Annotated in this window: 53 protein-coding genes; 22 read left to right on the plus strand and 31 right to left on the minus strand. The window is 33.2% G+C overall.

Going from position 1 to position 51496, the window contains the following annotated elements:
- Window positions 1-174: 174 nt before the first annotated feature.
- From IJL02_RS09190 to IJL02_RS09215, 6 genes are read left to right on the plus strand one after another with little or no spacing between them, the layout of a single operon-like run.
- Window positions 175-945, plus strand: a complete 771-nt coding sequence (locus IJL02_RS09190; protein WP_292815419.1) for a uroporphyrinogen-III synthase — start codon at window positions 175-177, stop codon at window positions 943-945.
- Window positions 938-2041, plus strand: coding sequence for a glycosyltransferase (locus IJL02_RS09195; RefSeq protein ID WP_292815423.1), 1104 nt, complete (start codon window positions 938-940; stop codon window positions 2039-2041). Before IJL02_RS09190 ends, IJL02_RS09195 begins: the two co-directional genes overlap by 8 nt.
- A 4-nt stretch (window positions 2042-2045) precedes the next feature.
- On the plus strand, window positions 2046-3140 hold the full coding sequence (gene glf, locus IJL02_RS09200; RefSeq protein WP_292815426.1) for a UDP-galactopyranose mutase: 1095 nt from the start codon (window positions 2046-2048) through the stop codon (window positions 3138-3140).
- An 8-nt stretch (window positions 3141-3148) separates the two neighbouring features.
- Window positions 3149-3418 carry a signal recognition particle subunit SRP19/SEC65 family protein gene (locus IJL02_RS09205; RefSeq protein WP_292815429.1) on the plus strand — a complete coding sequence of 90 codons (270 nt, stop codon included), beginning with the start codon at window positions 3149-3151 and terminating at the stop codon, window positions 3416-3418.
- Window positions 3419-3423: 5 nt separating this feature from the next.
- Window positions 3424-4830 carry a single-stranded-DNA-specific exonuclease RecJ gene (recJ, locus tag IJL02_RS09210; protein WP_292815431.1) on the plus strand — a complete coding sequence of 469 codons (1407 nt, stop codon included), beginning with the start codon at window positions 3424-3426 and terminating at the stop codon, window positions 4828-4830.
- Window positions 4831-4889: 59 nt separating this feature from the next.
- Entirely contained in the window at window positions 4890-5693 is an 804-nt protein-coding gene (locus tag IJL02_RS09215) for a winged helix-turn-helix transcriptional regulator (protein ID WP_292815594.1), read from the plus strand.
- Here IJL02_RS09215 and IJL02_RS09220 read toward each other — a convergent pair whose 3' ends face one another.
- Together IJL02_RS09220 and IJL02_RS09225 are read right to left on the minus strand one after the other, a co-directional pair.
- On the minus strand, window positions 5694-6977 hold the full coding sequence (locus IJL02_RS09220) for a DEAD/DEAH box helicase (RefSeq protein ID WP_292815434.1): 1284 nt from the start codon (window positions 6975-6977) through the stop codon (window positions 5694-5696).
- Window positions 6978-7001: 24 nt separating this feature from the next.
- Window positions 7002-7862: a radical SAM protein gene (locus IJL02_RS09225; RefSeq protein WP_292815439.1), complete on the minus strand. Its 861-nt coding sequence runs from the start codon at window positions 7860-7862 to the stop codon at window positions 7002-7004.
- Between the two features lie 79 nt (window positions 7863-7941).
- Here IJL02_RS09225 and cas4 point away from each other — a divergent pair, with 79 nt between their 5' ends.
- Both cas4 and IJL02_RS09235 read left to right on the plus strand, forming a co-directional pair.
- Complete coding sequence (gene cas4, locus IJL02_RS09230) at window positions 7942-8634, plus strand: CRISPR-associated protein Cas4 (RefSeq protein ID WP_292815442.1); 693 nt, start codon at window positions 7942-7944, stop codon at window positions 8632-8634.
- Entirely contained in the window at window positions 8627-9094 is a 468-nt protein-coding gene (locus tag IJL02_RS09235; RefSeq protein ID WP_292815446.1) for a thermonuclease family protein, read from the plus strand. Before cas4 ends, IJL02_RS09235 begins: the two co-directional genes overlap by 8 nt.
- On the opposite strand, the gene IJL02_RS09240 is transcribed toward IJL02_RS09235, so the two are convergent.
- From IJL02_RS09240 to IJL02_RS09270, 7 genes are all read right to left on the minus strand, one after another.
- Window positions 9095-9718: a hypothetical protein gene (locus IJL02_RS09240; protein WP_292815451.1), complete on the minus strand. Its 624-nt coding sequence runs from the start codon at window positions 9716-9718 to the stop codon at window positions 9095-9097. It lies immediately after the preceding gene.
- A gap of 27 nt (window positions 9719-9745) precedes the next feature.
- Window positions 9746-10144 (minus strand): RDD family protein, encoded by a 399-nt coding sequence (locus tag IJL02_RS09245; protein ID WP_292815454.1) that lies wholly within the window; start codon window positions 10142-10144, stop codon window positions 9746-9748.
- A gap of 8 nt (window positions 10145-10152) precedes the next feature.
- Window positions 10153-11172, minus strand: a complete 1020-nt coding sequence (gene hypE / locus IJL02_RS09250; RefSeq protein WP_292815457.1) for a hydrogenase expression/formation protein HypE — start codon at window positions 11170-11172, stop codon at window positions 10153-10155.
- A gap of 110 nt (window positions 11173-11282) precedes the next feature.
- Window positions 11283-11657, minus strand: a complete 375-nt coding sequence (locus IJL02_RS09255) for a 30S ribosomal protein S8e (RefSeq protein ID WP_292815461.1) — start codon at window positions 11655-11657, stop codon at window positions 11283-11285.
- A 194-nt stretch (window positions 11658-11851) separates the two neighbouring features.
- The gene (locus tag IJL02_RS09260) at window positions 11852-12088 is read right to left on the minus strand and encodes a hypothetical protein (RefSeq protein WP_292815464.1); all 237 of its coding nucleotides are present in this window, start codon (window positions 12086-12088) and stop codon (window positions 11852-11854) included.
- A gap of 8 nt (window positions 12089-12096) precedes the next feature.
- Window positions 12097-12378 carry a hypothetical protein gene (locus IJL02_RS09265; protein ID WP_292815467.1) on the minus strand — a complete coding sequence of 94 codons (282 nt, stop codon included), beginning with the start codon at window positions 12376-12378 and terminating at the stop codon, window positions 12097-12099.
- Between the two features lie 89 nt (window positions 12379-12467).
- A complete protein-coding gene (locus IJL02_RS09270) occupies window positions 12468-12815 on the minus strand; it encodes a hypothetical protein (protein ID WP_292815470.1) in 348 nt (115 codons plus the stop codon).
- Between the two features lie 181 nt (window positions 12816-12996).
- On the opposite strand from IJL02_RS09270, the gene IJL02_RS09275 reads away from it, so the two are divergent.
- Together IJL02_RS09275 and IJL02_RS09280 are read left to right on the plus strand one after the other, a co-directional pair.
- The gene (locus tag IJL02_RS09275; RefSeq protein ID WP_292815598.1) at window positions 12997-13680 is read left to right on the plus strand and encodes a DNA polymerase domain-containing protein; all 684 of its coding nucleotides are present in this window, start codon (window positions 12997-12999) and stop codon (window positions 13678-13680) included.
- A 38-nt stretch (window positions 13681-13718) separates the two neighbouring features.
- Window positions 13719-14414, plus strand: a complete 696-nt coding sequence (locus IJL02_RS09280; RefSeq protein WP_292815473.1) for a TIGR02253 family HAD-type hydrolase — start codon at window positions 13719-13721, stop codon at window positions 14412-14414.
- A 20-nt stretch (window positions 14415-14434) separates the two neighbouring features.
- Here the strand turns inward: IJL02_RS09280 and IJL02_RS09285 are convergent, their stop codons facing one another.
- Together IJL02_RS09285 and IJL02_RS09290 are read right to left on the minus strand one after the other, a co-directional pair.
- On the minus strand, window positions 14435-15208 hold the full coding sequence (locus IJL02_RS09285) for an exodeoxyribonuclease III (protein WP_292815477.1): 774 nt from the start codon (window positions 15206-15208) through the stop codon (window positions 14435-14437).
- Window positions 15208-16749 (minus strand): phenylalanine--tRNA ligase subunit alpha, encoded by a 1542-nt coding sequence (locus IJL02_RS09290; RefSeq protein WP_292815480.1) that lies wholly within the window; start codon window positions 16747-16749, stop codon window positions 15208-15210. Before IJL02_RS09290 ends, IJL02_RS09285 begins: the two co-directional genes overlap by 1 nt.
- Before the next feature lie 114 nt (window positions 16750-16863).
- Here IJL02_RS09290 and IJL02_RS09295 point away from each other — a divergent pair, with 114 nt between their 5' ends.
- A complete protein-coding gene (locus tag IJL02_RS09295) occupies window positions 16864-17277 on the plus strand; it encodes a C-GCAxxG-C-C family protein (protein ID WP_292815483.1) in 414 nt (137 codons plus the stop codon).
- A 17-nt stretch (window positions 17278-17294) separates the two neighbouring features.
- On the opposite strand, the gene IJL02_RS09300 is transcribed toward IJL02_RS09295, so the two are convergent.
- Entirely contained in the window at window positions 17295-18173 is an 879-nt protein-coding gene (locus IJL02_RS09300) for a triphosphoribosyl-dephospho-CoA synthase (RefSeq protein WP_292815486.1), read from the minus strand.
- Window positions 18170-19174: a porphobilinogen synthase gene (gene hemB / locus IJL02_RS09305; RefSeq protein WP_292815489.1), complete on the minus strand. Its 1005-nt coding sequence runs from the start codon at window positions 19172-19174 to the stop codon at window positions 18170-18172. Before hemB ends, IJL02_RS09300 begins: the two co-directional genes overlap by 4 nt.
- A 214-nt stretch (window positions 19175-19388) precedes the next feature.
- On the opposite strand from hemB, the gene aroC reads away from it, so the two are divergent.
- Window positions 19389-20486 (plus strand): chorismate synthase, encoded by a 1098-nt coding sequence (aroC, locus tag IJL02_RS09310; RefSeq protein WP_292815494.1) that lies wholly within the window; start codon window positions 19389-19391, stop codon window positions 20484-20486.
- Here aroC and IJL02_RS09315 read toward each other — a convergent pair.
- Both IJL02_RS09315 and IJL02_RS09320 read right to left on the minus strand, forming a co-directional pair.
- Window positions 20483-21406: an MBL fold metallo-hydrolase gene (locus tag IJL02_RS09315; RefSeq protein ID WP_292815498.1), complete on the minus strand. Its 924-nt coding sequence runs from the start codon at window positions 21404-21406 to the stop codon at window positions 20483-20485. The two genes, aroC and IJL02_RS09315, sit on opposite strands and share 4 nt — an antisense overlap.
- An 11-nt stretch (window positions 21407-21417) precedes the next feature.
- Window positions 21418-22338: a DUF2121 domain-containing protein gene (locus tag IJL02_RS09320; protein ID WP_292815501.1), complete on the minus strand. Its 921-nt coding sequence runs from the start codon at window positions 22336-22338 to the stop codon at window positions 21418-21420.
- A 322-nt stretch (window positions 22339-22660) separates the two neighbouring features.
- Between IJL02_RS09320 and acs the strand changes: the two genes are divergently transcribed.
- The 3 genes from acs to IJL02_RS09335 are packed head-to-tail and all read left to right on the plus strand — an operon-like array spanning window position 22661 to window position 25776.
- On the plus strand, window positions 22661-24757 hold the full coding sequence (gene acs, locus IJL02_RS09325) for an acetate--CoA ligase alpha subunit (protein WP_292815505.1): 2097 nt from the start codon (window positions 22661-22663) through the stop codon (window positions 24755-24757).
- A 57-nt stretch (window positions 24758-24814) separates the two neighbouring features.
- Window positions 24815-25153 carry a hypothetical protein gene (locus tag IJL02_RS09330; RefSeq protein WP_292815508.1) on the plus strand — a complete coding sequence of 113 codons (339 nt, stop codon included), beginning with the start codon at window positions 24815-24817 and terminating at the stop codon, window positions 25151-25153.
- Entirely contained in the window at window positions 25150-25776 is a 627-nt protein-coding gene (locus IJL02_RS09335) for a DUF447 domain-containing protein (protein ID WP_292815511.1), read from the plus strand. Before IJL02_RS09330 ends, IJL02_RS09335 begins: the two co-directional genes overlap by 4 nt.
- A 39-nt stretch (window positions 25777-25815) precedes the next feature.
- On the opposite strand, the gene IJL02_RS09340 is transcribed toward IJL02_RS09335, so the two are convergent.
- The 7 genes from IJL02_RS09340 to IJL02_RS09370 form a co-directional block, all read right to left on the minus strand.
- Window positions 25816-26787: an ABC transporter substrate-binding protein gene (locus IJL02_RS09340; RefSeq protein ID WP_292815515.1), complete on the minus strand. Its 972-nt coding sequence runs from the start codon at window positions 26785-26787 to the stop codon at window positions 25816-25818.
- Between the two features lie 244 nt (window positions 26788-27031).
- Entirely contained in the window at window positions 27032-27862 is an 831-nt protein-coding gene (gene fdhD / locus IJL02_RS09345) for a formate dehydrogenase accessory sulfurtransferase FdhD (protein ID WP_292815520.1), read from the minus strand.
- Between the two features lies 1 nt (window position 27863).
- Window positions 27864-29252 (minus strand): glutamate--cysteine ligase, encoded by a 1389-nt coding sequence (locus tag IJL02_RS09350; protein ID WP_292815523.1) that lies wholly within the window; start codon window positions 29250-29252, stop codon window positions 27864-27866.
- Between the two features lie 15 nt (window positions 29253-29267).
- Window positions 29268-30665: a hypothetical protein gene (locus IJL02_RS09355; RefSeq protein WP_292815526.1), complete on the minus strand. Its 1398-nt coding sequence runs from the start codon at window positions 30663-30665 to the stop codon at window positions 29268-29270.
- Entirely contained in the window at window positions 30658-31455 is a 798-nt protein-coding gene (locus tag IJL02_RS09360; RefSeq protein WP_292815530.1) for a class II glutamine amidotransferase, read from the minus strand. Before IJL02_RS09360 ends, IJL02_RS09355 begins: the two co-directional genes overlap by 8 nt.
- A 119-nt stretch (window positions 31456-31574) precedes the next feature.
- Complete coding sequence (locus IJL02_RS09365) at window positions 31575-32513, minus strand: ABC transporter substrate-binding protein (protein WP_292815534.1); 939 nt, start codon at window positions 32511-32513, stop codon at window positions 31575-31577.
- A 41-nt stretch (window positions 32514-32554) separates the two neighbouring features.
- Window positions 32555-33313: a V4R domain-containing protein gene (locus IJL02_RS09370; protein WP_292815537.1), complete on the minus strand. Its 759-nt coding sequence runs from the start codon at window positions 33311-33313 to the stop codon at window positions 32555-32557.
- A 243-nt stretch (window positions 33314-33556) separates the two neighbouring features.
- On the opposite strand from IJL02_RS09370, the gene IJL02_RS09375 reads away from it, so the two are divergent.
- The gene (locus IJL02_RS09375; RefSeq protein WP_292815540.1) at window positions 33557-34312 is read left to right on the plus strand and encodes a HesA/MoeB/ThiF family protein; all 756 of its coding nucleotides are present in this window, start codon (window positions 33557-33559) and stop codon (window positions 34310-34312) included.
- Between the two features lie 33 nt (window positions 34313-34345).
- Here the strand turns inward: IJL02_RS09375 and IJL02_RS09380 are convergent, their stop codons facing one another.
- From IJL02_RS09380 to IJL02_RS09395, 4 genes are all read right to left on the minus strand, one after another.
- Window positions 34346-35734: a glutamate--cysteine ligase gene (locus IJL02_RS09380; protein ID WP_292815543.1), complete on the minus strand. Its 1389-nt coding sequence runs from the start codon at window positions 35732-35734 to the stop codon at window positions 34346-34348.
- Window positions 35735-35797: 63 nt separating this feature from the next.
- On the minus strand, window positions 35798-36373 hold the full coding sequence (locus IJL02_RS09385; protein WP_292815546.1) for a hypothetical protein: 576 nt from the start codon (window positions 36371-36373) through the stop codon (window positions 35798-35800).
- 51 nt (window positions 36374-36424) lie between these two features.
- Window positions 36425-37246: a HEAT repeat domain-containing protein gene (locus tag IJL02_RS09390; RefSeq protein WP_292815549.1), complete on the minus strand. Its 822-nt coding sequence runs from the start codon at window positions 37244-37246 to the stop codon at window positions 36425-36427.
- A 258-nt stretch (window positions 37247-37504) separates the two neighbouring features.
- Window positions 37505-38527 carry an adenylosuccinate synthetase gene (locus tag IJL02_RS09395; RefSeq protein ID WP_292815552.1) on the minus strand — a complete coding sequence of 341 codons (1023 nt, stop codon included), beginning with the start codon at window positions 38525-38527 and terminating at the stop codon, window positions 37505-37507.
- A 180-nt stretch (window positions 38528-38707) separates the two neighbouring features.
- Between IJL02_RS09395 and IJL02_RS09400 the strand changes: the two genes are divergently transcribed.
- The 5 genes from IJL02_RS09400 to IJL02_RS09420 all read left to right on the plus strand — a co-directional run bounded on the left by IJL02_RS09400 (window position 38708) and on the right by IJL02_RS09420 (window position 45331).
- Window positions 38708-40603, plus strand: coding sequence for a histidine kinase dimerization/phosphoacceptor domain -containing protein (locus IJL02_RS09400; RefSeq protein ID WP_292815555.1), 1896 nt, complete (start codon window positions 38708-38710; stop codon window positions 40601-40603).
- A gap of 4 nt (window positions 40604-40607) precedes the next feature.
- Entirely contained in the window at window positions 40608-42479 is a 1872-nt protein-coding gene (locus IJL02_RS09405) for a histidine kinase dimerization/phosphoacceptor domain -containing protein (protein WP_292815558.1), read from the plus strand.
- Between the two features lie 68 nt (window positions 42480-42547).
- Complete coding sequence (locus IJL02_RS09410; protein WP_292815563.1) at window positions 42548-42958, plus strand: response regulator; 411 nt, start codon at window positions 42548-42550, stop codon at window positions 42956-42958.
- A gap of 10 nt (window positions 42959-42968) precedes the next feature.
- The gene (locus IJL02_RS09415; RefSeq protein WP_292815567.1) at window positions 42969-44711 is read left to right on the plus strand and encodes a glycosyltransferase; all 1743 of its coding nucleotides are present in this window, start codon (window positions 42969-42971) and stop codon (window positions 44709-44711) included.
- A complete protein-coding gene (locus tag IJL02_RS09420; protein WP_292815570.1) occupies window positions 44708-45331 on the plus strand; it encodes a hypothetical protein in 624 nt (207 codons plus the stop codon). Before IJL02_RS09415 ends, IJL02_RS09420 begins: the two co-directional genes overlap by 4 nt.
- Before the next feature lie 112 nt (window positions 45332-45443).
- On the opposite strand, the gene IJL02_RS09425 is transcribed toward IJL02_RS09420, so the two are convergent.
- From IJL02_RS09425 to IJL02_RS09440, 4 genes are read right to left on the minus strand one after another with little or no spacing between them, the layout of a single operon-like run.
- Window positions 45444-46040, minus strand: a complete 597-nt coding sequence (locus tag IJL02_RS09425; RefSeq protein ID WP_292815574.1) for a hypothetical protein — start codon at window positions 46038-46040, stop codon at window positions 45444-45446.
- 8 nt (window positions 46041-46048) lie between these two features.
- The gene (locus tag IJL02_RS09430) at window positions 46049-46630 is read right to left on the minus strand and encodes a DUF6891 domain-containing protein (protein ID WP_292815577.1); all 582 of its coding nucleotides are present in this window, start codon (window positions 46628-46630) and stop codon (window positions 46049-46051) included.
- A 7-nt stretch (window positions 46631-46637) separates the two neighbouring features.
- Entirely contained in the window at window positions 46638-47333 is a 696-nt protein-coding gene (locus IJL02_RS09435; protein WP_394357496.1) for a DUF6882 domain-containing protein, read from the minus strand.
- 9 nt (window positions 47334-47342) lie between these two features.
- Window positions 47343-48578 carry an LL-diaminopimelate aminotransferase gene (locus IJL02_RS09440; protein WP_292815585.1) on the minus strand — a complete coding sequence of 412 codons (1236 nt, stop codon included), beginning with the start codon at window positions 48576-48578 and terminating at the stop codon, window positions 47343-47345.
- 321 nt (window positions 48579-48899) lie between these two features.
- Between IJL02_RS09440 and IJL02_RS09445 the strand changes: the two genes are divergently transcribed.
- A complete protein-coding gene (locus IJL02_RS09445; protein WP_292815588.1) occupies window positions 48900-50681 on the plus strand; it encodes a hypothetical protein in 1782 nt (593 codons plus the stop codon).
- Window positions 50682-50934: 253 nt separating this feature from the next.
- Here the strand turns inward: IJL02_RS09445 and IJL02_RS09450 are convergent.
- On the minus strand, window positions 50935-51496 hold a 562-nt coding region (locus IJL02_RS09450), incomplete at its 5' end, for an Ig-like domain-containing protein (protein WP_292815591.1).

Raw genomic sequence — 51496 nt, forward strand, 5'->3', positions numbered from 1 at the left:
AAATATATATTTTTCTATTTTTAAAAAAGAAAATAAAACATAATAAAAGCAATTTTACTAAATTAAAACAATTTTACATAGTTAAAACAATTTTTATGAAAGAATAAATTAACAAACATTATAAACAAATAAAAACAAAATATAAAACATTATAAATTAATGAAGGTAATTTAAATGTCAAAACCTGTTGTTGCAATAACAAGGCCGAAAGATAGGGCAAAAAAGGCTTGTGATATTGTTGAAGAGTTGGGCGGTGAAGCTGTTCTGGCCCCAACACTTGATTTGAAACCTATAAATTCACAATCCTTAAAGGAATTAGTCGAAAGAAAAGATGAACTTGATTGGATTGTTTTCACATCCCCAACGACTATTGTTTCACTGAATAAATTCTACCCTGACTTTTTAAAAAGTCTTGATTGCAAAATAGCCGTTATCGGAAATAAAACCGGAAGACTTGTTGAAAAGCAAGGTCTTAAAGTTGATTTGATGCCACATGATTTTACGGCAGAAGGCCTTATTGGGGAATTTGAAAGGCAAAAAATTACAGGCAAAACCATTGGAATTCCAAGAACCGCTTCTGCAAGAGCGGTTTTACCGGAAGGTCTTGAAGAACTTGGAAATAAAGTAATATTGGCTGAAGCATACATGTCACTCTTTCCAATGGATGAAGATGCAGTAAAAGAGCTTATCGAAAAAATTGAAAACAACCAAATTGATGCAATTACTTTTACAAGCCCATTAACTGTTCGAAACTTCTTTGAAATAGCTGATGACAAGAAAAAACTCGCAAAACTCCTGAATGAAAATTTATTAACCGTCTGTATCGGCCCAATCACCGCAAGAATCCTCGACATTTATAAAGTTGCCTACATTTACCCTGACACTTACACAGTTCAAGACATGATGGAACTATTATTTAAAACCTGGAGAGAAGAAAATGAATGATAAGATAAGCATTATTTTACCAATCTTTAATGTTGGAGACCACCTCAGAGGCGGTATCGACTCTCTTATAAACCAGACTATTGGAAATGAAAATTTGGAAATTATCATGGTCAATGATTGCTCAACTGACGGGTCTGGTGAAGTAATCGACGAATATGCTGAAAAATACGACTGCTGTGTTGCAATTCATCATGAAACCAACAGCGGAGGAGCACATACTCCCCGAAACACAGGTATCGAAGCATGTACCGGCGATTATATCATGTTTTTAGACCCTGATGACAGATACACACCTGACGCATGTGAGAAATTATATGAAGCGGCAAAAAAATATGATGTCGAGCTGGCTTTTGCACGGTTTAGAAGAATATTCGAATACGGCGGAAGCGTTCAAAAGTCATATTCCCCATATAAAGATGATTTGGAAAGCAGCTATCCTGATGAGACATTTGAGTCTGCAAACTTTCTGGACATCCCCGATGCACTATGGGACAATGTGGTTGAGAGATTTTTATACGGAAAAACATTAGAGGTAACTTATCCAAGAGACAAACCTCTGGATGTCATTCATGTTGATGATATCGAACAGGAACCTGATCTTTTGAAAATGCAGCCTTCAGTATGGTGTAAAATCTATAAAAGAGAACTTATCATGGACAATAACTTAAGGTTTAAGAAATATGTTACCGGAGATGACATGGCATTTACCCTGGAAGCTCTCCTAAACGCCAAAGGAATCGTATATCTCAACAATTTCATCTCTTATGACTATTATATACGTGATTTGCCTGACGACAAATCCATTACCAATACCGTTAATGTAAGGCTTTTGGATGAACTGATGGAAGCTTACGTTTACTGCAGAAGAAAAACTGAAGGCTTTTCTAAAGAGGTGCAGACTGTATCTCTTAATCCGCATCTGCTTCACTGGATGCACACATGGAAAGGTTCACCATTTACAAAAGAAGAAAACAAACTATTGCTTAAAAAAGTCAATAAGCTTAAAAAGATTCATAAAAGTGATTTTAAATCAAGAATGTTATTATCTTCAATGACAACAGCGATTGAATCCAAAATTCAATTTCAAAAGGAGTAAGATTATGAGTGATTATAAATACGTGATTGTGGGAGCCGGACTTTCCGGTCTTACAATAGCTGAGAGAATTGCAAATGAACTGGACGAAGAGGTACTGATTATTGAAAAACGTGACCACATCGGCGGAAACGTGTATGATTTTTATGATGACGGCATTTTAGTGCAAAAATACGGACCTCACATCTACCATACAAACGAAAAGAAAGTACATGATTACCTCTCACAGTTTACCGAATGGAATGACTATGTGCACAGAGTTTTAAGCTATGTCGACGGAAAACTGGTACCTATGCCAATTTGTATCGATACATTGAATGCACTTTATGATTTGGATTTGGATGAAGATTCAATGAAAGAGTGGATTGACGAGCACAAGGAAGACATTGATGAGGTAAAATCATCAGAAGACGTCGTGCTTAAAAATGCAGGCCGTGACATCTACAACAAACTGTTTAAAAACTACACTGAAAAGCAGTGGGGAACTTCAGCCGCCAATTTAAGCTCCAGCGTCATTTCAAGAATTCCGTTCAGATTCAATCATGACGACAGATACTTTGCTGATACCTATCAGGGCATGCCAAAGGAAGGATTTACAAAAATGTGTGAAAACATGATTAAATCCGACAAAATCCATGTGGGACTCAATTCAGACTATAAGGACTACATTGACAAAATAAATTATGAAACATTAATCTATACAGGCCCTATCGATTACTTTTATGATTACAAATATGGAGAACTCCTATACAGATGCCTGAACTTCGTATATGAGATTGTAGATGAGGATTCATTCCAGGATGTTGCTGTTGTCAACTACCCTAATGATCCATACTTCACAAGGATTACCGAGTTTAAAAAGCTCACATGGCAGGAAGTTGAAGGCAAAACCGCAATCATGAGAGAATATCCAGGATTCAATGGTGAAAAATGCTACCCATATCCTACACAGGAATATCTCGACAAATTCAAATTATACGAAGAGGAAATGAAAAAAGAAGAAAATGTTATCTTTTTAGGAAGACTTGCCAAATACAAATATTACAATATGGACTTAGTTGTAAAAGATGCACTGGAAGTCTTTGAAAATCAAATCAAATAGGTGATGAAATGATTACAATATGGCCACAATATTTAGACAAGAATTTAAGTTTATCCCAAGGTCGTAAAGTCTCAAAAGAAATTGCCGTTAAAGAACCTAGCCTTTCGGATATTGAAAGGGCATTAAAAAGATTGGGCCTTCAATACAGCATTCAAAAGGAAAGAGCATATCCCGGAAAATGGTATGAGAAATCCGGAAGAATACTTGTTGAATGGGATAAAACAAAATTGGAATTACTAAAAGAAGTAAGTTTAAAGATTAAAGAAATTAGAAACTGATTACTATGCAAATACCACAAACCATGCACGAACAGTTCATCGAAGCAAAAGAGATTATTGAAAACAGCGAGGATATCAAGGTTTACTCTCACATTGACTGCGACGGAATCTGTTCAGGTGCAATCTTATCAACCATACTAGACAGACAAAATAAGGAACATGAAATCGAATTTGTTAATCTGGATGTCCTGGATGACATTGAACTGACACATGAACTGACAATATTTTCCGATTTGGGTTCAGGCCAGCGCATTGACACAAAGGCAATGGAAGGCCAAAAAATCATAATCCTGGATCACCACCCGCCTTTAAGAAATCCGGATTATAGAAATGGAAAAAACTACACATATCTTGAAATCAATCCGCTTCATCATGGCATTGACGGATCATATTACGTTTGCGGCGGAGGATTATGTTATTTTCTTGCCCGTGAATTCGGATATACTGACTTAAGCTGGATTGGAGTTTTATCAGCAATAGGAGATATGCAAAATACCAAAACAGGTCATTTTGAAGGCTTGAATGAAAACATCCAGCAGGATGCTATTGATGAAGGTTATCTTGAAGTGACCAAAAATGACATTAACATCTATGGAAGAAACTCAAGGCCGCTTTTTGTTGCCCTATCCTATTTCAGTGATGTAAATTTGCCAATAACAAACAATACCACAGAAACAATGGCAATTTTAGAGGAATTGGGAATTGATGAAAAGCACAACCGTAAAAAACTGAATGAACTGACAAACGAAGAGAAAGGAAAACTTTTCAAAAGACTTGTTGAAATGATTTCGACTGCAGTTCCTGGAAGATATGTGAAATATATTCCGCAATTAATCATTGGAGATTCATACACATTCATTAAAGAGGATGAACACAGCTTTTTAAGAGACGGATCCGAGTTTTCAACAGCGATGAATGCATGTGGAAGAAACCATGAAGAAAAGATAGCTATGGAAGTTCTGAAGGGAGATAGAATTGAAGCGCTTGACCAACTGGAAGAGATAAGCAAAACCCACAGATACAATCTGGCAACATCCATATCAAAAGTTGCCGAAGGTGATGAAACAGCTATTGTTGAGATGGAAAACATTCAGTACTTTGACGGAGACGGAATCAAGCCGGAGATTGTTGGAACAGTTACCGGAATGATTTTAGGTTACTGCAACTGGAAAAAACCTATTATCGGTTTTACACAGACTGATGAAACCGGATTGAAAGTTTCGCTTAGATGCTCCAGATTACTCTCATACGATGGAATTCATTTCGGAAATATTATCCGTGAAATTGCTTCAGAAGTTGGAGGTAGTGGCGGAGGCCATGCAATGGCATGCGGCGCCTACATTCCACTTGAAAAAAAATCAGAATTCCTTGAGCTGTTCAATAATGAATTATCCGGTAAAATAGCAAACTAATTTATATAATATAAATTAAAAATATAATATATATCAATTTAGATTGAGGAATGAACATGATGAAAGCATTTAAAAAAAGAGGTGCACTTACACATTTTCAAATTTTAAGTGAAATATCTAAACAAGACCCTCACCTCAAACAGAAAGATTTGGCTAATACTTTGGGAATCACAATACAGGCTGTTTCAGAAAATATAAAAACATTAATCGAATTAGGTTATATAACTTCAAAAGACGGCAGATCACCGTATAAGATTACACAGGCAGGCATTGATAAAGTTAAAAAGGACGCAATCAGTTTAAGAAAATATTCTGATTCAGTTCTAGAAACTATGAACCATTATAAAACCATCTGGCCGGCAATAGCTACAGAAGAACTTAAAAAAGATGATATTGTAGGTCTTTTTATGGATGGTGGAGTCCTATACGCTCACAAAAAAGAGGAAAATGCAACAGGCATTGTACTTGATGATGTGGAAGCTAACATGGATGTTGCCTTAACCAACCTTACAGGACTCATCGACATGACTGTTGGCGAAGTTACAGTCATTAACGTTCCGACAATTAAGGATGGCGGGTCCAAATCATGCGATTTGGAATTAATTAAAAATGTCTATGATAAAGGAACAAATACCGGTGAGGCAATCGATAAAGTTGCAGTTGCCGGAACTGTTTCACGTGCTGTCGTTAAAAAATTAGGTTTACCTCTCGATATTGAATATGCCGCTCCTCAAGCAACTGCTAATGCTGCACGTAAAGGATTGAACGTTTTAGCAATTTGCGTTGGAGACATGAGTAAGGCATTCACACGTGAACTAGAAAATGAAAAAATCAAATATAACATTATTGATGGTGGAAAATAATTAATTTTCCCTTATCTTTTTTAATAATGCAGCAGCTATTTCTTCACTGCTTAAATCCTTTGAAGAACTTTTTTTTATCAAATTAACCTCTTTATCTAAATTATCAATTTTAATTGATTTTTTCACTTCATCCATAATCCTTTTATTTTCAATCATTTCCATTTCATTATCTGTTGGAATCTTTTTTTCAATAATTTTAACTTTACTTTGTTTTTTGATATTGTTAAATGAAAGAATATCCTGGGAAGTGACTAATGTAAATGCATATCCGGAACTGCCTGCCCTTGCGGTTCTTCCGATTCTGTGAACGTATGAATCATAGTTTTGCGGAACGTCATAGTTTATAATGAAGTCCAAATTTGAAATATCAAGGCCTCGGGAAGCGACATCAGTTGCAACCAGAAAACTGATATTGCCATTTCTAAATTTATTCATTACATTATCCCTTGTTTTTTGAGTCATATCTCCGTGCAGTTCCTGTGAAGAATAACCTCTTTTTTTAAGGTTTTTGAAAACAAAATCCACACCCTTTTTAGTGTTGCAAAATATCAAGGCTGATTTGATATCATATACTCCAAATAATTTGCATAAATCATCGAATTTATATTTATGATTGGTTTTAAATGAATACTGAGTAATTTTCGGATTATTTTTTTTGTTTGAATCAATCTTTATGAATTTAGGATTATTCTGATAATTTTTTGCAATTTTTTTAATCTCCTGAGGAATAGTCGCTGAGAAAAGCAGAGTCTGCCTTCGGTAAGGTGTATCATTTAAAATTGTTTCAATATCATCTCTAAAACCCATATCAAGCATTTCATCGGCTTCATCCAACACAACAGTCTCAACACCTATTAAATCCAAGTTTCCTCTTTGTATATGATCTATTACACGACCGGGAGTTCCAACAATAATATGGACTCCCTTTTTTAGAACTCGGGTCTGCTTTCCGATTGGCTGGCCTCCATAAACCGCCAGAACTTTAAGTTTTTTTATGTATTTGCCAACATTCTCAATTTCACCTGCCACCTGGACAGAAAGCTCTCTAGTCGGACATAAAATAATGGCTTGTGGAGATTTATCAGGAATAAAAATCTTTTCAAGAATAGGTATTGTAAAGGCAATTGTTTTTCCGCTTCCAGTTTGTGCCTGAGCGGTAACGTCTCTTCCTTCAAGCTCCAATGGAATGGCCTTTTTTTGAATGGGAGTAGTTTTTTCAAATCCCATCTCATCAATAGCCTTTAAAATATCATCTGAAATATTGAAATCTCTAAAATTCATCATATTACATATTTAAAAAAACAAATATTAAAATAGTTTGGTCTGATATGTTTTTTGTGGAAAATCATGCAGATACTCAAATATCTCAGAAAAGTTGTTTAAAATACCATTATCGAATGTTCTTTTTTTGAAAATCCTCATCAATTTGTCATTATCATCACTTGGAATAGAATAGCTATCAGAATATTTTTCAATGTATTTTTCCTTAAGGCCCGGAAAGTGCTCATCCAACTTCCCATAGAAGTATTCGCGATTACCTTCCCTAAGCGTTAAACCCATTCCATGACACAATATGCCTTTAACTTCAGCATCGATACAATAGTCCAAAATCGAATTAATGTTTTCTTCAGTGTCGTTAATGTAAGGCAGAATCGGGCACAGCCATACCACAGTAGGAATTCCAGCATCTTTTAAGATATTTAAAACCTCGACACGTCTTGAAGTTGGACAGACATTCGGCTCCAATATTTTGCACAAATCATCATCTGCAGTCGTCAACGTCATCTGCACAACAACTTTGGTCTTTTGATTAATCTTTTTAAGCAAATCCAAATCCCTTAAAATCAAATCTGATTTTGTAATGCAGGTAAATCCAAAACCGTAATTATAAATCATCTCCAACGCATTTCTAACATATTTCAAATGTTTTTCCAATGGAATATATGGATCTGTCATTGAACCTGTTCCAATCATAGATGGAGGTCTTTTCCTAAGCTCTTTTTTTAGTAACTCCAAAGAATTCTCCTTTACCTCAATATCTTCAAATTTATGATTCATACCGTAAATTTTACTTCGTGAATCACAGTAAATACAGCCATGAGTACATCCGCGATAAAGATTCATTCCATTGTTTTTAGACAAAATAGTTTTAGAATTTACATAATGCATAACCTAAGTTTTATCAAAATAAGTATATAAAAAAATACCTAGAGCAAATGATTAGTATTACAAATTACAAAATAAAATTATGGAACAAAAAAACATTACCGAATACAAAAAAGAATACGAAATTAAAAACCATCCATCAATAAAAGGTGTTCAAATAATTGAAGGAAAAAACAATTTCCCAATTAGCTGGCTCAACCAACAGGGATATTGCGAATACCAGATATATCTCCAGTACATGAAAGGTATAGAAACTGCACCTACATCCGAGATGACCCATGGAAGTGAGATTCACCAGCAGCTGGAAGACATCTTCAAACAGGACGCAACCCCAGCAACATTTGAAGATGCTGTTGAAACATCAAAAGAAAATGCAATATTATCCAGAGAGTGCTTTGTAGTCGCACCGGAATACGGAATAAGAGGATTCATTGATGAAATATGGATGAAACCTGATGAAATTGTAATAATCGATGATAAACCGGGGCGTACACCTTACCAGTCAACAATGAACCAGGTAAGAGCATATTGTCTTGCCTTTAAAAGCATGACTGGAGATTCACGTAAAATTAAAGCTGCCTTAAGGGAACGTGGAACATCAAATCTATTCTGGATTGAAATATTTACACCTGAAGTCGAAAAGGAAATAAAATTTACAATCGAGAGAATGCAGGGACTGTTGGAAGGTTCAAAACCGTTTATTCCAACTAAAAATCCGAACAAATGCAGGTCATGCAGATACAAACGTTACTGTGAGCATTTTAAAAATGAATAAACAAAAAATTTCTTTAATTTTACTGACAATTTTTTTAATATCAGTTGGCCTTACACTAGCTAATGCACTCCTTCAGGACAATAACACGGTTGAAAACAAAACAGGTACATTAACTATCTCCAATAAGTCAATACAATATGAAAATGCGGGAAAATGTGTTGAAGTAATTGACGGAAATACAATTCAGGTTTACGGAATAGGTAAAGTCCAACTGGTTCAGGTAAAAACTCCGGATGTAAATGAATCAGGATTCAGCGATGCCAAAAAGTTTGTTGAAGACAAATGCCTTGGAAAAACAGTTTACTTGGATATAGATGATTTACAGCCAGAAGACAAATACGGCAGAACATTAGCTATCGTATACACAGATACCGAAGACATTAACAAAGAACTGATAGATAATGGCTTTGCAAAAATATCCTATTTCGAACCAAGTGAATTTAAAAAAGGTGAAATTTAGTTAAACAACCCTATGCAAACCCAAATATATTTTATTTTTCTTATAAACCTTATCTAAAATTTCATTCCACTCTTCAACGGTTATGTGTCCTTTGTTTGGTATCAGATTATCCAGTGATGATTCGTTTAAATTCAATATATCTGCCAGAATATAAGATAGTGTGCGGCCTGTCAATGACAAATCATACGGGTCATAGCCTGTTACTGCCAAAACCCAAACATTATCTTTAGAAGAGCTGTTATATTCCTTTCTTAAAGCATCAAACCAACTAGCTATCCTTTCACCATCATCAATGGAGATATAATAATCTTCTCCAGAAAAATCAATATTTGCGCAAGCATTATTTATTTTGCTTTCAAGTTCGGGAGACCCAATCTCCAAATCAAATTCATTGTTGGTGATGGTGTCTGATAGATAGTTTTCAATTTCCTTAATGTTTTTAAAATATCCCAGAGGTTCCAATCTATCAGGATCCCTATCACATAAATCATAAATCAAATCTTCATCAACATCACAAATCTCATATCCCTCAAGTTTATGGGATTTATATTCCTTAAAATCAATGCAATAGTTTTCCAAATCTTCCTTGTTTAAATACCAAAGAACCTGAACCTTTTTAATCATAAAAAATCAATAAATAAAGAAATATGCTTAAATCATATTTACAACAACAGTTCTTGTAAGATTGCCAAATAATCTGTCAGTATTCATGAATCTACCTACTAACCAATCGAAAATGATTGGAATCCAGTAAATTTTTGTCAGATTACGCACAATGGATTGAGCCCATGTAATATTTGAACCATTTCTTGACCTTACTTCCAAATACATGATTGCCTTGCCTACAGTGGCGCCTTTGGCTTTTTCGAAAAATACAAAGTAGGCAAAACCTAAAATAGGAACAATGAATGGAAATATACCATAAACTGAAATGATGTCAATAGGACTAAATATAAGGGACAATAAATATGATAGAATCCACATTACTGCTGAGACAACAAAGAAATCCAGTACATATGCGATAATTCTTCTTGAAAAAATACTTACCATATAATCACCTAACAAACTCTAGGAACCGGATCGGCAATTGGTGCTTCCAATATTCTTTCACCACCAATTGGAGTATTTACGACCACATAATCTCCTTCTACAACTTCACCAATTATTGCTGCATTTTCCCCATATTTTTCACTCTTAATAGCTTCAAGGATTTCTTCAGCCTTATCAGCCTTAACTCCCATCACCACTTTTCCTTCATTAGCTACTTCAAATGGATCAATGCCTAACATTTCAGATACTGCATGAACCTCTTCTCTGATAGGTATTGCCTCTTGTTCCAATACAACACCAACACCTGCTTTTGAAGCCATTTCATTAATAGCATTTGCAAATCCTCCGCGAGTAGGGTCTTTCATAGCAGTAACTCCCCCAATATCAAGAGCTTTCTTAATAATATTCCACATAGGAGCCACATCAGATTTCAAATCAGTTTCAAATCCGAAACCTTCCCTAAATGACATCAGACTCATACCATGATCACCTAAGCTTCCAGTGACAATAATCTTATCTCCAACCTCTAAAGTTGAATCTCGGATTACTTCGCCTTTTTTAGCAATTCCTACACCAGTAGTTACCATGACAATTCCGTCAAGCTTATCCTGAGGCATTACTTTAGTGTCTCCAGTAATAACAGCCACATCAACTTCCTCACAGGTTTCATTCAGTGATTTCATGATTCTGTCCAAATCATCTATTGGAAATCCTTCCTGCATAATTATTGCATTAGAAATTGCCAATGGACGTGCTCCCATAACAGAAACATCATTGATTGTTCCTGCTGCTGAAATTCTACCGATATCCCCTCCAGGGAAGAATAATGGGTCAATAGTATGGCCATCAGTTGTTACAACAATCTCCCAGTCATCGATCGGAATAGAAGCTCCATCATCTAATGCATCTAAACTAATACCACCGTTTACACTTTTTTTAGTGATATTATCCAAAACAGTGCTGGCAATCAAATTTGCCATTACTTCTCCACCAGCACCATGATTCATACTAATTTTATCGTCTGACATCATATCTCCTATAATTAATTATCATTATATAATATGGTTAAAACAAGTATATAATTATAGTTAATATTTTTGAAAAAAATTTAAAAAAAAAGAGAATTTAAGAAAAAATCTTAAATTAAAATTCCGTTAATAACACCATCCTGACCAGGTCTGGATGTTACTTTAGCATTACCTTCAGGAGTTTCTACGATAGCACCTTTGGTAATGATGTTCCTTCTTACGTAGTTAGGGTTTGCGGTGTTTTCAATTACACCAAGAATGTCTAATACTTGGGTTTTACCGTTAGCATCAGTAACGTTGATTTTATTACCTGTAGCTAATCTGAGTTTTTCGTTTCCGCCACGAGTTCTAATTTTTCTTAATTTTTTTTCATCTAATCTTGTTTCAGCAGGGTCTCTGCCTAATTCAGATTTTCTTTTTCCACGGTTTGCAACATTTCTTGCACCGGATGGACTTCTTGTTGATTTTCCTTGAGAAATTGCCATTATTTCACCTAAATAAATGTAACTAATAATATAATAATCGCAGTCTGTAAGCCTCTTTTCAATTAAAACTATTTGCAAGATAATTAATAGCTTAATTTTTGAGAGCAAAAAAGAGCCTTAAAGAATAATGATAATAAAATATTACTTTATCATTATATATAAATGTTTTATTTTTTAACTAAAAATAGAAAAAATCAGGATTTATTTTTTAAAATAAAATCATCCACCAACTTGTCAAAATCCTCATCTGAAATATTTTCATCAGAAGCGGCTTTTAAGATTTTTTGAATTTCCTCTTCAGGCACGTTATCACCTAACAGATCTATCAGCAATGCCCTCAATTCTTCATCATCAATATAAGCTTCGCCGTTTTGACTCATAAGGCGAGATTCATCATCTTCATCAAAAACATAATAAGGTATATTATCCATATTAACACCTAATCAAAATCAGGGAATTCATAATAAACAATTTTGTATGGATCATCATCGAAATACCATTCATTAGGCTCCAATATTTCATCTTCATCATCAAAAAGAGAATCTTCTTCAATATCATCGCCTTCAACTTGAATTACAATATTAACATTATCCCCTAAAGCTTCCAAGTCAATGCCGAGCTCATCAAGATTGATTTCAATTTCATCACCTTCAACGGCGCTTTCAGGCAAGACAATAACAATTTCATCTCCAGGTTTAACTTTAATATTTTGATTATTCAAATTAACCACTCCAATTACATTAAATTTTGAGTATTGAAAACTATTTAATAGTATTTTTTAAGTCCTATTTAAAATTTGAGATAGTAACCTTAGTAGTTACTATCCATTTCAAAGTTGATGTTTGGAATTCCGTAGCTGTTTTTGCATCTTATTGAGCAGATTTCGGAATTTTCAATAAACATTGTGAAATATAAGCAGATGCTGTCACAATCAATGTCTATTTTAACATTAGCATTTTCCAAAATTTGTTTTGAGATGTCAAACACTTTAGATGCATTGCTGATAAATACAGATGCAGGCATATTATCCTTATCAACACTTAGGAAAACCCCATCAGATATGCCATAGTCAGCACAATATCCATTTCGTCCATCAATTTTACCCATAAAGGTATCGTTTTCTTCATCATAACTTGATATTAGTATTTGTTTTTCCATTATATCAACTCCATACTTAGATTATATTTAATACAATATAAATAAAGTCATAGAGCATTTGAAAAGTAATATTAAAGCTTTATTAAGTCAATAATCTAATATTAAAGCAATAATATTGAAACGAATTTGTAAAATTGTATTCAAAAAAGAATATTAACAAGATAGAATAAATTTTATAATGATGATACAAGAAAGCCCGGAACAACTAGAGCTTGAAGCTGAAATAAAAGTGCAGGCAGAAAAATTTCTAACTTATCTCAACTCAACCCTTCCCGAAAGTATGGAATTGGAATACGAAGGATTTTACAGAAGGGGATTTTTTGTAAGCAAAAAAAGATATGCAGTTATCGAAGATGGGGAAATCATCGCCAAAGGGTTGGAGCTGGTTAGAAGAGACTGGGCACCGATTGTCAAAAAAACCCAGGAAGAAATTTTAATGGCAATTCTAAAAGAGGGAGACTCTGATAAAGCCATTAAAGCTGTTAAAAAAGTCTTGAAAAGAATAAAGAAAGGTGAAGTTGACAACAAGGAACTTATCATCCACACCCAAATCACAAAACCCCTTGACCAGTACAAACAGGTCGGACCCCATGTTGTTGCTGCAAGAAAAATTGAAGAACATGGCATTAAAGTGTCAAGAGGAACCATCATCCAGTATATAATCGTAAAAGGAAAGGGTTCAATAAGTCAGCGCGCCGTTCCATATGAATACAGTGAAGGATATGCATATGACAAGGATTATTATATCAACAATCAGTTGATTCCGGCCGTTGAAAGAATCATGTATGCTTTCGGATATACCAGAAAGGACCTTGAAGACATGGCACGTGGTGAAGTCCAACAAAGTTTAGATGCATTCTTCTAAAAAAATTTAAATAATTTTAAAACTATAATAAAAGTCATATGATAAATGAAGAAAATGACCGTGTTGTTTTTTTCGATATTGACGGAACATTACTTGACACATCCGATTTTGCCGAAACTGCAAGAAAAGCAGCAATCGGATTAATGGTTGATAATGGTCTGCCGTTAGATAAGGATGAAGCATACGGTGTTTTAAAAACAATTATCCGTGAAAAAGGTTCCAATTATGGAAAACATTTTAACGTACTGACCCAAGTTGTTTTAGGTCATGAAGATCCCATGCTTGTAGCGCTTGGAATGATTACATACCACAATGTTAAAATGGCTCTTTTAAGACCATTTCCAGAAACAATCGATACATTGATTTATCTTAAAAGCCAGGGATATCGCCTTGCAGTAATTTCAAATGGAATTACAATCAAACAATGGGAAAAATTAGTCAGACTCAATATCCATTCATTTTTTGATGCTGTAATTACCTCTGAAGAGGTAGGAAAAGAAAAACCCGATAAATTAATCTATGATGTAGCACTTAGAAAAATGCATGGAAACCCTGAAAAATCCGTGATGATTGGAAATAAATTTAAAGCTGATGCATTAGGTGCTGTGAATGCAGGATTAAATGCAATTCTGGTCAATTCTGACGTTACAGAAGATGACCGAGACTACATTAAAAAAGAAAAATTAAACATTACAATTGTTGATGATATTGGTGATGTAAATACTATTTTATAATCACCAAAACTAACTATTTTTTAAAATTCGAGTTCCAGTGTTACCGGACAGTGATCAGAACCATAAATATCTGCTAAAATTTGAGCTGATTTTACATTATCCTTTATTTCTTCGTTTACAAAAAAGTAATCAAGTCTCCAACCGGAATTTCTCTCACGAGCCTTAAAACGATAACTCCACCAACTGAAATTGCCTTCACTTTTATCAAACATTCTGAAAGTATCGATAAAACCTGCATTTTCAAGTTCATCCAGCCATGCCCTCTCTTCAGGTAGATAACCTGATTTTCCTTCACAGTTTTTAGGATTGTAAACATCAATCGGATTATGAGCTATGTTGTAGTCTCCGGTTATGACCAAATTTTTACCCTCATTTTTAAGCTCGACAAGCTGTTTTAACAGTTCGTTGCAAAATCCAACTTTAAAATCAAGTCTTTTACCTTCCATTCCACTATTTGGGAAGTAAATATTGAATAAAATAAAATCAGGATATTCAATTTTTAAAACACGACCTTCTGAGTCAAATTCTTCAACCCCAAGGCCTTTGGTGACACAAACAGGTTCTATTTTGGAGTATGTTCCAACTCCACTGTAACCTTTCTTTTCGGCTTCATTATAACATTTGTGAAATCCGTCAGCATCAGCTAATTTCTTAGGAATTTGCTCTTGTGTGGCTCTGACTTCCTGAAAATTAATAATATCGGCATCAGTATTATCAAACCAATTCCAAAAATCTTCCTTTTTCGAAACAGCCCTAATTCCATTTACATTCCAAGAAACCAGCTTAACAGACATTATAATTCGACCCCATTATCAAGAGGTAACTCACGAAGCCATTTGATGTCACTTTTGTAAAGCATACGGATGTCTTCAACATCATATCTTATCATGGCCAGTCTTTCAATACCCAATCCGAAAGCTAAAGCAGGCTGGTCAATACCGAGAGGTTTTAATACTTCAGGTCTGAACATTCCGGCACCGCCCAGTTCAATCCAACTTTCTTTTTCTTCCAGATAGATTTCAGTTTCAGTAGATAAATAAGTATAAGGGAAATAAGCAGGTCTGAATCTTACTTCAAAACCTAATTTTTTATAAAACTCTTTTAAAACACCTAAAAGATTTTGATAACTGATTCCTTCACCGCACACTAATCCTTCAACCTGATGGAATTCAGGCAAATGCTTATAGTCAAAAGTTTCTCTTCTAAATACTCTTCCAACTGAAAACATTTTAATTGGAGGTTCATGTTCAAACAAGTGTTTTGTGGAAATTCCTGTAGTATGTGTTCTTAAAACACTTTGGCGAGCAATGTCTTCACTCCAATCATATTGCCAACCAATTGAACCAGTATCTGCACCGGTTTCATGAGTTTCGGCAGTCAATTTGACTAAATCCATATCAGGCAAATCACAGGTTAGAGGATTTTTTAAATAGAATGTATCCTGCATTTCACGGGCAGCATGATCTTGAGGTTGGAAAAGTGAATCAAAATTCCAGAATGCAGATTCAACATATTCACCCTTATCTTCGACAAATCCCATATCCAAAAAGATATCTCTTATCTCATCAATAATTACTCTTAACGGATGTTTTTTACCTGCAAAAATGACTGGAGCTTCTGCATTAATATCATAAGGACGATACTGAAGGTTTTTCCATTCCCCATCTTTTAATTGCTGGTGTGTTAACTGAGTTGCCTGTTCCTGAATTGTAAAGCCAACTTCGAGTATAGCTTCACCTTTAGGCAATATTTTAAATGAATGTGAGGTTTCTTTTTTAACATTTAGGATATTTTTTCTGCCTGTGAGTTTTTTAACACCATTCATCAAATCATCAGTGAAAAGTTTAACTCCATCAGCATTAGATTTAAGATACTTTAAAGTTTCTTCATCAACGTCAAGTTTGGATACAAAATCCTTACCGAAATCTGTAATTGTAACCATACCCTTATCGATTTCAGCCCAGTTTTTACGGCGAAGCCAACCGATTGCAATATTGGTTTCTTTTTTATCAACACCTGTTTCATCGGATAAGTCTTTCATATGGATTTGATTCTTATCGGCCAATGCATCCAATATTCTACGTTCCGGAAGTCCTTTTTCAGCATATTCAACTCCATCTTCAGTCAATGAATAAATCTCTTCAACATCCTTGTGCATTTCAATAATGTCTTTTGATGCAAGAGAGCCTGCTGCACTCATAACTGATTTGATATCCATACCGGTATTTTCAGCAATCTCTTCAGGAGTGGCCTCAGGATTTGCTTCCAGTTCTTTTAAAAGTTTCTTTTCATAAATATGTAATTCACTAATGGTTTTTTTAATATCCTCACTCATTTAAACACCATAATAAGATTAATAATATGATAATATATGTTTAAAAACATTTATAAATATAATGTTAAAATTGAAAAAATAAGTTAATTAAATAGTTAATAAAAATAATTAATCATGAGCGAAATTAACGAATCTGTAAAATTATTTGAAAGTGGATACATGTGCTCACAGGCCATGTTTGCTGCTTTTTCCCCAGATTTGGGCCTTGAAAAAGAACAAGCTTTAAAAATTGGAGCTTGTTTTGGAAGTGGAATGAGAAAAGGAGAAGTCTGCGGAGCATGCACTGGTGCCCTTATGGTTTTGGGCCTGAAATATGGTGAAAGCAAGGAAAAATCAAATGAAGCCTGTGAAAGATTTTTAGATGAATTTAAAAAAGAAAATGGATCTTACATATGCAATGATTTGCTCGGCTGCGATATTTCAACACCGGAAGGTGTGGAATTTGCTGTTGAAAATAATTTATTTAATGAATTATGTCCCAAAATGGTTGAATCAGCAGCTAAAATTACAAAAAAAATAATTAAATAATGACTCATAACGAACCATTATTCAAAATTAGATTTCAAATAGCTAACGAAAATGGATGCTGCTGTCAAATCGGCAGTGGTTCCAGGATTATACTTATTTTTAAATAGATAATCATCAAACTCCTTAAGTCTTTCACCAAAGTCAGCCTCATCTTTCAAGTTAAGCAAATCCCTTGTCATCATGGAAATCTTTAAAGCCTCATCTGAACCGTATTTTCTAGAAATCAATGTATCGGGAACCTGAGATAGGATTGTCAGAAATGTCAAGACGCAGGCATCATTTTGGGATTTTTTCTCTTTTAGCTCATGATAAGTAGGAAAACCTATTTCAAAAACGGCAGGCATGTCTGAAATCATCTCACGGGCAAGCATATCCCATGGAGCTGAAATTTTAAGCACGTCAAACATTGTTTGGTTGTTATCCCTCAACTCCTGTTTGGCGCTGTCACTTGCAACGTCATATTCATCTTGATCTCCCATACCTCCGGCATCTGCAATATTGATTGCATCATACAAATCACATGCATCATCAACTGAGGTATTTGCCATTAAAACTTTAACGTTGTCTCTTATTTCATCAAAATCATCGCTGATGGCTGCAGCTACCGCAATCGGTGTTGTCATCATCACAATACCTAAATTTGTATTGTTTTTAATCCATCTGTCGGTTTCAGCCACTGCCTGCAAAATGTATTTTCCAAGCTTAGGATTTTCAACATCAACGTCCGTACATGCTTCACGAATGGTATCTCCTATTACAATTCCGCTAATGATAAAGTCTTCAAACTCCATATCATCATAATCACGGGTCCTGTGGACATTTCCAGGTTTTGGATATCCACTAACTTCAAGAGCAGATGCAATCTGTGCAATCTTAGCAATTTCTTGAGGATTCATTCTATCACATCATTTAAAAGTAAATATGGTGCAAAATTAGTGATTATCAGGTCTGCTCCAGCCCTTTTAATTGAAAGCAATGATTCAAGAATAGCCCTTTCGGTAAGATATCCCTTTTCGATTGCAGCCATTATCATTGAATATTCACCACTTACGTTATATGCAACCAAAGGAAGCATGAATTCATCACGAACCATTCTGACAACGTCCAAGTATGGAAGCGCAGGTTTTACCATCAAAAAGTCCGCACCTTCAATTACGTCAAGTTCACATTCCCTTATGGCTTCAACAGCATTTCCAGGATCCATCTGATAGGATTTTCTGTCTCCCAAATGTGGTGATGAACAGGCCGCAACCCTGAACGGTTCGTAAAATGCAGAGGCATATTTGGCCGAATAGGACATTATCATGACATTTTCATAACCTTCATCATCCAAAGTTTGTCTGATTGCACCGACTCTGCCATCCATCATATCTGAAGGAGCAACAATATCTGCACCCGCTTCTGCATGAGACAATGCGACTTTTGCAATATACGGAAGAGATTCGTCATTAAGTATTTCAATTCCGTCATCAGTATCATCATTATCCTTTATCATTCCGCAATGGCCATGAGAAGTATACTGACATAAACATACATCACTGATAATTACAAGATTTGTTTCTTTTTTAAGTTTTCTGATGGCTTTTTGAACAATTCCTGTTGCGGAATAATCCGGAGAAGCTATTTCATCTTTGGTTTCTTCTTTTGGTATTCCAAATATAATGATTGATTTTAAACCTTTATCCTCAAGCTGTTTTGCAAATTCAACTCCAGCATCAAGAGAATACCTGAATTCACCGGGAAGTGATGATATTTCTTCCTTTTCCATCTCCTGAAGCTCTTCTTTAAAATAAATTGGATAAATCAAATCTTCTTTTTGAAGTTTTGTTTCACGAACAATATCTCTGATTTTAGCATTTTTTCTAAGTCTTCTCATTCTTGTAGTTGGAAATTCCATTGTAATCACTTTAATAATCATTTGCTACATAACTTTCTCAGTAACATTTTCTTAAATTAAAATATGAATTTGAATATTAATTAATTTTATGCAATATTCCGGAAAAAAATATATTAATTACTTCTAGCTGTGGAGCTCAAGGAAGTTCAACCATTTAAACATTTAAAAACATTAACATACAAATATTACATCAGTTATTAAAAAGAGGCTTAAAATGTCAAATTCAATTGGAGAAAAATTTAAAATTACAAGTTTTGGGGCAAGCCATGGCGTAGCTGTCGGAGCTGTTGTTGATGGGTGTCCGGCAAATCTTGAGTTAAGTGCTGAAGACATTCAAAAAGAACTGGATAAAAGGAAACCTGGAACCAGTAAAGTTACAACAGTAAGAAAAGAAGCTGATGAAGTTCAAATTTTATCAGGAATTTTTGAAGGAAAAACTGATGGAACACCTATTACCGGAGTAATATTTAATAAAAATCAACATTCAAAAGATTATTCCATGTTCAAAGACACTCCACGCCCATCCCACGGAGATTTCGGATGGATGAGCAAATACGGAAACTACGATTACAATGGTGGTGGAAGAGGAAGCGGAAGAGTAACAATAGGACATGTAATCGGTGGAGCAATAGCTAAAAAGCTTTTAAGAACCCAAAATATTGAAATCATCTCCCACGTAGTTCAAATCGGAAACATTAAAGCAGAGCCTCAAGAATTTGATACACTTAAAGAAAATATCGAAAAAAATCCAATAAGATGTGGAGATTTGGATGCTGCAGGCAAAATGGAAGAGTTAATCTTATCCAAAAAAGCGGAAGGTGATTCTGTTGGAGGAATCGTTGAAACCATAGCTGTCGGAGCTCCTCAAGGTCTTGGAGAGCCTGTTTTTGAAAGACTGGATGGTGATCTTGCAAGAATATTAATGAATATTGGCGCCGTTAAAGGTGTGGAAATCGGTCTTGGATTTGATGTTGCAAACCACACTGCATCTGAAATTAATGATGAATATCAAATTGATGACGGCAAAATCACTACAAAAACAAACAATTCCGGTGGAATCATTGGCGGAATGAGCAATGGAATGCCAATCGTTTCAAGAATTGCAGTCAAACCTACCCCATCAATTTCAAAATGCCAAAATTCAATTAATCTAGAAAAAATGGAAAATGAAAAAATAGAAATTAAAGGAAGACATGATCCGTGTATCTGCCCTAGAGTGACAGTAGTGGCTGAATCAAGTACTGCAATTGTTCTTGCAGACCATATGATTCGCTCAGGATTCATTCATCCTACAAATCTAAACAAAATTTAATTCTTTTTCATAAAAGAGACTTCATCAAATTCGTTATGCTTGAATGCAAGCTGATAAGAGTTTTTTCTCTCGGCATTAAACATTTTATGATTTGTACTGTGACTTGGTGAGTTTACATCTTTTAGAGATATCAATCTGAATCTCCTAGGATTGTTGTAATTTACATTGAATGACAAACCGTCAAATGCTGCAATAGTTTTAACACCTGTTTGTTTGGAAATTTTTTTGGCCTCAGTTACCGGATTGTTGGAAATCATCTTAAGACCCAAATGAGTCATTACAGCAACTTTCGGTTTAACTTCATTAATCAAATCAACGAAGTTTCTAGTGCACATATGTCCATTAATTGTCCGGTTGCCCGGCCTTAAAACACTAGCTATTAAAATATCTGCCCCCTCATGATAATCAGCCAGACCATCAAAATAACCAGTATCTGATGTGTAAGAAACTTTAAAACCATTGTAATCAATTTGAAAACCGCAACCGGTAGGGTCACCATGTTCTGTTTTTGTGCCTTTTATAGAAATATTGTCAACTTCACTAACTTCACCAGGCCTTAAAGCAACTTTTCTTGATTTTGATTGGTGATAAGAAGATATGCATGGACCCCAGGCTTCAAAACCGTTTAAAACACTCTCACTTCCGAATATGGTTCCAAACTCTCGAGTCATTCCTCTTGTCATGGACTCTATAAGAATTTCCGCATCGTTATAATGATCTGTGTGTGCATGAGTTACAAAAACACCACTCAAATTACGTGGGTCAAATCCGAATTGATAAGTTCTCACCAAAGCTCCTGGACCTGGATCTATATGATAATTCTTTCCGCCCAAATTATCGATACGGAACCCTCCAGTCATTCTTCGCTGTGAAATGGCGGAAAACCTTCCACCTCCACTACCTAAAAATGTAATCTTCATTTAAACCCCCATCATAATGAACATAATATTATATCGCATTTGAGAGGGGATTTATCCTTTTTAAGGCGTAAATCTTCATCTTCAATGACAACCTTATCTCCTATCTTAATATTGTCACTGTCGCTGAACATCAATACATTCTGACCAGGTGCTGCCTTTTGTTTCCAATTGCCGTCCATAGCTTGTGTTTTATCATTTAGCTGGACTTGAATCATGTTTCCGTCAATTGAAACAACCTTGCCAATTTCACCTTTGTCAATGATTTTGCTAGCCATATCAATTGCAATATTCTGCTGAACCAATTGTTCAGTTAATTCCTGTCTGAATTTAGTCAATACTTTAATATCATTATCTATAGTTATATTGAGGTGTTTTTGAGCTTGGGCAGTGTCGAATTTTGGTTGCTGAAGTAATGTATCAAATTTATCACCAACAGTCGGTGTTTTAGATGAAACTTCCGCAAGAATATCCTCAAATACTTCACCCATATATTTTAAGCTTTGGCTAGCTTTCCATTTTCTTTGAATGAGTATTTGAGCCAATTGTTTTGCATAATTATTTCCAAATATGATTATTCCTTTTTCACCGGCTTTACGGGATTGGGTATCTGAACCTAACAGTTCAACAATTTGATAACCGTTGGTAGTTCCGTAAATTCTTCTACGTTTGGTTTCAAAAGTTCCTTTTGTACTTACCTCTCCTCTAACTGAATTGCCTACAATTTTTAATTTGGTTGAATCATCAGTAATCTTAATAGAAATTCCCAAATCTCCTGCACGCTTTTTAAACTCATCATCAGTTCTGATTTTTCCCTCATATAATTCATCTTCTAATTGTTTTAAATTCCTTTTATCACCGAAATATCCTATCTTTCTTTTATCTCCAGTCATTACACATCCTTTTTTACCAATGTAAGCGATAATTAAGCTCATAATATCCCCTAATTAGATATTTTAAAATCTTTAAAATATCAGAAATTTATTATTTATATATAATTATATTAATCATGTATTAAATAGTTTAATAGAATTAAAAAAATTTAGCAAAAATTAACGATTAAAAAAACAAATTAAAATTTTCAAATAAAATAAAAAAGAATATACAAGCATTGAATTTATTTTATAAGAAATTAAAATGATGTTTAAACAACATATTTAAATATGAATATAACAATAAATATGATTATAATAATTGTTAATTATTTATCATTATAGATTAGTATAATGTTAACAAAAATTATTAGGAGAAAAACATATGATAGATCTCAATAAAATGTTTAAACCTGACTCCGTGGCTGTTATTGGGGCTTCCAATACACCTGGAAAAGTAGGATACATTATTGTCGACAACCTCATTAACGATGGATTTGAAGGCGAAATATATCCAGTAAACCCAAAAGGTGGGGAAATTTTAGGTAAAAAAGCATATGCAAACATAACCGATGTCCCTGGAGATGTTGATTTAGTAATTATTACAATACCATCTCCATTTGTAAATACTGCTGTTAAAGAATGCGGTGAAAAAGGCGTTAAAAATATGGTAGTAATTACCGCAGGATTTAAAGAAGTAGGTGGAGAAGGAGCTAAATTAGAAGCTGAACTAACAGCTCTTGGTAAAGAATATGGAATAAACATTATTGGACCAAACAGTTTAGGAATTACCGATTCACATACTCCATTAAACGGATCATTTTCACAAATGATGCCACCAACAGGAAATATTGCATTCATTTCCCAAAGTGGAGCGATGATGGTTGCAATCATCGATTGGAGTGTAACTTCAGGAATCGGATTTAGTAAAGTAATAAGTTTAGGTAACAAAGCAGGCGTAAATGAAATTGAATTATTACAATACCTTGCTGAAGATGACGAAACTGCAGTAATTATCTGTTATTTAGAATCCATTTCTGATGATGAAGACTTTGTAAGAACCATGAGAGAAACTGCAGTCAAAAAACCAATCATTATCCTCAAATCAGGTTCAAGTAGTGCAGGAGCAGAAGCTGCATCCTCACACACAGGAGCACTTGCAGGCAGTGATTTGGCATTCGATACTTCATTTAGACAATCAGGAATCATGCGTGTGGAAACCATGGCAGAACTGTTTGATTTAGGTTTAGCATTCTCCAAAGCACCACTTCCAAAAGGTGACAATGTAGCTATTATTACCAATGCAGGTGGAGGAGGAGTTTTAACCGTAGACGCTATGGAAAAAGCAGGTCTAAACCTTGTCCAGTTTGATGAAGAAACCACTGCAAAACTGAAAGAATGCGTAACTGAAGAAGGTAGTGCCAAAAACCCTATTGACGTATTGGGTGATGCACCTGTAAGCAGATACAAAGAATCATTAGAAATAGTTCTTGCTCATGAGGACGTTGACAGTTTAATTATTATGGTATGTCCTACTGCATCAGCAGACCCAGATGGAATTGCACAGGCAATCCTTGAAGAGAGAAAAGAATTTGACAAACCAATAATTGTAGTAAATATGGGTGGTCCATCCTTTGAAGCTGCAAATGAAGCTTTAAGAGCAAACGGAGTGCCAACTTACGTATTCCCTGAAACTGCAGTAACCGCACTTGAAGCTATGACAAGATATGCTAAATTGCCAGAAAGACAATACGACGATGTTGTCGAAAATGTTGATGATGTTGACAAAGATGCCGTAAAAGCAATATTTGAAAAAGTAACTGCTGACGGAAGAGACACATTACTTGGTAGTGAAGCATATGCAGTAGCTGAAGCTTACGGAATTTCAGCAGCACCAATCAAATTATCCACAAGTGCTGATGAAGCAGCAGAACTTGCTCGTGAAATGGAATTCCCAGTCGTGCTTAAAATCGCATCAGATAAAATCCTACACAAATCAGATATTGGTGGTGTAAAAGTCGGAATTGAAAATGAAGACGAAGCTAAAGCAGCATACGATGAAATCATTGCAAATGCAAAAGCTGCACACCCAGACATTATCCCTGATGGTGTAGAAGTACAAAAAATGATGGATTCCGGTGAAGAAGTCATTGTAGGTATGATTAAAGACAAACAATTCGGACCGATGATTGCATTCGGTATGGGTGGAATCTATGTTAACCTTATTGAAGATGTAGCTTTCAATTTAGCTAAAGGTCTATCCTCACAGGAAATTGAGGAACAAATTGAAAGTACCAAAGTATCCAAATTGCTTGAAGGTTACAGAGGAGAAGCACCTTGCGATGTAGAAGAAGTTAAAGAAGCTATTAAAAGAGTAGCAAGATTAACTTTAGACTTCCCGGAAATTACAGAGTTAGATATTAACCCAATCTTCGTTTACGAAGAAGGTTCATCTGCACTCGATATTAAAATCAAATTATAATTTCTCAATCTCGAGAAATTACTCTTTTTTCTTTTTTTAAAATCAAAATGTGATAACATGAATGGTGAGCTTGATTTAGAATTATATACTATTTCTATAATTGGTTTGAACAACGCTCTAGAAACTTTAGATAAAACATCCTTTGAAGAAATTTCCAATAATTTAGAAGAGTTTTATCAAGATGTGATTAATGATTTAAACCAAGAAGAAATCCAAATGAATGACTATTATATGTTTTTTGAAAATGGAAGAACCATTTTTCCACAATATATTGAAACACTAAAAAAAATCGATAACGACGAACTTAAAGAAAGTTTAACCTCATTAATTAACACTTTTGAAAACTTAAACAAAATAGTCAGTGCTTTTCCAGCACAACAGGAAATGATACAATGAACGACAATTTAGAAAGAATCGGAATTTACACTGATGAGAGATATGAATGCATTTACACCACTATTGACAGCAAAGGAAATAAAAATTCAGCAGCAATAGGATTGAAATATTTCGGCGAAGACAATATCGGATGCAGAATCTTTGAAGGTTCTACAACTTTAAAAAACATACAGGAAACTAAAAAATACGTTGTAAATATTACTCAAGACCCGTTAATTTTTACCAAATCAACTATCGATAAACTTCCAGATGAATTCTACACAGATGATGAAAATATTGCGATTCTTAAAGATGCCGGATCATATATTATCGTTGATGTTGTTGATATTACAGAACAGAAACCAGAAAACACACCTATCGATAATGACCAGAGCATTTTCATGATTAGGGGTAAAATACAAGCAGTCGTTATTAAAGATGAAAGCATTAAGGCATTTAACCGTGGACTGTCAGGAATAATCGAATGTCTTGTTAACGTATCAAGATATAAGATTGTTGATGATGAAAAAAGAGCAGAATATATGGGTCGAGTCATTGAAAACAATAGAATGATTTCCAGAATAGGAAACGATGAAACTAAAGAATGTATGAGACTTATAAAAGAAGAATACGAAAAAAACTAATTTTTAAAAAAAAAGAAAATTAAAGCATAGCTAAATTAACTATGCTTCCCAGTACAATTTGTCGTGAGGTACGGTACTATTTAAGATACCTACTTCAACTTCAAGTTTTTGGAATGCATCCACGTCTGCTTTGAAAGAATTATCAATACCAGAGATGAATGGGAAACTTTGTAATGAACTGGCTTCCAAATCTGCATTGGACACAATATCTTCAGGTAAAAGTTTTACAACAGCACTAGCGTTACCTGCTTCAACTTGTTCGTTGATAAAGTTAGTAGCGTTTTCGTGAATAGCTATAATATCTTTTACAGTATCCTCATGGTCTTTGATAAATTTGTCAGATGCAACAACAACACAACATGGGTGATTTGGTAAAATAAGTTTAGAATCAGCTAAAACTTTATTTCCAGAATCATTAGCTGCAATACTTACATAAGGTTGGAAAGTGATAATTCCATCAATCTGTTTGGTTTTTAATGCATCATTCATTGAAGGAACTTTCATAGCTGAAACGTTTAAATCATCAATGGACATTCCATTTTCTTTTAAGTAGTATGTAAGTAAAACATGTTGGATTGAAGCTTCACCAGGAGTTGCAATTGTTTTTCCTTTTAAATCAGCTGCAGAGTTAATTCCAGAGTCTTGAGTTACAACAATTCCACTACCTTCAGTTTGAGCGGAAGAAATAACTTTTACAGGAACATCTTTTGAAACAGATGATAAAACAGGTGCAATTCCCACATATCCAATATCGACTTCACCACTAGCCATAGCAGTCATTAAGTCTCCACCGTTGTTAAATTGAACAAGTTCAGTTGTAATGTTTTTTTCAGCATATTTACCTTGAGCGTCTGCTACAAATAATGCAGCATCGTGATCAGAAGGTAAATAACCTATCTTTACAGTGTTATCTCCCCCACCTAAAAAGTCAAAGAGACCTGCACTAGCTGAACCCATTACTAAAAATACAGCAAGTGCCAACACTAAAACAAATGTAATTTTTTTATTCATTTATAATCACCGATTAATAAGTTAACTTATTATAATAATACTATTTCAAGTAAACTATAAATAAATTACTTATTTAATTTATTAACAATTGTTATATTGAATCCCTATTTAGTAATTTATTACTTAATACTATATAAAAATTTTGAAAAAAATATAAACAATTGAACCTCTACGGCTTAAAGAAGTCAGAGAGATTCAATTCAAATTCCATATTACCATGAGAAATTTTGATTAAAAAAAAAATCTAATTTTCCAAATCTACACGTTCAGGTGATGTAAAAATAGTAAATCTATTATCTCTGACAAAACCAATCATGGTAATGTTACCTGCACGTGCCACATCAATACCTGAAGATGCAGGTGCCGCATTTGAAATAATTATTGGAATACCAACCCGTATTACTTTTATTAACATGTCAGCAGGCATTCTTCCACTATATGAAATGTAACATTTACTAAAATCATAACCTTCCCGTGAAGCAGCCCCTATTACTTTATCAACAGCAACATGGCGGCTTACATCCTCACGGATGATAATTTTATCATTATACTTCAATTGCGCAACGTGAACTCCCGCTGTTTTTTGCCAGATTTTAGCCTCATCAGTTAAGTGTTCCATATCTTTAATTATTTGAGTTGCACTGATTTTTAAATCAGAAGTGTTATGCTCTATTGTCTTTAACTCAGAACGGATCCCTCCTGCATTATCTGAGTTGACACCCTGATATTCTAAAAGCCTACAGACACATGCATGCTCGCAGTTTCCTTTTCTTTCCTGAACAATTCCTTCCTGTTCCAAATCCTCTTCAGGATTATGATTCAAGTTTGTTGAAACCAGCACGTTTGTACCGTCCAATGTAATCGATTCAATATCTGCATAGCTTTTAATTAATCCTTCTCCAAGGCAATATCCAACTGCAAAATCCTCCAAATCCTTAGGATAGGTTGAAAATTTACGAGGAGGCAAATAATCAATGAATAAATACGTGTATTCATCATCAACACTATTTTCCTTAATATTTTTGTATTCACCACCAACCCACTGAATTACATCAGTTTGTCTTAAAAATTCCATTTTATTTTCCTCCTAAAGCTACAGTGACATATTTTTTAAGTTCATCACTCTTACTAACATCAAAACTTTTCAAATAATTCACATTTGTTTGCTTATTATTTTTCGATAGTATCATATGTGTATTAATGTAACCATGTTCTTTAATTAATTTTAAAATTCTCTTACCATATGTCAAATCAGGATTTGAAACACGGTTAAGCATTAAATTTAAAGTAGGAAACTCATCAAAGCCCAGAACTTCGCACATCCCATACATTTCATTAATAATTTCTGCTGCCCAACTTTTTAGGGTTACTTCATGACCATCCCTTAATAATCTCATCGAATCAACATACGCATTCTCTGCAGTATTTTCTTCATTAATTTTTGCTTCCTTTTGCCAGTCAGGATAATCAGACTCGTCCTTAATAAACATATAAATTAAAAATAGATGCAAGAATTTCATGTCATGCATTACAAGACCGCATTTATAAAACGGATTGATATCCAAAGTTCTTATTTCCACATATTCAATTCCATCATTTTTTAGAGAATTTAACAAAACTTTAGGATTTTTAGGTTTTAACCTAATTTGAGTATATAATTCTTTAGCCTCAGACAAATCCCCCTTTTCAATGAAACTGTTTATATCACTGACAAATTCATCAACAGATTCATAAGAAGGATATAACTCTTTTAGATTTTTATATCCGCAAGATGCATTTCTAAATGAAGGACCTTTTGTTGAATAATAACTACCATAGTTATCTTTTTCATCCATTAAATGAATGCAATCATTGGAAAATGTTTTATGGGATCCGATTGAACAACCAGTCAAATAAATAATTAACCAACAATATCTTAAGTAATTTCTAGCCATTTTTAGATAAACATTATTTTTAAACTCCCTAAAACATAAATCTGAATTTTCAATTGTATGCAACTTTTTTAAGAACTCATCTGTAAATGAAAAGTTAAAATGAACACCGGAAATCATCTGTTTTTTAACACCATATTTTTTAGCTAAATCTTCACGATACTTTTGTGATGCCTCACCATCTTCAGAATATTGCGCTATTGGAATTTTGTCCCAATACGGGAGGATACATGGGATTGATTGAAACCAGAGGTATTCATCTTCAGGAAGTGAAGAATTAACCAAATCAGACAATAGGGAAAATGTATCAAATGCCTTTTCGATAGTGTTAAAAGTTGGAGTTATTATTTCAATTTGACTTTCAGAAAAATCAGTAGTGACTAATGGATTTGTTAGTTTATCACCGAAAACATCCGGATGAGGAGTTAATGATAGTTTACCATCCTCCTTTGCTCTTAAAGATTCCCATTCTATCCCAAATGAACCAGCCAATATTTCATCTGAAGGAAATTTAGATAAATTTAATAAATTCATTTCCATCCCCCTAATCTAAATATTACTTAATTTACCATATTCTTCAATTACATCTTCAATTTTAGTATTATTATTTAACAGTGTAATCATATTCTTTCCAGGATTAACACGATTTTTAATACGTTCGTAGAGAGGTTTTAAAAATATTTCCTCACCAATTCCTCTCTCTTTAAGACCTGCTGCTGCCAAATCCACAATATCTTTTGATAATTTACATAAACTATCTTTATCAATGAATGCAGGAATTTCATCTTGAATTAACAATTTTCTTAGTTCACCAGCAGTATAACCTTTATGATAGATGACATTATCATTAGAGATTATCTCATCCAAGTCATTCAGTTTATCTTTTAAACCTAAATGAAATGCTGCAACAGACATTGAATCATTGATTGGCTGTGTACATACACTCCTAAACTCAACAGTTCCCCTAAATGTTAAATTGATAAATTTAAAATGTCTTAAATATTTGATATCATTAATAAGCGGCTTCACATCAATTCTTCTGTATTCTCCATTGGAATAAATTTCACCACAAACATAATCCCGGCTAAAATAATCCAAAAGATTCATTGACTGGAAGTTAATGTAGGCTCCATCTCGCATTACACAATAAATGTTTAAAGACTCCAAATAAGACTGCAAATCATCTAAATCTTTTAAATCCACATCATACATTCCTATATTGTGAGGATTTACACCATGTGTTGAATACTCCCACAGAGCATCTCGAAAGCAAGTTACATGCTTGTTTTTATCAATCAGGACTGAATTTGAAAACAGTGATGCTTTAATCGGTTCAATTTTTGAAAAAACATTTATTGTCTTTACTAAATCATCCTTATATACATCCAATTGTACCTGCGAAGCTGAAGAGAACATTCCGTATTCAGGATATTCATGAAAATGCATTGGAACATCTTCATAATTTTTAAAAGATTTTAAATGATGATAAAGCATCAAATATCTTTCTGAAGGTATGGGCTGGTATTCATTATATTCCCGATATGGATTAATTCCCATTCCAGTAAGTGTATGATTATACTCTTCAAATGATTCTTTAAAAAATGAGTAATACTCACGGAATCTTTCATTAATGCTAAATAAATCCTTCTCACGACCCATTGCAAATTCAATATTATTATAAGAGCAATCATAACAAACTACATCATCAGTTTTTGGGTTTTTTATTGCAAAAACATTTCCATCATAATCTATTCCATTATCCTGAAAATCTGAATATTGTTTCTGGAATTTGTGAGTTATATTGTGAACAACATCAAAATCAACAGCTTTTTTATCAAAATTAATGATGGGAATTTCAATTTCAACACCAATATAATTCTTTTTTTGATTAGTTGGTTTTATAAACTCATCATATAATTTATCCCTTATCGTTTCCTCGCTAATCATTATTTTCATCCCAAGTCACTGATTTTAAAAATTCTTCAAGAACATTCTCATGTTCTTCAGTCAATACATATTCATTATCATGTTCTTCACTTTCAAAAATGATATTTCCATCAATTAGACCAAATAATTTATTCAATTCAACAGGCTTCCAGTTTTCATCATCTGTTAAAGGAGTTGTAGCAACTAGAAAACCTTCATCATTTTTTAAATAGTATAATGAATCCCTCATATTAGAGTGAATATAAGTCAAGTCCCCATCATATATCATTAAATTAACTTTGTTATTTTTAGACAAATCTTCAACAATTTCAGCCAATATATTGAATCTCTCTTTTATTGTTGATAGACTACATTTAGACCTTTCAAATTCGTTAATTTCATCAATAATATATAGTAGTATTCGCTCAGAATCAGTATCCCCACTTTCTTTATCTTTATACTCATCGAGCTTTGGATAATCAAATATGGTTCCGTTATGAATTAACATCCATGATCTGTTATTATCATCAGCTTCAGTAAAGGGGTGACAATTAGGAGATATTATTTCCCCCACAGTAGCTAATCTGATGTGAGCGAATACATTTTTACCAATAACAGGATGGGACAATATGTTTTTCAAATGTTGACTACATGTTGCTTTTATAGGTTCTTTATCTATAACAAATTCATTTGGTTGCATATTAGCTAATCCCCATCCATGTGGATGTTCTTCAGAGTGATTATAAAAACATTGTAGACATTCATTTACTTGTTTTGGCGTATTTGAATTAAAACAAAAAATTTCACACATATGTTACCCTCCCATTATTTATTTATCACAATAGTTATATTATGATAACAATTGTTATATATTTTTTAATATATAAATATTTTCTAAAAAAACGCAAAAAAATAAAAAAAAGAAGATAATTAATTTTCTTTCCAGAAAATTTTATCCTGAGAAATTGGCTGTTTTAAAACTCCTAAAGCAACTTCCAAATTCATGAAGTCAACTACATCCTGTTTGAAACTATCATCCAAGCCAGATATGAATGGAAAACCAGACAATGCTTTTTTCTCAACTTCAACATCACTGACAATATTATCCGGTAGAAGACCGGCAACTTCATCAGTATTATTGTTTATGAAAGAAGTAGCATTTTCATGGATTTCTAAAATCTTTGAAGTTTCATTCGGATGATTATCTATGAATTTATCTGATGCCACTACAACACAGCATGGATGGTTTGGCAATATTTCAGCAGAATCAACCAACTCTTTTGCACCATTTTCCTCAGCAATAGTCACATATGGTTCAAAAGTAATCATACCATCAATTTTGTTTGTTTTGAGTGCATCATTCATTGAAGGAACTTTCATAGCTGAAACTTTCAAATCATTGATTGACATTCCGTTTTGCTCGAGATAATATTTAAGCAGCATGTGCTGAATGGAAGCTTCGCCGGGAGTTGCTATTTTTTTACCGGCCAAGTCTGAAACTGAATTTATTCCAGAGTCAGAGGATACAACAATACCTGACCCTTCAGTTTGAGCAGCGGATATGACTTTAACAGGAACACCCTTTTCAATCGAAGATAATACAGGAGTTATTCCAACATAACCAACATCCACTTCACCACTAGCCATGGCAGTCATCAGGTCTCCACCATTGTTGAACTGAACCAATTTAGTTTTTATACCCTCTTTTTCATATTGTCCTTGTGCATCAGCCACAAACAAAGCTGCATCATGATCAGAAGGCAAATAACCAATAGTTACAGTGCCGTCATCACCATTCATGATGAAATATGCTCCCGCAATGACAATGACAACAACAGCGACAATAATTGCGATAATCTTTTTATCCATTTAATCACCAATTATACTATGATTTAAAAAATAATTAAATGTTAAGGTTCAACTTCAAATAAACAGTAGTCATCCCCCATAGAATAACATTTAGTTTCTGTGATATTTACATTAAACTGAAAATAATTGCTAAATAAAGATTCAAACATCCCTATCTCAAGGTAACATTCAGGAAGCCCAGTTTTTTCAAGCTTAACTGATTCAAAAGATTGCCGGGGAATTATTTGAAGATTATTTTTAATATCAAAACTTAAAAACCCCAGATTATTATCAGCCCAATATTTTAAAATATTATGAGTAAAAATATCAAAATCTTCATCATAGACCTGTGCAAAGATATAATCCCCGATATGGTTTCCGATTGAATTCATTATTGGATTAATCTCTATTCCATACTCATTCAGGATAGTTTTAAATGTATGGACCAACATCAGATTATATTCAATTTCACCATCCTCAATGAAATTCTGAATTAATCTTTTTGTTTTATTGCTTGTGTTAACTTTAGTTGCATCAATGCATCCAAGCATTTCGGAATTCAGATAGAATATTCTTTTTCGATTGTCAGTTGGATCCGGCCTGTATTTTACAATCCCCTCTTCTCTTAAATCTTTAAGATGCAAAGATACTGCAGCTTTAGATTTTGAAGTGTTTTCCACAATTTCATCAAAGTTCATTTCATTATGTCTCAGCAAATCCAATATTTCATATTTCATTGGACTTTTAATAATGTCTATATTAACCATTTTTCGAGTTTTACTTTTATTCAAAAGTATCTGAATCGGGTTAGACGTGGTCATGAAATAATCCCCCTTTAATTATTAAAATTATTTAATTGCTCTAATAATATATAAATGTTTGTTTTTAGGTTTAAATTTAGTTTTAACTAATCTTAATAATTTATTTCTAAAAAAACAACTTTTAAACTAATTAAAATAAAATATCAATCAACCTTGATATCCAAAATATTTAAATAATTAAAAAAAGTTAACATAAATATAGAAAAAATAACTATTGTTATATTATTAAAAATAGGTGTAAAAATGCCAACTAGATATATAGGTGACGGATATTGGGAAATAGCTTCCCGCCAAATGAGTATAGTAACTAGAAGCGAACAGGAAAGGTTCAAAGATGCAAAAATAACAGTTATCGGTTGTGGAGGAATTGGTGGTGAAACCATCGAAATGCTTGCCAGAATGGGTATTGGAGAACTTGTCTTGGTTGATAAGGACGCATTTGACCTGTCAAATCTAAACAGACAAACATTAGCGTCAATAAAAGATTTGGGTCTTGATAAAAGTGCAGTAGCTAAAGAAAAAGTGAGACTGATTAACCCATATGTTAAAGTAACAACATTTAATGAACATGTTGATCAAACCAATATAGACAAAGTCATCGGAGATTCAGATATAGTCATTGATGCACTTGACAATGTCCTAACTAGAGTCATTGTTTCAAGAGCTGCCAAAACCAAAGGAATACCTTACATCCATGGTGCAATTCATGGAACATTAGGTCAGATTACAGTATTTTTACCTAATAGCGAGAAAACATATGAAGAAATGTTTAACTTACCATCACGTGGAAAAGAGTTATCAGAAGAAGTTATCGGAGATTTAAAAAATGTAACCTCCGGAGTTCCGCCAGTAATTGGACCAACACCAAATTTAATTGGTTGTCTTGAAGCATTTGAAGCTTATAAGATTATTACCGGAGTTGGAAAAGTTACAGTTGCTCCAAAAATATTAACTTTTGATTTACTGGATTTAAGTTCATTTTCACTGGATGAACTTTAACATCACCTTTTTTTTAAATTTGCAGACACAATTTCATTTAATCCATAATGCAATGTTGTAATATTTTTTAAGTTCATCACATTCATCTGAATCCATATTCTTAAGAATATTGAGGCTAGTTTGCTTGTTATTTCTAGACAATTCCATATGTGCATTAATAAAACCTTTCTCCTTAATTAGTTTCATTGACCTTTTACCATACGTCAATTCAGGATTTGAGATACGATTAAGCATTAAGTTTAAAGTACGAGTTTCATCCATCCCCAATACTTCACACATCCCATACATTTCATTAATTATGTCTGCCGCCCAGCTTTTAAGTGTAACTTTCTTGCCATCCCTAAGCAATCTCATTGATTCGACATAAGCACATTCAGCAGTGCGTTCTTCATTAAACTTCGCCTCCTTTTGCCAATCAGCATATCCAGATTCATTTTTAATTAATGAATATATTAACAACAGGTGCAGGAAATTCATGTCATGCCTTACAAGACCGCATTTATAAAACGGATTAATATCCAAAGTCCTTATTTCAACGTATTCAATGCCATCATTTTTTAGAGAATTTAACATGTCCTGAGGATATTTTGGCTTAAGCCTAATTTGAGTATATAACTCCTTGGCTTCCGACAAATCTCCATTTTCAATAAAACCCTTGACATCACAAACAAAATCATCAACTGAATCATATGAAGGATATAATTCTTTAAGATTTTTATAACCACAAGAGGAATTTCTAAAGGAAGGTCCTTTAGTCGAATAAAAACTGCCGTAATCATCTTTTTTATCCATAAGGTGAATGCACTCATTGGAAAATGTCTTATGAGAACCCACAGAACAGCCTGTCAAATAGATTATTAGCCAACAATACCTTTGATAATTTCTGGCAATTTTTAAATAAACATTATTTTTAAACTCCGTAAAATCTGAATCGGGTTCTTCCAAGGCGTGTAATTTTTTTAAAAAACCATCTGAAAATGAAAAATTAAAATGAACCCCTGAAATCATCTGTTTTTTAACACCATATTTTTTTGCCAAATCTTCACGGTATTTTTGAGAAGATATGCCTTCACCCGAATATTGGGCTATTGGAATTTGGTCCCAATAAGGCAAAATACATGGGATTGACTGAAACCAGAGAAATTCATCTTCACGAAGAGAATAATTAACAATATCAGATATCAAAGAAAAAGTATCAAACGCCTCATCAATTGTATCGAATGTAGGAGTTATTATTTCAATTTGACTTTCTGAAAAATCAGTGGTTACAACAGGATTTTTTAGTTTATCACCAAAAACTTCCGGATGAGGAGTCAGAGATAATGTTCCATCATCTTTTACTCTTAAACTTTCCCATTCTATCCCAAATGAACCAGCCAAGATTTCATTTGTGGGTATTTTTGATAGATTTAATAAATTCATTTCTATTACATCACCTTAAAAAAATTAAAAAAGATAATTGGAATTAAAGTGTATGGTGAGCTATTAACTCATCCATCCACCAAGACCATCCCAAGCAAGCTCCAAGTGTCTTATACTGAACTGTCCGGCATATTGGTTTCCGTTTTGAAGAGCCTCCTGACATAACCTGCTGGTACGGAAAGCCACGAGTTTTTGCTTGTGGTCATCATCAAGTTTTTCACCAATACTTCTGATATCAGACCTAACACTTTCAAAATCTACATTTTTAGAGAAAATTGCACAGATTTCTTGAGCATATCCTTCCATAGGTTGTGGAAGAGAAATTCCAGCATCCATAATGCCTCTTACTGCAAGTTCAAAATCACTTCCAAACCACATAATATTACGGCTTTTAAATTCTTCTTTGGCATTCCAAATACTGTCATAAATCATTTTTTCAGAAATACCTTCCATACCATATCCTGAAAACTCTTCATATATTCTTTTTGCACTCTGTTGTGTTGCTTCATCAACAGTGCTGGTTACTGGCTCTTTAACCTGTTCCTTTACCGGTTCTTTAACTGGCTCTTTAACTGGCTCTTTAACTGGTTCTTTTGCTGGTTCTTTTGAAAATAGTCCTTTAATCTTAGAAAATACCATTATTAATACCTCCTTTTAATAATCATATTTAATAAAAAATTTATTTATTCATTAGTCCCTACTAACTGTAACTTTCAAAGTTGATTCATCCATCTTACTTTTTGCCAACATTTGAATGGTTGGACTAGGATGATTTTCTGCAATATCCTCCAAAAGAGCTTTGTCCTCAATATGTGAAACTGCAACCGAACAAATCATTTCGTCAGGTTCACTATAAGCAATTTCAGATAAAAAAGAAGAATCAGTAATCTTTTCCATAGCTACACCACGACCAGATGCCTCTTTGTGATTTTTAGCAATATCTTTGAAAAGATCTTGATCATCAAGTTTATCCATAGCTTCAGCTGAAATAAGCCCATTGGAATCATTTTTAGCAATATCTACTAAAACAGACTCATCAGTAATCCTTGCAGCAGCAGTGGCACGGACATTATCACGAGAATCATTTTTATAAATATCAATTAAAACAGATTCATCAGTAATCTTTGTTACCGCTATAGCACGAGTCTTCCAAAACGAATCGGTTTTAGCAATTTCTTCTATAACTGACATGTCATCAATAATATTTGTAGCACAGGCGCGAACATAATCATCCTCATCATTTTTAGCAACATCTATTATAACAGACTGGTCATTAATGAATTCAAGAGCATTATAACGAACATCGGGATCTTCATGATTTTTAGCAATATCTATCAAAACAGACTGATCATTAATTTTTCCCATAGCTGCTTTTCGAACCCCAGATGCACTGTCATTTTTAGCAATATCTATCAAAATATTTTGATCATCCAGTTCTTTTATTCCTTCAATTCGCACTTCCGGTTTTTTGTGTTCCCATTTTGGTTTTGAAAATCTATCGAATAGTCCCATTTTAATCACATTATAATTTATTGTGAACAAATACACAAGCTTCGTTAATGTTAGAGATGAATATAACAGCAAAAATTCATTATTATATATAATATATACACCCTATCATATTTAACATATTAGTGTTCAAAATAGAGAATTTTCTACAAAAAAATAAATAATAAAAAAAATATCTAAAAAAAATAGTGGTAAAATATAGAAAGGTAAGCCCATATCCAAAATGCAAAACACTAATGATATGAACTTAATATATCAAAATTATAATAACTCTTTTCTTAAATCAATTGTGTCTTTTAAATCAGGTCCGGTTGAGATAATAGTGACTGGAACACCAGTTTCAGTTTGTATATCTTCAATGAACGCTTTGGTATCAGCGGACAAATCGCTGAAATCCTGGGTTCTTGCGCAGTCAGGATATAATCTGTCAACACAGGTTAAAGCAATTTGGGTTGCACCATTGATTCTGCATGATTCTTTTGCAAGTTCCATGTCAAAGTAGCCTATTCTTCTACGACGTCCTGTTACAACACCATATTCTTCAAGTCCTTTGCTTTCAGCTTCCTCTTGAGTCATTTCAGTTGGGAAAGGACCTTCTCCAACACGAGAAATATAAGCTTTGAATACATCAATTACTTCATCAACTTTAGTTGGTCCAACACCGACATCTGCCGCAAAGGTGGATGCAGTAGTGTCCTTACTGGTTACGAATGGATAAGATCCATAATAAAGAGAAAGAGCAAAACCTTGTGAACCTTCAATGAACACATCCCCACCATTGTCAATTGATTCATTGACTGCAAGAGATACATCAGTAATATACTCTTCAAGTTCTGGAATATCCCGGGCCAAATCAATAGTTCTCATTACACGGTCTGAATTTGCAGGTCCGCAGCCAGAACCGGTACTTCCAATCTTTTTAGCCAAATGTTCTGAACTTTTATCCCTGTTCATGTGGTCTTCGGATATAATTGCACATCTCGGGTCAACACACATTCTTTCTTTTACATTATACTTTTTTAAATCTTCAAATTCTTTAAATAATACATCAGGATTTACTAAAACTCCTGCTCCAATCATGAGTTTAGCATCAGTATGTACAAAACCTGATGGGGTCAATCTTAAACCATATTTTTCTCCGTTAAATTCTACAGAATGCCCTGCATTTGGCCCAACACCCGCACGAGCAATAATGTCTGGCTTATCATTGTCACAAAGGTAAGTGATACATTTTCCTTTACCTTCATCACCCCATGCACCACCAACTAAAATACTACAAGTCATTTAATAACTCCTTTTAATCATTAATCTGAAAATTTTCAAAATTTCCATAACATTATTATTATATCATTTATTATTAAAAAAGTTTTTCCAAAATTAATCAGACATAATATTCTATATAATATAAATATTACAAAGAACAAAAATACAAATCAATATAAATTATAAACTTGGGTAATTCGCATGCATATTGAAAGACATTATAGAGAATTAGAAGATGTTGAAGAAATAAGAGTTTATAATATTGACAAAAACTATGTTTTTCAGGATGTTCCCCCCGTAAAGAAACCTGAAAAAGTTCGTTTTAGCAATGTTATGAAACATGTTCCATCCGATATTAATGTTTTCTTGCCAATTGATGATGGTGAAGATTTCATTATCGAAAGAATTGGATGGAATTTACTGGAAAGATTAAATATTAAATTAGAAGATGTTGAAGGTCGTAAACTAAGTGAATGTTCACCATTTTACTATGAAATATTTGGAAATGCTTTTAAAGAAGTTTATGAAACCGGAAAAACTAAAACAATGAGGGTTTTCTACTATCGTAGCGATAAAATTCATGCACTTGCAAACATTCACGTTATCATCGATGAAGGCGAAATATACGCAATTTCAGATTTGAGAAAAGCAGTAGAAGAAAATAAAACTCCAGAAGAACAGCAAAAAGAAGAAGAAGAGAATAAAGCTGCTTTAATCGAATATTTCTCACAAACAGGAAGCTACTATAAGATTCACGATGAATTCACATGGACTCCAGGTATTTACAATATAATCAACCGCTCAAAAGAAGCGAGCGATTCATATTACAACATCATTTTTGATTTGGTGATTCCTGAAGACAAACCATTAGTTGAAGAGTTGCTTGACACAATGAGCCCTGAAACAGATTCCTATGAAAATATCATCCGTATTAAAACACCTGGAGGTCAAATCAAGTATTTGGACACATATCTTTACTCCAAATTTGATGAAAACGGGGAAGAAATAAGCCATTACGGATTATTTAAAGACATTAGTGTTGATTCACACAAGCATAAAACAAGACCTGTCGACTTTATGTTAAACGGATTCAATCACAATTCCAAATTGTCATTGCTTGTAGAACCTTTAAGTAAGAGATATGAATTCAGTGAAGGATTCTATAAGATGATTGAAATTCCAAAAAATGAATATATTCATAGCAAAGATGTTATAGAAAACATCATGGAAAAGGATGTCAAAAAAGAAATTAATCAACTGATTGCTGGTGAAATACCTGAATTAAATAGAGTATTTACATATAAAGTCAATGGTTCTGAAGATAATTTAAAAATATGCGAATTATTTATTGAACGTTTCAAATATGGTAACCAAGACCACAGTATTGGATTTTTAACCGACATTACCCTTTCACGTAAAAAACAGCAGGAATTAATCAAATCCAATGCAACTAAAAACATTTTAATTAAAGAAGTTCACCACAGAGTTAAAAACAACCTGCAAGTATTGAACAGTTTCCTAAATCTTGAAAGAAGAGCATATAGAGATAACCCAAATCGTATTTTAGACAATATGCAGGCACGTTTATCTTCACTTGCCCTGCTTCATGAAAAAACATACAATACTGAGGACTTTATAAACATCAATCTTGATGATTATATGCAGGATCAGGACTCAACTCTACAGACTTTATTTGGAGCAAAAAACATAAATTTCACATCTGAAGTTGATAAAGACATACACTTATCTATTCAGACAATTACACCATTACTTTTGGTTGTTGATGAACTTACCATGAATGCAATCAAACATGCATTCCCAAACCCTGACATGCCAAACAAAACAATCTCCAAAAAGATTGACCTAATTAATGAAAATGTCTGCGAATTAATACTGAGAGATAATGGAGTTGGACTTAAAGACCCTGAAGCTTTAATAAACCATAATTTAGGATGGGAGATAATAAATAACTTAACAAGACAGATTAATGGAAAAATTGAAATAATGGACTGTGATGTTGGAACTGGATTTAGAATACTATTCCCAACAAGTTTCGAACATACCTTAGATGAATACATGGAAAGCGAGGAGCAGTGAAAACATGAGAATAGAAAAAGAATATCGTAAATTAGAAGATACAGAAGAAGTGCGTATCTATGATATTACAGAAAGAGACTTATTTACCAAAGTTCCAGCAGAATTTGATGTCATGACAATGCCTTTTGAAAAAACATTGAACAATATCTCAAACGATATAGATCTTTTTGTTCCATATAATGATGGAGAAGACTTTATTGTTGAAAGATTAGGCTTAAGTGCGCTTGTTAGAGGTCATATTGAACAAGAAGATGTTGCAGGACGTTTGCTTAGTAAAACATCACCAGGTTTTTATAAAATTCTGGCAGAACCTCTCAGAGAAGTTTATCAAACAAAAAAAATGAAGAAAATGAGATTCTTCTATCACTTTAATGAGAAACTGGCCAGATTTTCAAATATAAAAATAATTTGGGATATGGGCAAACTCATCTTAATTTCAGAACACAGAGACAATAGTGAAAGTAAACTATTGGTGCCAGAAACAGATAGATATGATGAAAAAGCTCATTTAATCGAGTATTTCTCGCAGACTGGAAGTTACTATAAAATCAAGGACAGATACAGTTGGACACAAGGTATTTATAATATCATTAATCGTTTAAGAGAAGAAAATGATGAATATTACAATATAGTATTCGATTTGGTTATTCCCGAAGATAAACCTATAGTTGAAAAAATACTTAAAACCCTAGACCAAGGAAGAAGTAATTATGAGTCCATTATCAGAATAAGAACAGACGATGGAATTTTAAAATATCTTGAAATTAATCTCTATTCCAAGTTTGATGAAAATGGAAAATTGGTTAGTCGTTACGGTTTAATAAAAGATGTAAGTACTGATTCCAGTAGAAAAATGACAAGACCCGTTGATTTCTTATTAAAAGGTTTTAAAAATAGTAAGAAATTAGCATTGCTTATTGAACCGTTAAGCGCTAAGCAATACGAATTTTCAGAAGGATTTTACGAACTTTGTGAAGTTGACCCAATGACATATCACCACTCAAGAGAAGTTATAGACAATATTGTTGAAGAAGATGTTAAATGCAGATTCAAACAGCTATTTGATGGTGAAATCAATGAACTTGCTTTAAGTTTCACATATAATGTTAATGGAGATGAAAACAACCAAAAAAGTTGCGACATTTATATGGAAAGATTTGAATTCGGAGAAGCCACACACAGTATCGGATTTTTAACCGACATTACTGAAGAGAGGAATAAGCAAAAAGAATTACTTGAAGCAAATGAACATCAAAAAATATTAATTAAGGAAGTTCACCACAGAGTTAAAAACAACTTACAAGTACTGAACAGTTTCTTAAACTTAGAGAAAAGAGCTTATAAAAATAAACCGAACATAATTATTGACCATATGCAATCAAGACTCTCTTCACTTGCAATTCTGCACGAGAAAACCTACAATACGACAGACTTTAAAAATATTAATCTAAAAGAATATATTTCCGATCAAGATAGTCAGTTAAGAGGTTTAATCGGTTTAAGAGACGGTATTGAATTTGAATCTGAAGTGGATGAAGATATTAACTTAACTATTGAAGTTATAACTCCATTATTGTTAGTCATTGATGAATTGACCATGAATGCAATTAAACATGCATTCCCTGATAAAAGCGCACCTAACAAAAAGATATTTAAACGGATTACTAAACTAGACAACTCAACCGGCCAGTTAATCCTCAAAGATAATGGAGTAGGTATTGACAATCCAGAAACCATTACTAAAAATCTGGGATGTGAAATTATCAAAAACCTCACAAAACAATTAGATGGAAAAATTGAACTGATTCAACAGGACCATGGAACAGGATACAAATTGACATTCCCACTAGATATGGAACATACCATCGAAGGATAAACAAAAAGGAGTTAAAGTTTAAATAAAATGAATAACAAATATTTAAAATTATAATGGAAAGGATAAAAATGAACGAAAGAATTTTAATTGTAGAAGATGAAGCAATCACAGCACTTGATTTGAAATACAGTTTAGAAGAATTAGGATATGAAATTGTCGACACAGTTGATACTGGTCAAGACGCAATTGACACAGCTGCAGAAACAGTTCCAGATGTTGTTTTAATGGACATCAAATTGAAAGGAGACATGGAAGGAATTGAAGCTGCAGAAGTAATTTCAGAATTAAGGATACCAATCATATACCTAACTGCAAACACAGATACAGATACTTTTGAAAAATCAAATGTCAAAGGATCATACGGTTTTGTATCAAAACCATACGACATCAACAAACTCGATAAAACACTAAAAATTACAATCAATAGAGCAAAACTAGAAGAAAAGCGAATCAATGAAGCTAGTGGCTTTACAGAATAAATGATTTAGTATGACTGAATTCCAATTAATAGATGGAAAGCCAAAAATATTCGCTATAAGCTCTCAAAAAGAATTATTAGGCTTTATCCAAGAATATGTTGAAAATTATGATTATGACTTTGTAGGCTCCGCCTCAAAAAAAGATGACATATTCAGAAAAGTTGATGAATTAGAAGCTAATTTAATCTTTCTAGATTCAGAAATTCCAGATATGGATTTAATAGAATTAACTGAAGATTTAGAGCTTTTCAACATTCCTATAATTATAATTATTGGTGATTTATTCAATGAAACCATAGATAAATTACTAATGAGTAATCCATATGGATATCTAATTAAACCGCTTGATGAAGATGAACTTCAAAGATCCATGGCAGTGGCTTTAAGAAAACATGAACAGAACATACAAAACGTCAAATTCGCCCAATCAAAAGTAAAAGAAAAAAGTGTTGAACTTTTAATTGAAAAATCAGATTCAAGCCTACTTTTAATTTTATGTATATCCCTAATCATTATTGCAGTCTTATCTAGAAATGCAACATGGCTGCAATGGGTTTTATTAATTCCAACAGGAGCTATGCTGATTAACTCACTTGTTAGTTTAAAAAAGCAGAAAAAACCAAAACCTCCTGAAACTCTTCCTTTTGTAAGTATTTTTATCCCAGCACACAACGAAGAATTTACTATTGCAGATACAGTTAGAAGCGTATGTGGGCTTGATTATCACATAGATGACGAACCGCAATATGAACTGATTGTTGTAAATGACGGGTCAACAGACAATACCGGAGAAATATTGGCTAATTTAAAAAAAGAGCTCCCTCAAGTTAAAATCGTTACAAGACACCCTCCAAGATCTGGAAAAGGTAAGGGTTTTGTGTTAAATGACGCTTTAACTTTATCTCGAGGAGAAATTATTGGAGTATTTGATGCAGATACTCAAATTAAACCAGATTATTTGAAAACAGTTGTCCAATATCTTGGTGAAGACATTGACGGTGTTCAATCAAGAGTGAAAATGTTTAATAAAAATGAAAACTTTTTAGCCCGTATGCAACACGTTGAATTCTCAACATTTGGTAACACATTAATAGCAAAAGATAACTTAGGCCATACTGGATTTTTAGGTGGAAATGGTCAATTTGTAAAAAAACAGGCAATTGTTGATTGTGGAAAATGGGACGGATTTGCGGTTACCGAAGACTTGAACCTCGCTATTAAGATTATTCTTCAAGGAGGAAAAATTAGTTACTGTGGAGAATGTGCAGTATATCAGGAAGCAGTAACCGATTGGAGAGCGTTCTTTAGACAAAGAACAAGATGGGCAATAGGTAACTTTGAAACATTATTTGTTTATCTTCCTCAAATCTTAAGGTCCGATATTCCGCTACTTAAAAAATTCAATGTTATAGAGCACATTTCATTTTACAGTTTTAACTTATTAATCTTTTTCGGATTCGTAATTACAATCCTGAATGCAATTTCCTGGTTCTTCTTCCAGAATGTAACTTTAATTAGAATGGAAGCACCAATTATTGTTGGTATTTTATCCGCTATTGCATTTTTCCCAGGGATGATTTTCGCTCTTTTAAGAGACAATCTGAGTGCTCTTGATTTTGTTAAAGATATGGTTAAATATTATATATATTGTTTCCATTTAATTCCATTGTTCTTCTTAACAATGCATAATATGATGACAAGAAAAGAAAGAAAATGGGCTAAAACAGTACATAAAGGAGGAAAAACTGAATGAGAAAACAAGACATGGTAAGAACTTTTATAATTGCAGTTTTTATCATATTTATTGCAGTGAATATTAATGGAATTAATAGTTTTTTAAGTTTTCAGACAGACAGAACTGTTGATTTCGGTCACAGTATAACAGTTGTACCTCAAGCCTGGAACACTACTGATGAACTAAATTTAACAAACATGTCCAAAACTCCTCATGCAATTACAAACGAATATGTATACATTGACCACTGGGATGACTGGCCGGAAGACCACATCACATCAATATCGGAAGCAAAATTCAGAGCCATGGAAGATGGAGGATATAAAGTTCTTAAAAATGACAACAGTACTTTAAGCGGAGTTACTGTTTCAAAACAATATTTCTCAAATCCTTCAAGAGATACCTCTGAAATCTGGAGTCCAATTGGAGTTAATTATGTATTTTCTAAAGAAGATACAAACTATGCAATACAGGTTCACTACTTCACAGAACATGACTACAACAATACCACTTTCATAAAAGAAGTTGATGACCGTATTGAAGATGACATGAGTAATATTCACAATAATGAATATAACGGATTTGTATCCGGCATCTGGCACATCTATGATTTCATTGTCGGACGCATTCCACATTAACTTACTGTATATTAAAACAAGACATTATAATTTTAATAGATATTTGAAAAAAATCAAATAAAATATCTATTAAACTAATTTTTTTTATGACTAAAATTAAAATTAAAAAGAATTATTTTTTGGTATGTATCAGCGGATGATTTTCGCACATAGGATCTTTAATTATAATATTTCTTTTCTGATGATATTTCAAAAAGTAAAGCATCCACTGATTTGATAACTCCCTGAGTGAAGAATCATCTAATCGTTCATGGTTAGTGAAGAAATCCATCTGATTTCCTCCAACAACAATAGCTATTTCCTTGGTTTTGATTAACATGAAAAAGTCATTGCGGATATTGTGAATATCAAAATCCTCAACAACAGAAATGGTTTTATCTTTTTTATAATCATGGAAAAAAGTGTTGAGATATTCAAAATCAATGAATTTAACTTCTTCAATGTCAAATAAAACTCTTTCACTTAATAATTGATTTTTATAGTTGTATTTTGCTAAAAAATCAATATCCCAAATATTATCATAGAAAATTGTAATGAACGAATCAACTGCAAAACGAACTGTCAAAAAGAAATCTTCAGTTTCTTTCGGAGTTCCCAGCTCAACATCCTTAAATTCAAGATATATTGAATCCTGAGATATTTCTATAGAAATCCATTTACCTGAATTAACCATTACTTCACGAATTAATTTAAGTGAACGAGTATTCATTTTAACACCTACCCCTTAACAAAAATATCATATGCACCTTCGATTTCATATTCTTTTTGACTGTCAAAAGACTTATCCCATTTAAATGAAACTAATTCTATCTGATTATTGGTCGTTCCATCCCATTGGATAGTAAAATCTTTTGATAGGTAATCATTAACTGTTTTTCCAATTTCCAGTGCATTATCTTCACTATCTTCAAAATCTCCAAAAGTTATTTTTAGTTTTTCGTCAAAAATTGCCTCTTCCACATCCTCAAATGTGTAAAAACAAAACCCTTCAGGATTATATTTATTATTTTTCAGATGAACATAAAGTTCAAAAGCATCAGCCACACCTTCAGGTAAATCATAACCGCAATTATGAATAGCTACAATATTTTCTTTAGCCAATGCCTTAAATATGGTTTCCAGTTTATTGAAATTTACGTTGTCAAAATTATTTAATGAAATATCTTCCTTTGAAAAATCAATATCATATTCAATGAACTGGTCTTCCAATATTTCAATGATTTCATCTACATCAAAAAATCCGGATTTAGTAAGCAAATCTTTCATATATTCAATTTCATCGACCAAATCCTGATCCATCATATCACTAATCCTCTTCTAACAGCATTTGGATATGAGTTACATTTCCTCTTTCGGTAAATCCGACAATAATTCTGCTTTCACCAATTTTGGCAACTGCAAAATCATCATGAGGCTTATAAATATAACCTTTAAGTTTTGTATACCCTTCAAAAGCAACTTTAGGAAAAACATTGAAATTTTTCTGGAAAATTGCATAATTTATTCTGAATTTTTCAGGAGAATCATTTTCCTTGATTAAATCAGAATTAACTGCCACAAAAATAACAAGCCCATCTTCAGGTACTGCATAATAAGCATCCAAATCTAAAACTGCAGTAGTAACCATTGCAAAATTATGGCAGGTATCCAAATCTGTCTGAATAATTGGAGTATTTAATTGAGGAATATCAAATTCATCCCCAATAGCTTTCATTTGGCGAGCTGATTTAATGAAATCTTCATCAAATCCTATATCATCATTATCCCATGCCCAGGACCATTGATTTAATTCCTCTGTGAAAAATCCTATGATTTGTATTGGCAATTCAAAATCTTCAAAATTGAGAGTGCCTTTTTCCAAATCCAAATCTCCTTTTTCTTCACCGATTAAATCAGATAAGTTTTCCTGTTTATCTAAAGCAAGAGCACCATATTTAGACAGTACCATTTTAAATGAATCGCCCTGTTCAATTTGCACCGGTTTTTCAAATTTTGCCTTCAAATTAAACACCTAAAATTCTAATTTTGAAATTCTATCCATTGCTTCTTTAGTATTTTCCAAAGTATTGAATGCAGTTAATCTTAAATATCCTTCTCCACTTGGACCAAAACCGGAACCCGGAGTTCCAACAACATTTGCTTCGTTTAAAAGCAAGTCAAAGAATGCCCATGAATCCATATCATTAGGAGTTTTTACCCAGATATAAGGTGAACTTACACCACCATAGACTTCAAGACCAATATCAGTTAAGCTTTCTCTTATTATTTTGGCATTGACCATATAATAGTCAACAATTTCCTTAATTTGTTTTTGACCTTCAGGAGAGTAAGTGGCTTCTGCTGCTCTTTGTACCGGATAAGATGCACCATTGAATTTAGTGGTTTGTCTTCTGTTCCATAACGGATTGATTTCCACCTCATTTCCTTCACTGTCATATCCTTTCAATTCCTTAGGAACAACTGTGTAAGCGCAACGAGTTCCTGTAAATCCTGCAGTCTTTGAATAGCTCTTAAATTCAATAGCTACTTCTTTAGCACCTTCAATTTCATAAATACTGTGAGGCACATTGTCTTCATTTATAAATACTTCATAAGCAGCATCAAATAATATTATTGCTTTGTTTTCTTTTGCCCAGTCCACAAATACTTTCAGTTGATCTTTTGTAAGAGTGGTTCCTGTAGGGTTATTCGGATAGCATAAATATATGATATCAACAGGTTCACACGGAAGTTCAGGCACAAATCCATTTTCGGAATTGCATTTAATGTATGTTAATCCTTCATACATTCCGTCATCACCCATTTCTCCGGTTCTTCCGGCCATCACATTTGTATCGACATATACTGTATATACAGGATCTGTTACTGCGATTTTATTGTCAATTCCAAAGATTTCCTGAATGTTACCTGTGTCACATTTTGCGCCGTCACTTATGAACACTTCTGAAGTATCAAGAGAAATTCCATATTTATTGTAATCATTTTTTATAATAGCTTCAGCTAAAAAATCATAACCTTGTTCTGGACCGTAACCCATAAAAGTTTCTGCATTACCCATTTCATCAACTGCATCCCTAAATGCTTTTACAACAGCAGGAACTAAAGGTTTAGTTACATCTCCAATACCCATTTTAATAACGTTTGCATCAGGATTTGCTTTTACAAATTCTGCTTCTCTTCTTGCAACTTCTACAAAAAGATAGCTGCTTTTTAATTTAAGATAGTTTTCATTAATTTTAACAACCATGATTAATCCTCATTAATATTAATCTAATTTATATTTTATTTTAAAAATATATAAATTGAATGTATTCTAAAAAATGTTAATATTTATTTATTAATAAAAAAATAACGAAAAGAATAATACTTTCCACAAATATTCCATTAAAAAACATTATATCAAGAAATAAGAGATATAAACACAAATAAATAGTATTCAATAAAGTTAAAAAAATTGATTTAAAATTACACAAAATATAGTCAGAAATCGGAAAAATATGAAAATATTTAAATTAACTATTTCACATAAATATATTATACTATAAACAAAGGAATTAAGTTGGGAAAAATGAACGGGATAACAATACTAATTTGGATAACAATACTAATTATCGGTGCAATTGCCGTTATTGGTGTGAAACTGCATTATAGAGGCAACGAACTAGAAAAAGATGACACATCTATTCTTCCTACCGAAACAATTAATGGAATACTCTCTGATAGACAGGATAAAGTCACAGATGAAAATGAAATTTCCACAATTAGCTACTCCCAACATGATTCTGATTATGAAATTGTTGACAGTTATGACATTAAAGAAAGTAACTATCAAAACATTGAATATGAATCTCAAAATCAAGTACTTATTAATTATGAAAATAAAGTTAAAAAATTTCAAGAACCAATGAACGAAAATCAGATTGATATTATGACACCTAATAACGACCAAAATAATGAAAAACATGAGTTAAAAGATTTATTTACTATTGACGAACTTATTAAAGAATCAAAAAGAAAAGACAGTGAAAGAGAAAAAGAATCTCAAAAAATACAAAAAGAAAAAGAGGACACTACTGAAATTAAAGAAAGTATCCGCAAAAGACAGGAAAATGATGATATCGAAGAAAAACTCATCGAAGAGATTTTGGCCGATGAAGAAATCGGAGAACTGCTAAAAGGTGAAGATGAAAGTCAAGAAACAATAGAAGACGTCATAGAAAATGAAGAAAAACCTGTCGAAGAAACAATACAAGAGGTTGTAAGTGCAGAAGAAGAACCTGTCGAAGAAACAATTCAGGACATCATTGATAAAGCAGACAAAAAAGAGGAAACCATTGAGGAAGAAACTTCAACTGCCCAACCGGAAGAAACAATCCAAGATATCATTGACACTGAAGAACAACCTGCTGAAGAAACAATTCAGGACATCATTGATAAAGCAGACAAAAAAGAGGAAACCATTGAGGAAGAAACTTCAACTGCCCAACCGGAAGAAACAATCCAAGATGTTTTAGATGTTGAAGAAACACCTGTCGAAACAGATGCAACTATTGAAGAGACAACTGAAAGTGAGCCTGAAATCGAAGTTCCTCAGACAACAACACAAAAAGATATTGCCGAAGCAATAGACAATGCTTCACAGGAAATTGAAGAAGAAAAAATCGAAAGCATTTCTGAAACTGCAGGAATTACAGATGCTCTGTTAAATACCGAAGAGGAAATTAAACAGCCAACATTAAAATCACCTACAAAAATTAAAGACAGCAACATCAGTTCCCCAACTGATGATTCAAACATGGCTGAAGAGGAAAATGACCTCGATTATAGAAAAGATTTAGCCAAAATAACAAACACAATCAAAGGTTCAAAACTCTTCCAGGATGTTAAAGAAAGACTAAGACCTGAACCTGATGAAGAAATTGATCCAATTGCAGATTTGGAAGAAAGCTATATTAGAAATGTCAATGAATTTGATGACTATGAAGACGAATATGCACCAATCATCAATGAAACACATGATGAATTTGGAGAATATTATGAACCTGATTATGATGAAGCTATAAGACAGGAAAATACCCGTAAATTATTTGGCAACACACAAAAAGCACCTGAACCAGAAATTGCAGAGCCTAAAAAAGAAGTCATCAAATCAAAACCTTCAAGAAACAACATCAAAATTAATCTTAATAATGTTGAAGTTGTTCTTAAAAAAGGAGATGAAATCATATTCAACCATGATGGAGAAACATACTCCAGTCAGGTTTATGCAATTAACGGTGATGACATCTCTGTTAGATACAGACGTAAAGACATCGTGATTAAACCGGAAGATGTAAAAAAAATCTACTAGATTGAAACTAAAAAGTGAGTTATAATTAATAACTCATATTTTCTATTTTTTTAAAATAAATCCAACACCATTTACTCAAAGTTAGCCCCAATTATTCATAGGACTTCTTAAAGAAAACATAAAATTAACAACCATTGCTTAAAAATAAACTATGATGATTGCATTAACATCATTAATGTCTAACTGCATATATCATTAAAAGAATACATTAATGAATTTTAAAAAGAAAAAAGTTAGAGAGATTTAAATCTCTCTAGTTAATTGTTATTTTTGCGCTTGCTTTTGATGCTTGGTATCCGTTGTCACCTGCAAAGTTAATGTTTGCGGTGTATGTACCTTTCTTAGTAATATCTAATTTGAAGGTAGCTTGGCCTTTTGCATTGGTTTTTGCAGTGTAGGTTTTACCGTTTACAGTAAGCTTAACAGTTTTACCATTTCTGAGGTAGGTTTTACCATCGATGGATGATCCTTTTTCTGTTTTTAAGGTTACTGTATAGGATTTGGTTTTTGCAGATGCTTTGTATGATTTAGCAGCAGCAGTAATGCTTGTTGTTTTCTTGGTTACAGTGATTTTTTGAACTACAAATGCACCTTTATAATCGTCGTCGCCTAAGAATGCAACAGCGAAAGTGTATGTTCCTGCATTACCCAAGTTGATTTGCAATCTGGCTAAACCTTTTTCATCAGTAGTTGTGTTGTATACTTTACCATTGAATCCTATTTTCACAGCCTTATTTGCAATAGGTTTGGATCCGTCGGTTAAAGTCACTTCGAAGTATCCTCCACGCTCACCAGCATAATAATCAATAGCTTTA

This window comes from Methanobrevibacter sp., from assembly GCF_017427765.1.
Lineage (GTDB): Archaea > Methanobacteriota > Methanobacteria > Methanobacteriales > Methanobacteriaceae > Methanocatella.

Excerpts from the sequence above, each read along its gene's own strand:
- IJL02_RS09190 (WP_292815419.1), top strand. The coding sequence starts at position 175 with ATGTCAAAACCTGTTGTTGCAATAACAAGGCCGAAAGATAGGGCAAAA.
- IJL02_RS09195 (WP_292815423.1), top strand. The coding sequence starts at position 938 with ATGAATGATAAGATAAGCATTATTTTACCAATCTTTAATGTTGGAGAC.
- glf (WP_292815426.1), top strand. The coding sequence starts at position 2,046 with ATGAGTGATTATAAATACGTGATTGTGGGAGCCGGACTTTCCGGTCTT.
- IJL02_RS09205 (WP_292815429.1), top strand. The coding sequence starts at position 3,149 with ATGATTACAATATGGCCACAATATTTAGACAAGAATTTAAGTTTATCC.
- recJ (WP_292815431.1), top strand. The coding sequence starts at position 3,424 with ATGCAAATACCACAAACCATGCACGAACAGTTCATCGAAGCAAAAGAG.
- IJL02_RS09215 (WP_292815594.1), top strand. The coding sequence starts at position 4,890 with ATGAAAGCATTTAAAAAAAGAGGTGCACTTACACATTTTCAAATTTTA.
- IJL02_RS09220 (WP_292815434.1), bottom strand. The coding sequence starts at position 6,977 with ATGATGAATTTTAGAGATTTCAATATTTCAGATGATATTTTAAAGGCT.
- IJL02_RS09225 (WP_292815439.1), bottom strand. The coding sequence starts at position 7,862 with ATGCATTATGTAAATTCTAAAACTATTTTGTCTAAAAACAATGGAATG.
- cas4 (WP_292815442.1), top strand. The coding sequence starts at position 7,942 with ATGGAACAAAAAAACATTACCGAATACAAAAAAGAATACGAAATTAAA.
- IJL02_RS09235 (WP_292815446.1), top strand. The coding sequence starts at position 8,627 with ATGAATAAACAAAAAATTTCTTTAATTTTACTGACAATTTTTTTAATA.
- IJL02_RS09240 (WP_292815451.1), bottom strand. The coding sequence starts at position 9,718 with ATGATTAAAAAGGTTCAGGTTCTTTGGTATTTAAACAAGGAAGATTTG.
- IJL02_RS09245 (WP_292815454.1), bottom strand. The coding sequence starts at position 10,144 with ATGGTAAGTATTTTTTCAAGAAGAATTATCGCATATGTACTGGATTTC.
- hypE (WP_292815457.1), bottom strand. The coding sequence starts at position 11,172 with ATGTCAGACGATAAAATTAGTATGAATCATGGTGCTGGTGGAGAAGTA.
- IJL02_RS09255 (WP_292815461.1), bottom strand. The coding sequence starts at position 11,657 with ATGGCAATTTCTCAAGGAAAATCAACAAGAAGTCCATCCGGTGCAAGA.
- IJL02_RS09260 (WP_292815464.1), bottom strand. The coding sequence starts at position 12,088 with ATGGATAATATACCTTATTATGTTTTTGATGAAGATGATGAATCTCGC.
- IJL02_RS09270 (WP_292815470.1), bottom strand. The coding sequence starts at position 12,815 with ATGGAAAAACAAATACTAATATCAAGTTATGATGAAGAAAACGATACC.
- IJL02_RS09275 (WP_292815598.1), top strand. The coding sequence starts at position 12,997 with ATGATACAAGAAAGCCCGGAACAACTAGAGCTTGAAGCTGAAATAAAA.
- IJL02_RS09280 (WP_292815473.1), top strand. The coding sequence starts at position 13,719 with ATGATAAATGAAGAAAATGACCGTGTTGTTTTTTTCGATATTGACGGA.
- IJL02_RS09285 (WP_292815477.1), bottom strand. The coding sequence starts at position 15,208 with ATGTCTGTTAAGCTGGTTTCTTGGAATGTAAATGGAATTAGGGCTGTT.
- IJL02_RS09290 (WP_292815480.1), bottom strand. The coding sequence starts at position 16,749 with ATGAGTGAGGATATTAAAAAAACCATTAGTGAATTACATATTTATGAA.
- IJL02_RS09295 (WP_292815483.1), top strand. The coding sequence starts at position 16,864 with ATGAGCGAAATTAACGAATCTGTAAAATTATTTGAAAGTGGATACATG.
- IJL02_RS09300 (WP_292815486.1), bottom strand. The coding sequence starts at position 18,173 with ATGAATCCTCAAGAAATTGCTAAGATTGCACAGATTGCATCTGCTCTT.
- hemB (WP_292815489.1), bottom strand. The coding sequence starts at position 19,174 with ATGGAATTTCCAACTACAAGAATGAGAAGACTTAGAAAAAATGCTAAA.
- aroC (WP_292815494.1), top strand. The coding sequence starts at position 19,389 with ATGTCAAATTCAATTGGAGAAAAATTTAAAATTACAAGTTTTGGGGCA.
- IJL02_RS09315 (WP_292815498.1), bottom strand. The coding sequence starts at position 21,406 with ATGAAGATTACATTTTTAGGTAGTGGAGGTGGAAGGTTTTCCGCCATT.
- IJL02_RS09320 (WP_292815501.1), bottom strand. The coding sequence starts at position 22,338 with ATGAGCTTAATTATCGCTTACATTGGTAAAAAAGGATGTGTAATGACT.
- acs (WP_292815505.1), top strand. The coding sequence starts at position 22,661 with ATGATAGATCTCAATAAAATGTTTAAACCTGACTCCGTGGCTGTTATT.
- IJL02_RS09330 (WP_292815508.1), top strand. The coding sequence starts at position 24,815 with ATGAATGGTGAGCTTGATTTAGAATTATATACTATTTCTATAATTGGT.
- IJL02_RS09335 (WP_292815511.1), top strand. The coding sequence starts at position 25,150 with ATGAACGACAATTTAGAAAGAATCGGAATTTACACTGATGAGAGATAT.
- IJL02_RS09340 (WP_292815515.1), bottom strand. The coding sequence starts at position 26,787 with ATGAATAAAAAAATTACATTTGTTTTAGTGTTGGCACTTGCTGTATTT.
- fdhD (WP_292815520.1), bottom strand. The coding sequence starts at position 27,862 with ATGGAATTTTTAAGACAAACTGATGTAATTCAGTGGGTTGGTGGTGAA.
- IJL02_RS09350 (WP_292815523.1), bottom strand. The coding sequence starts at position 29,252 with ATGAATTTATTAAATTTATCTAAATTTCCTTCAGATGAAATATTGGCT.
- IJL02_RS09355 (WP_292815526.1), bottom strand. The coding sequence starts at position 30,665 with ATGATTAGCGAGGAAACGATAAGGGATAAATTATATGATGAGTTTATA.
- IJL02_RS09360 (WP_292815530.1), bottom strand. The coding sequence starts at position 31,455 with ATGTGTGAAATTTTTTGTTTTAATTCAAATACGCCAAAACAAGTAAAT.
- IJL02_RS09365 (WP_292815534.1), bottom strand. The coding sequence starts at position 32,513 with ATGGATAAAAAGATTATCGCAATTATTGTCGCTGTTGTTGTCATTGTC.
- IJL02_RS09370 (WP_292815537.1), bottom strand. The coding sequence starts at position 33,313 with ATGACCACGTCTAACCCGATTCAGATACTTTTGAATAAAAGTAAAACT.
- IJL02_RS09375 (WP_292815540.1), top strand. The coding sequence starts at position 33,557 with ATGCCAACTAGATATATAGGTGACGGATATTGGGAAATAGCTTCCCGC.
- IJL02_RS09380 (WP_292815543.1), bottom strand. The coding sequence starts at position 35,734 with ATGAATTTATTAAATCTATCAAAAATACCCACAAATGAAATCTTGGCT.
- IJL02_RS09385 (WP_292815546.1), bottom strand. The coding sequence starts at position 36,373 with ATGGTATTTTCTAAGATTAAAGGACTATTTTCAAAAGAACCAGCAAAA.
- IJL02_RS09390 (WP_292815549.1), bottom strand. The coding sequence starts at position 37,246 with ATGGGACTATTCGATAGATTTTCAAAACCAAAATGGGAACACAAAAAA.
- IJL02_RS09395 (WP_292815552.1), bottom strand. The coding sequence starts at position 38,527 with ATGACTTGTAGTATTTTAGTTGGTGGTGCATGGGGTGATGAAGGTAAA.
- IJL02_RS09400 (WP_292815555.1), top strand. The coding sequence starts at position 38,708 with ATGCATATTGAAAGACATTATAGAGAATTAGAAGATGTTGAAGAAATA.
- IJL02_RS09405 (WP_292815558.1), top strand. The coding sequence starts at position 40,608 with ATGAGAATAGAAAAAGAATATCGTAAATTAGAAGATACAGAAGAAGTG.
- IJL02_RS09410 (WP_292815563.1), top strand. The coding sequence starts at position 42,548 with ATGAACGAAAGAATTTTAATTGTAGAAGATGAAGCAATCACAGCACTT.
- IJL02_RS09415 (WP_292815567.1), top strand. The coding sequence starts at position 42,969 with ATGACTGAATTCCAATTAATAGATGGAAAGCCAAAAATATTCGCTATA.
- IJL02_RS09420 (WP_292815570.1), top strand. The coding sequence starts at position 44,708 with ATGAGAAAACAAGACATGGTAAGAACTTTTATAATTGCAGTTTTTATC.
- IJL02_RS09425 (WP_292815574.1), bottom strand. The coding sequence starts at position 46,040 with ATGAATACTCGTTCACTTAAATTAATTCGTGAAGTAATGGTTAATTCA.
- IJL02_RS09430 (WP_292815577.1), bottom strand. The coding sequence starts at position 46,630 with ATGGATCAGGATTTGGTCGATGAAATTGAATATATGAAAGATTTGCTT.
- IJL02_RS09440 (WP_292815585.1), bottom strand. The coding sequence starts at position 48,578 with ATGGTTGTTAAAATTAATGAAAACTATCTTAAATTAAAAAGCAGCTAT.
- IJL02_RS09445 (WP_292815588.1), top strand. The coding sequence starts at position 48,900 with ATGAACGGGATAACAATACTAATTTGGATAACAATACTAATTATCGGT.